We start from the raw sequence: 54270 nt of genomic DNA, 5'->3' as shown, positions 1-54270 counted from the left end.
CCATGCGCGTCAGGTAGGCCGGTGTCGCCACCACCACCAACTCGGCATTCTCCAGGCGCCGCGCCACCAGCCGCGAATCGGCGGGCTCACGGCCACGGATGGCGAGATCGAAGGGCTCCTCGGCGAAGTCGACGTTGCGATTGCTGACATGCACATCCACCTGCACCTGCGGATAACGCTGACGGAACGCCGGCAGCAACGGCAACAAGCGGTAATGCGCATAGGGAGTGGGTGCACTGATGCGCAGGCGACCGCTTGGCACGGCCTGGCCACCGGCGGCCTGGCGCTCCGCCTCGAGCAGTTGCCCGAGTGCCTGACGGCATTGCTGATAATAGGCTTGGCCGGCGTCGGACAAGCGCATCTGCCGCGTGGTCCGCACCAGCAGGCGCACGCCCAGGCGCTCCTCCAGCCGTGCCACGCTGCGGCTTACCGCTGCCGGGGTGACACCGGCCTCGGCGGCTGCAGCGGTGAAGCTGCCGGTCTCGGCTGCCAGGCAGAACAGCTCCAGGCTGCCCAGTTGCAGATCGTCGAAGTGGCGGGTCATGGCAGCTCGATTGATTACATGATGTATCGATTGAAATGCCATACAGCTCATTTTTCAAGTTGGCGTTGCGCCCTACATTGGCTTGCACACGAGCCACCGGCTCACTTCCGGAGAACGCAAACATGAGCACGCCAAGAACCGTCATCATCACCGGGGCCTCCAGCGGCCTGGGCTTCGCCCTCGCCGAGGCGTTCCTCGAACGCGGCGACAACGTAATCGGCAACGCCCGCAGCCAGGCACGCCTGGACCAGGCCTCGGCCCGCCTCGGTCACCCGCAGCGCTTCGTCGGCGTGGCTGGCGACATCGCCGCAGCCGAGACTGCCCAGCGCCTGTTTGCCACGGCCCAGGCGACCTTCGGCGGCGTCGACATCCTAATCAACAACGCCGGAATCTTCATTCCCAAGCCTTTCACCGAGTACAGCGAGGCAGACCTCGACGCGCTGGTCGGCACCAACCTCAAGGGCTTTTTCTACCCGTCGCAGGCAGCGGCAAGGGTCATGGCTGCGCAAGGCCATGGGCAGATCATCGCCATCACCGCCTCCATCGCAATGCAGCCGGATACCCGCGTACCGGCGCTGTTGCCAGTGCTGGTCAAGGGCGGGCTGAACCAGGCGGTCAAAGGCCTGGCCCTGGAGCTGGCAGCCAGCGGCGTGCAGGTCAATGCGGTAGCCCCCGGGATCATCGATACACCGCTGCACGGCGGCACGGTCGAGGCCCTTGGCGGGCTTTCACCCAGCGGCCGCACGGGCAAGCCGCAGGATGTGGTAGACGCCGTGCTGTACCTGACCGACGCACGCTTCGTCAGCGGCGTCATCCTGCCCGTGGACGGTGGCAGCACCGCCGGTACCTGGCACTGAACCGAGGAGCGAACAGCCATGCCGTACGTACATATCCGGGTGACCGATGAAGGGGTTACCCAGCAACACAAGCGCCAGCTCATCGAGGGCACCACGCGGTTGCTGGAACAGGTGCTGGGAAAGCCGCCGGCCAGTACCTTCGTGGTGATCGAGGAGGTGCCGACGGATAACTGGGGGGTGGGCGGCGAGACCGTGACGGCGGTACGCCTGCGCGAGCGGGGCTGACCCCGGGCCGCTTTGCAGCCCTTACTGCCGCAACCGTTCCAGCGCTTGCAGCACAAACCCCGTTGCCCGCTCCACTTGCCCTTCCCGGCAGGCAATCCCCAGCTGCCGCCACAACCCGGGCCGCAGCGGCCGGCGGGCAATCCGCCGGTCCAGTTCGGCGGCCTCGCCTTCCTGCGGCAACAAGGTCGCGCCATAGCCCGCCCCGACCAGGCTCTTGATCGCATCGTTGTAGTTCAGCTCGATTCGCGGCTCGGGATACAAGCCCGCCGCCGCGAACCACTCACCGGTCACCCGCGATAACTGGGTGCTGTGGTCATTGAGGATCAACGCACGCTGCGCCAGCCAGGCCGGGGTGACCTTGGCCGGCGGCTGCCAGTCGGCCGGCACATACGCCAGAATCGGGTCGCGCCGCCAGGGCGTGACCCTGACACCCTTGCCGGCCACCTGCGGCAGCGCGACCAGGCCGATATCCAGGCTGCCTTCTCGCAAGCGCGCCAGGGAAGCCTGGGAGGTCAGCACCTGAACCTGCACGTCGATACCGGGGTGTGCCTCATTCAAATGCTCCAGGGCCTTGGGCAACAAGTGGGCAATGGCACCCGTGGATGCCCCCAGGCGCACCCGCCCGGTCAGGCCCTCGACCTGGCGACGCACTTCGTCCAACGCCAGGTCGGCATCGGCCAGCAAACGCCGGGCCCTGCCCAGCAGCGTCTCGCCGATGGCCGTCGGGCGCACCTGGTTGCGGTTGCGCGTCAGCAGCGGCGCACCGACCCGCGCCTCCAGCTCGGCCACGTGCAGGCTGATGGTGGGCGGCGCGAGGTTGAGCTGACGGGCGGCCTCGGCAAACGAGCCCAGGTCGGTAACCACTACCAAGGTTCGCAGGCGGTCGAGGCTGATTTCGCGCATGGGCGGCGGTCCTTGATTCATGAAAGCTGAACGTCAGCGTCATCATATTCAAATTTTCTTTCCCAGTGCCACAGGCGAGCATAGGCCATCTCCTCCGCTGACCGGACTCCGACCATGCACACCCCTGTTGTCTTCATCGACGGTGACCAAGGCACCACCGGCCTGCAGATCCATGCCCGCCTGCAAGGCCGCACCGACCTGCGCCTGCTGACCCTGCCGCAAGCCGAGCGCAAGGACCCGCAGCGCCGCGCCGATTCCATCAACAGCGCCGACATCGCCTTGCTGTGCCTGCCCGACGATGCTGCACGCACGGCCGTGGCGGCCATCGAGAACCCGGCCGTACGGGTGATCGACGCCAGCTCCGCGCACCGCACCACGCCAGGCTGGGTCTACGGCCTGCCGGAGCTGGACGAGCAGCAGGCCGAGCGTATCGCCCGGGCCAAGCGGGTCAGCAACCCCGGCTGCTACCCGACCGGCGCCATCGCCCTGCTGCGCCCGCTGGTCAAGGCCGGCCTGCTGCCGGCCGACTACCCGCTGAGCATCCACGCCATCTCGGGTTATTCCGGCGGTGGTCGTGCCGCCGTCGAGCGGCACGAAACACCGGGCGCTGAACATCCCCCCATCCTGCAGGTGTATGGCCTGGAACTGGCGCACAAGCACGTGCCGGAAATCCAGCTGCACGCGGGCCTGTCGGCACGGCCCATGTTCCTGCCCGGTTACGCGGCCTATCGCCAGGGCATCGTCCTGAGCATTCCCCTGCAGTTGCGCCTGCTGCCGGGCCAGCCGCGCGCCGAGCAGTTGCAAGCCTGCCTGGAGCACCACTACCAGGGTGCCCGCCATGTGCAGGTGATGCCCCTGCACCAGCAAGGCCCGGCCACCCCGCTCGACCCGCAGGCGCTGAATGACAGCAACGACCTGCGCCTGGCGCTGTACGCCAACCCCGAGCACGGCCAGGTGCTGCTGACGGCGGTGTTCGACAACCTGGGCAAGGGTGCCTCGGGCGCGGCCGTGCAGAACCTCGACCTGATGCTCGCCGCGATGCGCGGCTAAAAAGGGTTTAGACTGTGCACCCCGCGCCAACTCGGCGCGGGATGAGCCAATCGCAGCCGGAGCCCGTTTACCGATGTTCATCCTGAGCCGCCTCGACAGCGTGCCGCCCGAATCTTTCCAGAACCAGATCCGCGAGCTGGTGATCCACAACGTCGGCGATCTGAGCAGTGTCGCCATTCGCGCCGAAAACCCGCTGTATCCGCTGTACCAGTACGGTGTCGGCATGGAGGTGCACCAGTACCTGCAAGCCATGGACGGCACCCGTGGCCTGGCTGTGGAACTGACCCTGGCCCTGGATGCCGATGCCCCGGACCAGTTGCTCGGTTTCGCCCTGAGCTTGCCGGCCCAGGACAACCCCCAGGCCTGCGCCCTGGCGTTTCTGGCCGTGGCACCCAGCCACCGCCGCCAAGGCATTGCCCGTGCCCTGCTGGGTGACGCGCAGGCACGCTGTGCCAGTGTCGAGCTGAATGCCTTTGCCAGCCAGGTGCCGTGGTTCGAGAGCATGGGCATGCAGGTGGTCGCCGCCAGCGGGCCGCAGGTGCTGATGAGCAGCACCGGCCAGGCCAGTGGCGCGCTGATCGGGCGGCTGGACATTGCGCCGATCTACCAGACTGCCGAAGTCCTGCAGATCCACACCTACCTGCTCAACCAGCAGGGTGAGGATGCGATGGTCGATGCCGAGCAGCAGCGGGATGCGTGGCTGGATGAATTGACCGCCCAGGCGAACGCCTGTGTGCGGGAACGCAGATCGGTGCATTAAGCCCAGGGCCTGTTCGCGGGTAAACCCGCTCCCACAGCGAACGCACACCTTTCCAGGCCTGCGCGAATACTGTGGGAGCGCGTTTACCCGCGAACAAGCACAACTGGCCGGTCAGGCATGCACCCAGCGCCGATGCAGCCCGCGGGCCAGCGCATCGAGCATGAACCCGAGCACGCCGATCAGCAGCACCATCGCCATCAGTTCCGAGTAAGCCAGGCGGTCGCGGGTATCGAGAATGAAATACCCAAGCCCGGCACTCACCCCGAGCATCTCGCACGGCACCAGCACGATCCACAGGATGCCAATCGCCAGGCGCACCCCGGTCAGCACATGGCCGATGACCCCCGGCACGATCACCTTGCACAAGGTTTCCCAGCGCGTGGCACTGAGGCTGCGGCTCAACTGCAGCCAGCGCGGGTCGAGCTGGCGCACGCCTGCGGCGGTGTTGAGCAGGATCGGCCAGAGTGCGGCAAAGGCCAGCAGGAAGTAGATCGGCTGGTCACCCACGCCCATCAGCATCACCACCACTGGCATCCACGACAAGGGCGAGATCATCCGCAGGAACTGGAACTCTGGCGTGGTCGCTGCTTCCAGGTGCCGGTAGCTCCCCACCAGCAGCCCCAGCGGCACGCCGATCAGCAGCGCCAGCAACAAGCCGACCAGAATGCGCTTGAGGCTGACCCAGACATGCCCGTAGACCTCGCCTTGGCCAAGCAACTCGACCAGGCTGGCCAGGGTCGCCTGGGGCGAGAAGCGTGCCGACAGGCCGTCAGCCTCGCCGAACAGCTGAACACCCGCCCACCACAGCAGCAGCAACCCCAGCAGGCCCGCCAGCCCCAGGCCGGCAGCTACGACGTGCTTGCCCATCAGACCGCGAACTCCTCGCTACGCTGGAAGTTCTCGGCGATGCCGAACACCGACGGGCCACCGACTGCGGCAATGGCGTTGCGCACGAAGCGGTCGTCGACCAGGTCGCGAGCCGTCTGCACCGGGTCCAACCCGGCGAGGAAGCCGCTTTCGCCCTCGATCAGGGTGTGCTTCAGGCGCTTGACCAGTTCTTCGGTGTAGCTGGGGTATGGGTAGGGCTGGAAGTCGATGCGCTTCTCGTCCCATTGCTGATGCCGGATCGCACCACTGGCCACGTAGCCAGCGCGGTCTTCGGCGGCCGGCGCCAGCACCTTGGTCAGCACCGCCGGTTCATGCGGCGTGTACTTGTTGGGGCCCGCCTTGGACAGCAAGGCCGCCGCTTCGGCGCGGTGGTCGCGGGTCCATTGCTGGGCCTTGACGATGGCGTTGACCACCTTCTGCGACCACTCCGGGCGGTTGTTCAGGTCGTGCTCATGCATGAACACCACGCAGCAGGCGTGGTTGCGCCACACATCGCCGGTAAAGCGCTGCACGCGGCCGACCTTGAGGTTCTCGGCCAGGGCATTGAAGGGTTCGGCGACGATGTAGCCGGCGATGCGCTTGCTGGCCAGGGCCGGCGGCATGTCCGAGGGCGGCAGCACCAGCAGGTTGACCTCATTGGCCGCCAGCGTGGCATTGGCAGGTTTCGACACCGGGGTCAGGCCGTTGTCATTGAGCATCTGCTGCAATACCACATTGTGGATCGAGTACCAGAACGGGATGGCCACTGTCTTGCCGCCCAGTTGCTTCATGTCGCTGATGTCCGGCGCCACGGTCAGGCCCGAGCCGCCGACATGGTTCCAGGCCACCACCTTGGCCGGTACCTTGCTGCCGTAACGTGCCCACACGGTCATCGGCGAAAGCAGGTGGATGACGTTGACCTGGCCGGAGATGAACGCCTCGATCACCTGCGCCCAGCTGCGCAGCAATACCGGGCGCTCGGCCTTGATGCCTTCGGCCTCGAACAGGCCGTTGTTGTGCGCCACCAGCAGCGGCGTGGCGTCGGTGATCGGCAGGTAGCCGATGCGCACCGGCGCATCGGGTTCGGCGGCGGCGCGGGCCTGCAAGCTGGAGAGCAGCGGTACGGCGCCGGCAGCGGTGAGCATGGCGCTGAGCTTGAGGAAATCACGACGCGAGGTGGAGGAACAGCAGTCATCCATGCACATGGGCAGGCTCCGGAGTCAACGAGGTAGGGGAAGGTTCAGCCGTGCGGCTCGCCCGCCGAAGGGTCTTGAGTATCTCGATTCGCAGCGCGCCCAGTTCCTCGACCCGCTGCGTACGCGGTTGCGGCAGGTCGATGTGCCATTGACCAAGGACGTGCGCCGGGTGGTTGCCCAGTAGCAGCACCCGGTCGGACAACAACAGGGCTTCGTCGATGTCATGGGTAATCAGCACCGCCGCCGTGTTGTGAGCGGCGATCAGTTGCAGCAGCAATTGCTGCATGTCGGCACGGGTCACTTCGTCGAGCGCGCCGAACGGCTCGTCGAGCAGCAGGACTTCGGGCTGGCGCGCCAGGCAACGGGCCAGCGCGGTGCGCTGGGCCATGCCGCCAGACAATTGCGCCGGATACTGGTTGCGCGCATGGGCCAGGCCCACCGCGCTAATGGCCTGGTCGATGCGCGCGCGGCGCTCGGCTGACGACAGCTTGGGCTGGCGGGCGAAATCCAGGCCGAAGGCGACGTTCTTTTCCAGGCTCAGCCAGGGCAGCAGGCTCGGGTCCTGAAAGGCCACCGCCAGGCGCGGGTGCGGCCCCTGCAGCGGCTCGCCGTGCAGGGTCACGCGGCCGCTGCGCGGTTGCTGCAAACCGGCCAGCACCCGCAGCAGGCTGGACTTGCCGACGCCACTGGGGCCGAGGATGGTCACCACCTCGCCTGGCGCCAGTTGCAGGTCAAAGCGCGCCAGCACCTCCTGCCAACCACCCTCGCGCGGGTAGCCCAGGCTGATCGCGCAGGCTTGGAGTAGCGGTTGGCTCATGCGCTGGCGGCCTGGCGATGCAGCTCGGCGCGCAGTTGCACCAGGCTTGGGGTAACGATCGGCACGAACGCCGACTCGCGCCAGCGGCGGGCGAAGCCGGCCCCGAACTCATCCAGGTACGCCTTGCCGCCGCTGGCCTGCAGCTCCAGCTGCACGGCGTCGGCAGCACTTTCGGCGAGGGTGATGCGCAGCTTGAACAGCGCCGCCGGCTGGCCCTGGTAACGCCCTTCGAGCAGGCCTTGCTTGAGCTCGGCCACGGTGTTTTCCAGGCGTTCCTTGAGCACCTGGCGGTGTTCTTCAAGGAACGACAGGCGCCCGTGCAGGTGTTCGTGGACTTCCTCCAGCGAGCGCCGCGCCAGGCCGATGGCCATGCCGCACTGCAGGGCGAGGAACGCCGGGCGCACCTTGGGCAGGAATTCGCGGGCGTTTTCGTGCAACAGCCAGTCGCGGCTCAACTGTACCTGATGAAACGCCAACGCGGCCGTGTTGCTCGATTGCAGGCCCATCAGTTCCAGGTCGTCAGAGCGCTCCAGGCCCTGGCTGTCGGAGGGAATGGCCATCACGAAGGGCGAGCCACCGGCGTCGTCCTCGATGGCCGCCGCCACGACGAAGCCGCTCTTGCGCAGGTTGGTCACCCAGTGCAGGCGGCCTTCCAGCGTCCAGCCCGCCGCCTCGCAGCGGCCACGCACCTGCAAGGCCTCGATGCCGGAAAGGAACTTCATGGCGTTCGACAAGCCGGTGGCCCCGGCCAGCTCGCCGGTCAGCAGGTTGGGCAACAAGCGCTCGCGCAAGCCCTGGTTGGGGCTTTGCAGCAGGTATTCGATAAACGCGCGCTGGCCCCAGCAAACGAAGGCTGCGGCCAGTGAGCGGCTGGCGATGGCGGCGATGGCTTCGACCGCATCGGTGACTGCGCCGCCGCTGCCGCCCAGTGCCGGGGCGACGCCAACGCGCAGCAGTTGCGATTCGGCTATATGCGCCAGCACGTGCTGCGGGTCACATTGGCCCTGGTCGATTGCCTCGGCATTGGCATCCAGCCATTGACGAAATGCAGCATCAAGCATGTCCCTACTCCTTTTGAAATCACAGGCGCCACCCGCGCCAGGCGTCGATTACGCAGTTGGCTGCCAGCGGTACTTGCTCAGTTCGTCGTTGAGCGGCGTCTGGGCGAACACATTAGCAAAGTTGCACAGGGTTGCGAGACTCACGCCCAGAATCACTTCCAGGGCGTTGCCCTCGGTGAAACCGGCTGCGCGGAAGGCCTGGTAGGTGGCGTCGCTGACGTTGCCGCGGGTGGCGATGACTTCACGGGCGAATTCGGCCAGGGTCTCGTAGCGGGCATCCGGCAGTTCACCACGGGCGCGCAGGGCGTCGACCACTTCGGCGGGCAGCTTGGCCTTGTTCAGGGCCACGGCAGTGTGGCCGGCGACGCAGAAGTCGCAGCCGTGTTGGGTGGCGGCAATCAGTTGCACCACTTCACGCTCGGCCAGGGACAACTCGGACTTGCCGTTCAGGGCCGAGACGGTGACATAGGTCTCCAGCGCTGCCGGGGCATTGGCCAGCACGCCGAGCAGGTTGGGAATGAAGCCGGAGTTCTTCTGGGCGTTCTCGAGGAACGGGCGGGCCGCTTCCGGAGCGCTCTGCAGAGTGTGTAGAGTAATGCGCGAGGTCATGGAGTGGTCTCCTGTCGATGTAGGTTGCTACAGTCTGTTGGTTATAAGAATTACCCTCCATATTCATCAGTCGCCTTTCCTTGCTCCTGAGTCTTTGCATTAGATGATTTCATCCAGCCATCTTGTCGATTGGTTATTAGAGGGCCTCGAACTCGATGCCAGCCTGTTTCATGTCGGCCGCTATTGCGGTGGCTGGCATGCCAGCACCCAAGGCATGGGCCGCGCCAGTTTTCACCTGGTGGTGCAGGGGCATTGCTGGTTGCACCTCGATGGCCAGAGCGAGGCTGTGCGCCTGGCCGCCGGCGATGCCGTGTTCCTGCTGCGCGACCTGGGCTATCGGCTATCCAGCGACCAGGACCCGATTACCGCCTGCGACCAGCCACGCCAGCCAATGCAGGCACTGGATGCGACGGCGAGCGACGGGGTGGGCCTGGTATGCGGGTTCTTCGACTTCCGCGCCGGGTTGTCGTCGCTGATCGTCGATGGGCTGGCCGACTGGATCGTGCTGCGTGCCGATGAACCGGCCGGGCATGCGGCGCGGGCATTGTTCGGGCTGATTCTGGAGGAGTGCCAGCGCTCGCCCTCGCAGACGATGCTGGAGCGCCTCACCCAGTTGCTGTTCCTGTATGTGCTGCGCCAGCAGGTGCATGGCGGGCAGTCGCTTGGCGGGCTGGTCGCCCTCGCCCGTCAGCCGGCGTTCGCCGGGTTGCTGGAGCAATTGATCGAACAGCCTGGCCAGGCCTGGACACTGGAGAGCATGGCCGCCTGCACCGGGTTGTCGCGCTCGGCGTTCTTCAAGCGGTTCAATGAGCTGGCCGGGCAGTCGCCGGGGCAGGTGCTGCTGGCGCTGCGCATGCGCCATGCCAGCCGGTTGTTGCAGGCGGGCAATACCGTGGAACAGGTGGGGGCGCAGGTCGGGTATCAGTCGGTGGCGGCGTTTACCCGGGCGTTTGCCAAGACCGTGGGTGTGCAACCGGGGGCGTATCGACGCCAGCACGAGCAGCGCTGACCTGCTGAAAGGGGGCGCACAGCGCCCCCTGGCTGTCAGCGAGAACGCTATTTCAGGTCGAAGCGATCGAGTTCCATCACTTTTACCCAGGCCGCCACGAAGTCCTTGACGAACTTGTCATTGCCATCGCTGCTGCCATACACCTCGCTCAGCGCCCGCAACTGCGCGTGCGAGCCGAACACCAGGTCGACCCGGCTGCCCGTCCACTTCACCTGCCCGGTCTTGCGATCACGGCCTTCGAAGCGCTCGTTGTCCGCCGAAGTCGGCTTCCATTCCACGCCCATGTCCAGCAGGTTGCGGAAGAAGTCGTTGCTCAGGGTGCCAGGCTTGTCGGTGAACACACCGTCCTTGCTGCCGCCATGGTTGGCACCCAGCACGCGCAGGCCACCGATCAGCACGGTCAGTTCAGGCGCGGTCAGGGTCAGCAACTGGGCCTTGTCCAGCAACAGCTTCTCGGCCTTGACGCTGTAGCGGGCCTTGCTGAAGTTGCGGAATCCATCGGCCAGCGGCTCAAGCACGGCAAACGACTCGACGTCGGTCTGCGCCTGCGAGGCATCGACACGGCCCGGGCGGAAGCCCACGCTGACGTTGTGCCCGGCATCCTTGGCCGCCTTTTCCACGGCGGCAGAACCGGCGAGGACGATCAGGTCGGCCAGGGAGATCTTCTTGCCGCCAGCGTTGAACTCGCCCTGGATCTTCTCCAGCGCCGCCAGCACCTTGCCAGTGCCCTGGTTCGCCGCCCAGTCCTTCTGCGGTGCCAGGCGCAGGCGGCCACCGTTGGCCCCCCCGCGTTTGTCCGAGCCACGGAAGGTCGAGGCAGCCGCCCAGGCGGTGGCCACCAGTTCGGCGACGCTCAGGCCCGACGCAAGAATCCTGGCCTTGAGCCCGGCGATGTCCTGTTCGTCCACCAGCGGGTGGTCGGCTTTGGGCAGCGGGTCTTGCCACAGCAGCTCTTCGTTGGGCATCTCCGGGCCCAGGTAGCGCGCCAGCGGGCCCATGTCACGGTGGATCAGCTTGTACCAGGCACGGGCGAAGGCATCGGCCAGCTGGTCGGGGTTATCCTTGAAGCGCTTGGCGATCGGCCCGTAGATCGGGTCGAAGCGCAGGGCCAGGTCAGAGGTGAGCATGGACGGTGCATGCTTCTTGCCCGGATCGTGGGCATCCGGCACGGTGCCTGCGCCTTTGCCATCCTTCGGTCGCCACTGGTGCGCACCGGCCGGGCTCTTGGTCAGTTCCCACTCGAAGTTGAACAGGTTGTTGAGGTACTCGTTGCTCCAACGAGTCGGCGTCGACGTCCAGGTCACCTCCAGGCCGCTGGTAATGGTATCCCCGCCTTTGCCAGTGCCAAAACGGTTGGCCCAGCCGAGGCCCTGCAGTTCGAGGCTCGCCGCTTCCGGTTCAGGGCCTACGTTGTCGGCCGGGCCGGCACCGTGGGTCTTGCCGAAGGCATGGCCGCCCGCGATCAGCGCCACGGTTTCTTCGTCGTTCATCGCCATCCGGCCGAACGTTTCGCGAATATCCCGGCCTGATGCGACGGGGTCCGGGTTGCCTTCCGGGCCTTCCGGGTTGACGTAGATCAAGCCCATCTGCACCGCCGCCAGCGGGTTTTCCAGGTTGCGTTCGCCGCTGAGGTCACGGCTCTGTTCCTCGGGATGTTTCTGCGGCTCGGCGACCAGGTCACCCTGGCCTGGCGGCTGGGCCTTGACCTGCTCCTTGCCATAACGGGTGTCACCACCGAGCCAGACCTTTTCAGAGCCCCAGTACACGTCTTCGTCCGGCTCCCACACATCGGCGCGGCCGCCAGAGAAACCAAAGGTCTTGAAGCCCATGGATTCCAGGGCGACGTTACCCGTGAGCACGATCAGGTCGGCCCAGGAGATCTTGTTGCCATACTTCTGCTTGATCGGCCACAGCAGGCGCCGGGCCTTGTCCAGGCTGACGTTGTCCGGCCAGCTGTTGAGCGGCGCGAAACGCTGCTGGCCGGAGCCGGCACCGCCACGGCCATCGCCGATGCGGTAGGTACCGGCGCTGTGCCAGGCCATGCGAATGAACAGCGGGCCGTAATGGCCGAAGTCGGCTGGCCACCAGTCCTGTGAGTCGGTCATCAAGGCGGTCAGGTCTTTTTTCAGGGCCTGGAAATCGAGGCTCTTGAACGCCTTGGCATAGTCGAAATCCGGGTCAGGGTTGGATTTCGACGAGTGTTGATGGAGGATCCTGAGGTTGAGCTGGTCAGGCCACCAGTCACGGTTGGTGGTGCCGCCACCTGCGGTTTGATGGAACGGGCATTTCGATTCGTTCGACATCTGCTGTTACCTTTGGGTCGGTTATCCAGATTTCCGGTCTCTGCCAGGTGTTCTTTCAGCCGAGCACGTGGGCTCGTGCCTACCCCTCGTCAGGTCTGGTCGGTGAGGTGCCGACACGGGGCTGGCGAAGCTCCCACGTCACGTGCGGCGCGGTCTTGCACGCACGTGCTGCCACGCCGCGCGCAGGTGGATTTCGCAGGGCCAGGGGAAAGACTAGCCGAGCTTGGGCAGACTTCTAATAGAGTGGCTCTTCAAGGCTGATAGCCCCGGCACATCCATACAAGGCGCAACGCCCAGTGTCGTGCTTCAATATGCCGCCAACCCCTCCAACCCGGTGAGCCAAGCCCCATGAACCGCAACGACCTGCGCCGCGTCGACATGAACCTGCTGGTGCTTTTCGAGGCCCTGATGATCGAACGCAACCTGACCCGGGTCGGCGAAAAGCTGTTCATCACCCAGTCCACCGTCAGCGCCGCCCTCGCCCGCCTGCGCGAGCTGTTCGACGACCCGCTGCTGATCCGCAGCGGCCGGGCCATGGAGCCCACTCCGCGGGCCATGCAGATCTTCGCCGAACTGGGCCCGGCCATGGACGTGATTTCGTCCGCGATCAGCCGCGCCCGTGACTTCGACCCGGCCAGCAGTTGCAACCAGTTCCGCCTGGGCCTGTCGGACGATGCCGAGTTCGGCCTGTTCCCGGCCTTGCTGCAAGCCCTGCGCGAGGAAGCGCCTGACATCAGCGTGGTGGTGCGCCGGGCCAATTTCCTGCTGATGCCAGGCCTGCTGGCCAGCGGCGAAATCTCTGTGGGGGTAAGCTACACCACCGACCTGCCCGCCACCGCCAAACGCCGCAAGCTGCGCGATATCGGCGTGCGTGTGCTGCGCGCCGACGACCGCCCCGGCCCGCTGACCCTCGACGAGTACTGTGCCCGGCCCCATGTGATGGTGTCGTTCTCAGGTGACATGAGCGGCAACATCGATCTCGACCTCGCACGCATCGGCCGCTGCCGCAAAGTGGTGCTGGCCGTGCCGCAGTTCGGCAGCCTGCGTGCACTGCTGCGCAATACCGAAATGATCGCCACCGTACCGGACTATGCCGCCTGCGCCCTGGCAGACGATGGCAGCCTGCGCGCCGATCCCGCGCCGTTCGAGATCACCGAGGCCGAGCTGTCGATGGTCTGGAGCGGCGCCCACGATAACGACCCCGCCGAGCGCTGGCTGCGCGAGCGCATTCTGCAGTACATGGCCCGCCCGAGCTGATTCATCGACCCCATCGATAGCCACCATGAATGCCATCAAGTTCCGCCGCAGCCGCGACGGGCGGAAGATGGTGGCATTCACTGATCGATGAGGCGCTACCCATGAAAACCGGCATGCTCGCTGCCCTGCTCGCCCTGTTCGCTGCCCTTGGCGGTTGTGCCGCGCCGGCTGGCCAGCAGGCTGCCCAGCCCTACGGGCACTTCTACTCGGCCACGGCCATTTCCAGCGTCGCGCTGGCCCCGGGGCAGCATGTGGCCGTACTGCTCGGGCGTAATGCCGACAGCACCCTCAGCTACCTGCAGCAGCACCGTGACGAGGCAGTGGCCAAAGCGCAGCCGCGCAGCATTCCGGTGGCCACCCTCAGCGCTGGCAGCCAGGCCTACGACTGGCTGGCGCATTCGCTGGCCCAGCAGTTCGCCGAAGTGACCTTCTACGAAGACCTGGACAGCCTGCTTGCCGACCACCCGGACGTGATCGTGCTGCTGGACAGCGAAAGCCGCCTGGCCACGGCAGACGTCGAGAGCCGGGTGGTGGCGCGGTTCTTCGACAGCCAGCTGACCTACATTGGCCGCGCCGAAGGGCGTGCGCACAAGGATGTCAGCAATGTAGCGCGGATGCTGGAAGACGAGCAGGCCGCCAAGGCCGATGCCCTGCGCGACTTCGATGCTTCGCTGCAGCGCTTGCTGGGCAGCAAGGTGTGAGCCACGACGACGCTCCGGCAGAACCCAGGGAACTCCTGCCACTCGCCCGCCCTCTTAAACAGTGAGTGGTTTATTTCCTTGTGCTTCACGTTACTGGAGAACACAACATGCGCCACCTACTCCTCGCCCCTGCGCTGCTGCTCCTGTTGCCTGCCGGTGCGGCCCTGGCTGACGTCGACGCAGGCGACGTCGCCACCTCGGCCGGTGTTTCCGCCTCGCTGTATTCGACCTTCAAGGACGACAAACGCATCATCCCCGCACAGGACGAGCTGTCGGCCTTCGTCGCCAGTGGCGGGACCATTCGTGGCGCCTATGTGGAGTCGGCGCTGGAACAGGCTCGCAAGGATAATCCTGGCTTGCAGGCCAGTGACGAAGAGCTGGCCAAGGCAATCCTCTCGCAGGATGGTCCGGTCGCCCATCATTGAACTTTTGCCGCACAGACTCCACCGGCTCGAACAGCGGTGGAGTTGATGTGCCCACTGGTTTACCCGAGCGACATCGAGCTTAGTGGCTAGGCTCAAGGACTCACTACAACAAGGAAGCCCCCATGCCGTTGCCCAGCCCTCCCCACGCCATCGCCTTGGCGCTGCTGATCGCCTGTACCCAGGCAACTGCCGCTGAACCCAACCCCAAGGACCTGCTCAAGCAGGCCGAAAGCGAACAGCCGGCGTACCTGCAAACCCTCAAGAGCCTGGTCTCGGTAGACACCGGCACCGGTACCGAAGCGGGCCTGACGCAAGTCAGTGCCGAGCTGGTGAAGCGCCTCAAGGCCCTGGGCGCCGAGGTGCAGACTCACCCAGCCACGCCGTCGGTCGGCGACAACATTGTCGGCACCTTCAAAGGCAGTGGCAGCAAGGACTTCCTGCTGATGGTGCACTACGACACCGTGTTCGTTCCCGGCACCGCTGCCAAACGCCCGTTCCGGGTCGATGGCCCGCGCGCATACGGCCCGGGAGTCGCCGATGCCAAGGGGGGTGTGGCGATGATCCTGCACGCGCTGAAGTTGCTGAACGATCAGCAGTTCAAGGGCTACCGCACGCTCACCGTGCTGTTCAACCCGGACGAAGAAATGGGCTCTGCCGGGTCGAAGCAGATCATTGCCGAACTGGCCCGCAAGCATGACTACGTGTTCTCTTACGAGCCGCCGGACAAGGATGCAGTGACTGTCGCCACCAACGGCATCAACCGCCTCAAGCTTGAAGTCAAAGGCCGCGCATCACATGCAGGCTCTGCGCCCGAAGAGGGCCGCAACGCACTCACCGAACTGGCCCACCAGTTACTCCAGCTCAAGGACCTCGGCGATGCGAGCAAAGGCACCACGGTGAACTGGACGTTGGCCAAGGCCGGCGAAAAGGCCAATATCATTCCGGCCCTGGCCACCGCCGAAGCGGACATGCGCTATTCCGACCTGGGCGAGACTGACCGTGTGCAGGCAGACGCCCAGCGCATCGTGAAAAAGCAGCTGGTGGTCGATACCCAGGCCAGTGTCGTGGTCGAGAAGGGGCGACCGCCGCTGGCGCGCAACCCGGCTTCGACACAATTGGCCGAGACGGCACAGCAGTTATATGGGGAAGCGGGCTACAAGATCGAACCGATCGCCATGCGCTTCGGCACCGACGCCGGGTATGCCTACGTGCCCGGCAGCGAAAAGCCGGCGGTGCTGGAGACGCTGGGGGTGGTCGGGGCCGGGTTGCACGGGGACGATGAATACATCGAACTGGGCAGCATCGCGCCGCGCCTTTACCTTACCGTGGCGATGATCAGGCATCTGTCAAAGTGATCGGCTAACCGTACCGGCCTGTTCGCGAGCACGCCCGCGGACAGGCCGGTACAGGCAAAACTCAGCCCCAACCATCCATGCGCATCGTCGCCCGGACCAGGCGCTGCTCCTCCTGCTCGATTTCACGCAAGCTGTCGCGAATCCCGTGGATATGTTCGCGCGCCGCCCGCTGCGCCTGCTCAGGCAATTGCTCCATCACCGCGTGATACAACCGCGCATGCTGGCGGTCGATCTGGCGCTTTTGCGCAGGCCGGCAATAGAGGTTGTTGACCGAGGCGAACACCGTGCTCAAGGTCAGGTCGCTCAATGACTGCAAGGTATGCACCAGCACCGGATTGTGTGACGCCTCGCTGATCGCCCGATGGAAGGCATGGTCACGCCGGGCATGTTCGCGTGGGTCGAGCGCTTCGGCAGCGGCATGGGCATCGAGCATGTCTTCATAGCGCCTGCGGATCAGCAGGCGGTCGACATCGGTGGCGCGCAACGCCGCCAGGCGTGCCGATTCCGCCTCCAGCAAGGCGCGCACTTCCAGCAGGTCGAACAGCGTGCGCGGCTGTGAGCTGAACAGGTGCATCAACGGTGTGCCCCCCGCCTGCCCGGCCAGGTCGGCAACGAACGAGCCGCGCCCCTGCTCGGTATCGATGATGCCGCGCCCACGCAAGACGCGCAGGCCCTCACGCAACGCCGACCGCGAGCAACCGAGCTTTTCCACCAGCCGCCGTTCCGATGGCAAGGCCTGGCCGACCTTGAGCACACCTTCGACGATCAGCCGCTCCACCCGCTCGGCCACCTGGTCTGCGACCTTGGCCTTGCCTTCAATCCCCATAAGCTCACTCCAACTGGTAGGACCACTGCCCTCCGCCGACTCCAATCTAGCCGGTCGAAGCCATGGATAACCAGTCCCCAACGGAAAAACTGGTAGGACCAGTGCCCTATGCCCTCGACCGCTCGCGGCCAAACGCGCAGGCTGCAAAGCGTCCGGTTTGCCCACAACAACAAAAATTGCCGCTGAGTGAGCCTCATGAACATCCTCTACGACGAACGTGTCGACGGCGCGCTGCCCGCCGTGGATCAGCCCGCGCTGCTACAGGCGTTACGCGATGCCCTTCCCGACCTGGAAATCCTGCACCGCGCGGAAGACCTCAAGCCGTATGAATGCGACGGCCTCTCGGCCTACCGCACCGTGCCGCTGCTGGTGGTGCTGCCCGAACGCCTGGAACAGGTGCAGACCTTGCTCAGGCTCTGCCACCTGCGTCGCGTGCCGGTGGTGGCACGCGGCGCCGGTACCGGCCTGTCGGGGGGTGCGCTGCCGCTGGCCAAGGGCATCCTGCTGGTGATGGCACGCTTCAACCGCATTCTCGAAGTCAACCCGCAAGGGCGCTTCGCCCGGGTACAGCCCGGTGTACGCAACCTGGCCATTTCCCAGGCGGCTGCGCCCCATGGCCTGTACTACGCCCCCGACCCCTCTTCGCAAATCGCCTGTTCGATCGGCGGCAACGTTGCCGAAAACGCCGGTGGCGTGCACTGCCTGAAATACGGCCTGACCGTGCACAACCTGCTCAAGGTCGAAATCCTCACCGTCGAGGGCGAACGCCTGACCTTGGGCAGCGACGCCCTCGACAGCCCGGGCTTCGACCTGCTGGCGCTGTTCACTGGCTCCGAGGGCATGCTCGGCATCGTCACCGAAGTGACCGTCAAACTGCTGCCCAAACCCCAGGTGGCGCGGGTTCTGCTGGCCAGCTTCGATAGCGTCGAGGACGCCGGCCGCGCCGTGGCCGAGATCATCGCCGCCGGCATCATCCCCGGTGGCCTGGAGATGATGGACAACCTGGCGATCCGCGCCGCCGAGGATTTCATCCACGCCGGCTACCCGGTGGACGCGGCTGCCATCCTCTTGTGCGAGCTGGATGGTGTCGAAGCCGACGTCCAGGATGACTGCGCGCGGGTGGCCGACGTGCTCAAGCAAGCCGGTGCCCGTGAAGTGCGCCTGGCCTGCGACGAAGCCGAGCGTGTGCGCTTCTGGGCCGGGCGCAAGAATGCCTTCCCGGCGGTGGGGCGGATTTCCCCGGACTACTACTGCATGGACGGCACCATCCCGCGCCGCGAGCTGCCACGGGTGCTCAAGGGCATCAGTGAGCTGAGCGAGGAATATGGCCTGCGCGTCGCCAACGTGTTCCATGCCGGCGATGGCAACATGCACCCGCTGATCCTGTTCGATGCCAACCTGCCTGGCGAGCTGGAACGCGCCGAGGCCATCGGTGGGCGGATCCTCGAGCTGTGCGTGGCGGTGGGCGGCAGCATCACCGGCGAGCACGGCGTGGGCCGCGAGAAGATCAACCAGATGTGCGCGCAGTTCAACAGCGACGAAATCACCCTGTTCCATGCCGTCAAGGCAGCATTCGACCCGCAAGGGCTGCTCAACCCGGGCAAGAACATCCCCACCCTGCACCGCTGCGCCGAGTTCGGCGCGCTGCACGTGCACCACGGGCAATTGCCCTTCCCCGAACTGGAGCGCTTCTGATGAGCATGGACCGCGACATGAGCCCGGACCTGCTCGAACAGGTCAACCAGGCCCTCAACCAGGGCACGCCGCTGCGCATCCAGGGTGGCAACAGCAAGGCCATGCTCGGCCGCCCGGTGGCCGGCGAAATCCTCGATACCCGCAACCACCGGGGCATCGTCAGCTACGACCCGACCGAGCTGGTGCTCACCGCCCGGGCTGGCACGCCGTTGCTGGAGATCGAGGCGGCGCTGCACGAGGCCGGGCAGATGCTGCCCTGCGAACCGCCGCACCTGGGCGCCGAGGCGACCCTGGGCGGCATGGTCGCGGCCGGGTTGTCCGGCCCGCGCCGGCCATGGGCCGGGTCGGTACGTGACTACGTACTCGGCACGCGGGTCATCACCGGGCACGGCAAGCTGCTGCGTTTTGGTGGCGAAGTGATGAAGAACGTTGCCGGCTATGACGTCTCGCGGCTGATGGCCGGCAGCTTTGGCTGCCTCGGGGTGTTGACCGAAGTGTCGCTGAAGGTACTGCCACGCCCACGCGAATGCCTCAGCCTGCGCCTGCCGATGGACCGTCACCAGGCTTTGGCCGAACTGGCCGAATGGGGCCAGCAGCCGCTGCCGATCAGCGCCGCCTGCCACGATGGCGAAGCACTGCACCTGCGCCTGGAAGGGGGTGAAGGCTCGGTCCAGTCGGCCCGTCAGCGCCTGGGCGGCGACGTGCTCGACAGCCGTTTCTGGTGCGACCTGCGCGAACAGCGCCTGGCCTTCTTCTGCGACCCGGCGCCGCTGTGGCGGCTGTCGGTCCCGACCGCCAGCGGCGAACTCGACTTGCCGGGGCAGCAGCTCATCGACTGGGGCGGCGCGCAACGCTGGCTGAAGTCAACGGCACCGGTACAGTTGATCCGCGAACAAGCGGCCAAGGCCGGCGGCCACGCCACCCTCTATGCCCCCGGCGACGACAGCAGCGCGCCGCTGTCAGCGGCGCTGATGCGCTACCACCACGCGCTCAAGCAGCAACTCGATCCCCAGGGCATCTTCAACCCTGGCCGCCTGTATCCGGACCTGTGAGGCTACGCCCATGCAAACCAACCTGAGCGAAAGCGCCAAGCGCCTGCCCCGCGGCGAGGAAGCCGAAAGCATTCTGCGCACCTGCGTGCACTGCGGTTTCTGCACGGCCACCTGCCCGACCTACCAGTTGCTCGGCGACGAACTGGACGGGCCACGGGGGCGCATATACCTGATCAAGCAGGTGCTCGAAGGCGCGCCGGTCACCGCCAGCACGCAACTGCACCTGGACCGTTGCCTGACCTGCCGCAACTGCGAAACCACCTGCCCGTCGGGGGTGAAGTACCACGACCTGCTGGACATCGGCCGCGCCGTGGTCGAGCAGCAGGTACCGCGCCCGCTCGGCCAGCGCCTGCTGCGCCAGGGCCTGCGCGCCGTGGTGCCACGCCCGGCGCTGTTCAAGGCCCTGACGCGTACTGGCCAAGCCTTGCGGCCGTTGCTCCCGGCCGAGCTGAAGAGCAAGCTGCCGGCCCAGGTGACGCCCCCCGGCGAACGGCCCGTGCCCCGCCATGCGCGGCGCATCCTGCTGCTCGAAGGTTGCGTGCAGGCCGCCTTGTCGCCCAACACCAACGCCGCCACCGCGCGCCTGCTGGACCGCCTGGGGATCAGCGTGGAGCCGGCGGCTGAAGCCGGCTGCTGCGGTGCGGTGGACTACCACCTCAATGCCCAGGAGCAAGGCCTGGAGCGCGCCCGGCGCAACATCGATGCCTGGTGGCCGGCCATCGAGGCCGGCGCCGAAGCCATCGTGCAGACCGCCAGTGGCTGCGGTGCCTTCGTGCGTGACTATGGTCACCTGCTGGCACACGACCCGCGTTACGCCACCAAGGCTGCACGGGTCAGTGCCCTGTCGCGGGACCTGGTCGAAGTGCTGCGCGACGAACCGGTCGAACAACTCGGCCTGTGCGCCGACCAGCGCCTGGCCTTCCATTGCCCTTGCACCCTGCAACATGCACTCAAGCTCGGCGGCCAGGTCGAAAGCCTGCTGACACGCCTGGGCTTCACCCTTACCGCAGTGCCGGACGGCCACCTGTGCTGCGGCTCGGCCGGCACCTATTCGCTGACCCAACCGGCGCTGTCGCGGCAATTGCGCGACAACCGCCTGAACGCGCTGGAAAGCGGCAAACCACAGGTCATCGCCACCGCCAACATCGGCTGCCAGACCCACCTAGATGGGGCTGGACGCACGCCGGTGCGGCACTGGATCGAAATCGTCGAAGCAGCCTTGAGCCAGGAGAACAGCCATGCATAGCAAGCCCGTGATCGGCCAGGCGGAGGTGAGCCGCCTGCTCGCGGCCGCCCGCCAGCAAGCCCAGGCGCAACAGTGGAAGGTGACCATCGCGGTGGTCGACGACGGCGGCCACCCGCTGGCCCTGGAGCGTATGGACGGCTGCGCCCCGTCCAGCGCCTACATCGCCATGGAAAAGGCCCGCAGTGCCGCCCTGGGGCGCAAGGAAACCCGCGACTTCGAGCAGATGGTCAATGGCGGGCGTACCGCCTTTGTCACCGCGCCACTGCTGACCAGCCTGGAAGGCGGCGTGCCTGTGCTGGTCGACGGCCAGGTGGTGGGCGCCGTCGGCGTGTCCGGGGTCAGGCCCGAGCAAGACGCCGAAGTAGCCAAGGCCGGCGTGGCAGCCCTGTGAAAACTGCCCAGTACCTGTAGGAGCGGCTTCAGCCGCGAGAGGCCGGCACAAGCGGCACATTTTCTGAAACCTGAACCCAAGCGAGAAGACAATGACCCATCCCCTCAAGGTCGCCCCGACCCTGCAGCGCTTCATCGAGGATGAAGTGCTGCCTGGCACCGGCATCGACGCCGCCAGCTTCTGGCAAGGCTTCAGCACCCTGGTCCACGACCTCGCCCCACGCAACCGCGAGCTGCTCGCCGAACGCGAGCGCCTGCAGCACGAACTGGACAGCTGGCACCGCCAGCACCCGGGCCCGATCCGTGACATGGCTGTCTACCAGGCGTTCCTGCGCCGCATCGGCTACCTGGTCGCCCCCTCGCAACCGGTGCGGATCAGCACCACCCAGGTTGACCGTGAAATCGCCGAGCAGGCCGGCCCGCAACTGGTAGTGCCGCTGAGCAATGCCCGCTACGCGCTGAACGCCGCCAACGCCCGCTGGGGCTCGCTGTATGACGCGCTGTACGGTACCGACGCCATCCCCGACAGTGACGGCGCCGGGCGCGGCCAGGGCTACAACCCGGTGCGCGGCGCCAAGGTCATTGCTTTCGGCCGGGAATTTCTCGACCGCTCGGCACCGCTCGCAGGTGCTTCCCACACAGACGCCCAGGCGTATGCGGTCGATCAGGGCAAGCTGTCGGTGACCTTGCGCGATGGCCGCCAGGTCGGTCTCGCGGAGCCTGCGCAATTGCGCGGCTATCAAGGCGAACCCGGCCAACCAACGGCCATCCTGCTGCAACACCATCGCCTGCATGTCGAAATCCAGGTCGACCCAACCAGCACCATCGGCAAAGCCGACCCCGCCGGGGTCAAGGACATCCTCATCGAAGCGGCGTTGACCACCATCATCGACTGCGAGGACTCGGTGGCGGCGGTGGATGCCGAGGACAAGGTGAATGTCTACCGCAACTGGCTGGGGCTGATGAAGGGCGACCTCAGCGAGCAGGTCAGCAAGGGTGGCAAGACCTTCACCCGCATGCTGGCCAAGGACCGCGACTACCAGGGTGCGGATGGCCAGCCACTGACCCTGCCCGGCCGCTCGCTGCTGTTCATCCGTAACGTCGGCCACCTGATGACCAACCCGGCGATCCACGACCGCGACGGCCGGGAGATCCCCGAGGGCATCCTTGACGCCGTGGTCACCAGCCTGATCGGCCTGCACGACCTCAAGCGGCGCGGCAACTCCCGCGAAGGCAGCCTGTACATCGTCAAGCCGAAGATGCATGGCCCGGCCGAAGTGGCCTTCGCCGAGCAACTGTTCGGCCGTGTCGAGGACCTGCTGGGCCTGCCCCGGCACACCTTGAAGATGGGCATCATGGACGAAGAGCGGCGCACCAGCGTCAACCTTGCGGCCTGCATCGCCAGCGCGGCAGCGCGGGTGGTGTTCATCAATACCGGGTTCCTCGACCGCACCGGCGACGAGATGCACAGCGCCATGGAAGCCGGCGCCATGCTGCGCAAGGGCGACATGAAAGGCAGCGCCTGGATCCAGGCCTACGAACGCAGCAACGTGCTGGTGGGCCTGGCCTGCGGCCTGCGCGGCAAGGCGCAGATCGGCAAGGGCATGTGGGCCATGCCTGACCTGATGGCGGCCATGCTCGAGCAGAAGATCGCCCAGCCCCGCGCCGGCGCCAACACCGCCTGGGTGCCCTCACCGACTGCCGCGACCTTGCATGCGCTGCATTATCACCAGGTGGACGTGCCGGCTGTACAGGCGCAACTGGAAAGCGTCGACCTGAGCGCCGAGCGCGAACAGCTGCTGCATGACCTGCTGAGCATCCCGGTCAGCCCGGACCGGCCCTGGAATGCCGAGCATATCCAGGCCGAGCTGGACAACAACTGCCAGGGCATCCTGGGTTATGTCGTGCGCTGGGTGGAGCAAGGCATCGGTTGCTCGAAGGTGCCGGACATCCACGACGTGGGGTTGATGGAAGACCGTGCCACCTTGCGCATCTCGGCCCAGCACATCGCCAACTGGCTGCATCATGGGGTGGTCGGCAGTGATCAGGTGGAGACGACCTTGCAGCGCATGGCCAAGGTGGTGGACCAGCAAAATGCCGGAGATCCGGCGTACCGGCCGATGGCCGGGAATTTCGCGGGCTCGCATGCGTACCGTGCCGCGCAGGAGCTGGTGTTCAAGGGGCGTGAGCAACCTGGAGGGTATACCGAGCCGTTGCTGCATGGGTGGCGCTTGAAGTTCAAGCAGGAGGTTGAGCAGTAACAACCTTCGTGGAAATGCCCACCTACTGCGTAGTGCAGGCTGCGCCGCTGCGGGTCGGCATTTTCACCTTCCGGGTATTCACAGAAAATTCCCACAGCGCATTCCGAAGTGCCTTACTTGCAGCCCTTGGGTCGGTCAAAAGATGATCGACGGCTTCGCCCCACAGGACCCTGCGCATGCACCCAGATCCCCGCACCCAGGCCGAACTGCGCAGTGCCCTGCGCGAGCTGCTGGCCCACGACATCAACAACCCGGACGACGACCCGCACCTGTCAGGCGTGCTGTTCTTTTGCGCAACCGACGAGTACACCCGGCAACTGGTCGAGCGCATCGAACTGCTGGCCAGCGAGATCTTCTTCGATCCCTGCGGGCGAGCCCTCCACCACCGGATGCGCGCCATCGGCGTCAAGGGCGTGCGCATCAAGCAGAAACGCAAGGCTTCGGCGGATGAAACGGTGATACGCATCGACCTCAACGACAAGGGCTACATCACGGTGAGCACCGCACGGTTCTGATCCGCTATCCTCAGCACTCTCGTGCTTGGGACAGCGATCATGGAACTGCATATCCGCCTGGACGGCCGCAAAGGCCTGGCCGACCAGCTCTACCAGCAACTGCGCGCCGGCATCGACAGCGGCCACCTGGCCGCCGGCACGCAACTGCCGCCGACCCGACTGCTGGCCGAGCAACTGGGCGTGTCACGCAAGACCGTGGCCGAGGCCTATTCGCGGTTGACCTACGACAACCTGCTCAGCGGCGTGGTCGGCCGCGGCACCTTCATTACCCCGCGCCAACCAATACGCCCCCATGAACCCTCCACCGTGCCCCTGGCCGCTGCCGCCGCCCTGGAGCGCTGGCAGCAACGCGCCACGGTACTTGCCAGGCGCACCCAGGAAGCCCCGTCGCGCTATGACTTCATCGGCGGTGCCTCGAACAAGGCGCAGTTCCCCTTCGACCAGTGGCGCAGCTGCCTGAACTACGCGCTGCGCCGCAGCCAGCGACACCCCGAACGGCAGTTTGCCGCCCAGGGCTTGCCCGAACTGCGCGAGGCCATTGCCCACCATATCGCCTACGCCCGTGGCGTGCATTGCAGTGGGGCAGATGTACTGGTGTGCAATGGCGCCCAACAGGCCCTGGACCTGATCGCCCGGGTACTGGTCGAACCCGGCTGCCAGGTGGCCATGGAAGACCCCGGCTACCCGCCCGCACGCCAGCTGTTCCTGGCCCTGGGGGCAAAGCTGCAATCCGTGCCGGTGGACGATGAGGGGCTGTGCGTTTCTCACATCGCCGAGGGCACTCGGCTGATCTACGTGACGCCTTCGCACCAGTTTCCGCTCGGCATGCCGATGAGCGAGGCCCGCCGTCATGCCTTGCTGGTGCGGGCCGCCGAGCTAGGCGCGTTGATCATCGAGGACGACTACGACTGCGAATTCCGCTACCAGGGCCAGGCCGCCGATGCGCTGCAGCGCCTCGACCGGCAAGGGCTGGTAGCGTATGTCGGGACCTTTTCCAAGACCTTGCTGCCGGAGCTGCGCCTGGGTTACGCGGTGCTGCCCCCGGCAGTGCTCAGCGCCGCCTGCGTGGCCAAGCACCTGAGCGACTGGCACAGCCCGACCTTGCTGCAGTGGGCCCTGGCCCGGTTCATTGGCGAGGGCCACCTGAACAAGCATATCCGCCGCTGCCATGACATCTACAGCGGCCGCCGCGAACGCATCCTGGCGCGGCTGGACGGCGACCTGGCGCCCTGGTTCAGCGCCGTGCCCGCCAATGCAGGGTTCCACCTGAGCGCGCTGGCGCGGCCTGGGGTGGATGTCGAGCTGCTGGCCAACCTCGCCCGCAAGGTGGAGGTGGGCCTGTACTCGCTGGCGCCGTTCTTCAGCGAAGCGCCCGTGCGCCAAGGGTTGCTGCTGGGCTTCGGCGCCATCGAGCTGCTGGACATCGACCCGGCACTGGACCGGGTCCGCGATACCCTGCAACGTCTCAGTTGAGCACCGCCTCGCCAGCCTGCCGCGGCCGGGCGATGGCCGTGGCATAGCCGCGCGGGGCGAAACAGGCGGTCACCAGCAGCATCGCCAGCACGGTGACGGTCAGCAGCGTCCACGATGCCTGGAAATCACCGCTGACATCCCGCAACCAACCGGTGATGTACGGGATGATGCCGGTGATGATGAAGCCGACGCCCTGCACGAAGGCCGCCAGGCTGCCGGCTTCAGCGGGCGTCTTGAGGTGCTCCAGGGTCAACGTCAGGCTCAGGCTGAAGCAAGCACCCAAGCCAAAGCCGATCAGCGCTACCCACAGGCCCATGGCCAGCGCCGGTGCCAGCAGCAAGCCAAGGAAGCCCGCCAGCTGGATCGACAGTGCCAGCCACAAGCCCGGGCGCCGGTCAGCAATGCCGCGCAGCAACAGCGGCAGGCCCAGGGCACCGCACACCTGGAAAATGGTCATCAGGCCGACCAGGCCGCCACCGCCCTGCGCCGTGCCACCGTGCTCCAGGTGGTAGGCCGGTAGCCAGGCGACCATGCTGGTATAGCCGCCATTGATGAGGCCGAAGTACAGCGCCAGCAGCCAGGCCCGCCGCGTGCCGAACCAGTGCCCGCCAGCGGCGCCGGCCAGCTTCGGTGCGTGTGCCCGGGGCCGCAGCACGGCCCAGGCCAGCACCGCCAGCAGCGCCGGGATCGCCCACAAGCCCAGCCCGGCCTGCCAGTGGCCGAAGTGCCCGCTGATAGTCGGGCCGAGCACCGCAGCCAGGCCGCCGCCACACATCAGCGCCGCCGAGTACAGGCCCATCGTCCCGGCCAGGCGGCCGGGGAACCAGCGATTGACCAAGCCCGGCATCATGCCCTGCACCAGCGCCACGCCCAACCCGGCCAGTACCGCGCTGGCGATCAGCGCCCAGGCGCTGTCCAGTTGCAGCCGCCACAGGCAGGCCAGGGCAATGGCGCCAAGGCCGGCGAGCATGCCGCCATGTTCGCTGACCCAGCGCCGCAGCCAAGGCTGCAACAACGGCACCAGGCCCATGCACAGTACCGGCAACGCCGTCAGCAATGCCGCCTGTTGGTAGCCCAGCCCGGTGCTGGCGCGCATCGGCTCGAGCAACGGGCCAATACTGGTCAGGATCGGTCTCAGGTTCAGTGCCAGCAGGATCACCAGCACCAGGTTCAACGCCCCTCTCATCACGTATCGAAACTCCCAAGCAAGACCCGGCCATTATCCTGTCGAGGCAGTCAGGGAAGAAATGAAGAGATTGGATGCAGGTCAGTGGCCACCTTAATGGCCCGATTGGCCTCCCGGCAAAGCGCGCGATTGGCTATCGGGCCAATCACCGCCCGGCGCTAAGGTAGCGCCATGTCCACAACGCATCCCTGGAGCACGCCATGCACAACCGTATCGAATGGGCCAAACACGCGCCGGAAGCCTACAAGGCCATGGTCGGCCTGGAACAGGCCCTGGCCAAGAGTGGCCTGGAAAACTCACTGCTGGAGCTGGTGCGCCTGCGGGCTTCGCAGATCAACGGCTGCGCCTACTGCGTGAACATGCATGCCAATGACGCGCGCAAGGCCGGCGAGACCGAGGCGCGCTTGCAGACCCTGTGCGCCTGGCAGGAAACGAACTATTTCACCCCGCGTGAACGTGCCGCGCTGGCCTGGGTGGAATGCCTGACCCGTCTGCCCGAGCGTGGCGCCCCGCAAGCGGAATACGAAGCGCTGCAGCAGCACTTCGAGCCGATCGAGCTGGCCAACCTGACCTTGGCCATCGCCACCATCAACGCCTGGAACCGCTTTGGCGTGGGCTTTGCCATGGTTCCGGCCTGAGTCATCTCGTACCGGCAAGGGTGCGCCGCCGGGCCAGGCAGGCGTACCCCATCCCGAGCACGCTGAGCATCAATGCCGCGAGCAACCCCACCAACTCGCGGCTGTAGCGTGCCACCAGCGCCGGGAACCCAGTGAATGCTCGGTAGACCCGCACATCGGCCTCGCCACCCGCAAAACTGACACCGATGCCACCCTGGCGAATCTGTGCGTAGTCGGCGTCGAAATACACCCAGACCCGGCACTCGCTGCCCTTCTTGATGGCCGGTATCTCTACCTGCGCCGTCGCCGCCTCGTACAGGGTGTCGTTACCCGCCCCATCGCGTACCTGCACCAGGCCCTTGGCCGGCAGCCGGATCTTCACCTCACGCACATCACTGTCGCCACGGGTGTGCAGGTCGATGAGCAAGCCAGTACGGTGGTCGACCAACCCGGCTTCGAAGGGTTTGGCGAACAACTGCGCATAAGGCGCCTGGGCCAGTTCGATCAGCTTGTCGACCTGATACGGGTTCAACGCGCCGTCGCTGATGGTGTTGATGCGCGGCTGCAACTCCTCGTACTTGAGCTGCGCGTTGGCCCTGCTGATGCGCTCGCTGAACTGGCTGGGATAGGTCAGGTAAGCGTAGGTCAAGGTCGCCTCGAGCCGTGACTGGGGCTTGAGCAGCATATAAGCCACCAGGATGACCATCAGGCCAAGCAGCATGGCGACCAGGCGTTTGCCGACTTTGTCCCAACTCAACGGTGCGGTTCCTTCTGTTACGGCACGGAAGATCGAAGCGGCGCAAAGGGTGCCAAGTTCAGTGCCAACAGGCAAGCACTCAACGGCTCAACAACTGCGGCAGCGATGCCATGAGCATGGCTACTCCCGAGGCGGTCAACAACCCCAGCACCACCCGGCGAAACGCCAGTTCGCTGATCCCCAGGTACACCCGCGTGCCCAGCAGCGCCGGCAGCGCCATGGCCAGCAGCACCACAGCGAACGCGGGCAGCATGTCGCGGGTCACCACGCCGGTGCCCAGGTAGGTGAGCATGGTCACCAGCAGCATCGACAGGTTGAAGTTCTGGATCACCGCACGCTGGGTATCACGCTCGAAGCCGCGCAAGGTACACCACAGTGTAGGCACTGTGCCGGTAAAGCCACCGATTCCGCCGAGCGCCCCGCCCACCAGGCCCACCGCACCATCGGCCAGGCGGTTGCCCGGCAGCCGTGGCAGGCGCGGCGCCAGCAGCATCAGCGGGCACCACAGCACCAGCAAGGTGCCGAACACCGCCTTGAACCAGAGCATGTCCAGGTACGGCAATACCCACACCCCCAGCGGGATGCCGGCCAGGCCGCCAAGCACGAACGGCCACAACAGCGCCCAGCTGAAGCCGCGTCGCACGCTGAACACGGCAATCAGCTGGCCGGTGAGGCTGCCGAACACGGTCAGCGACGCCGCCAGCCGTGGTTCCAGGCCCCAGGCCCAGAACGACATCGCGACCATGCCGAAGGCAAAGCCGGAAAGGCCCTGGACGAAACCGGCGACGATGGCACCGAGGGCGATGAGGTAGAAGGCATCCATGGGCGATTCAAGCCTGACGTGATCGGCGTTCCACCTTGCCAGAGCCGCAGGTGAATGTCTGCTTCAGATCCAGCTTGACCCAAACAATGCGGTCGTTGACGATCAGCACTCCCCCCATCAAGGACGAAGCTATGTTACGGATACTGGGCAGGGCCTCATCGATCAACGTGCGCAAGGTGCTGTGGGCCTGCGCCGAATTCAGCATCCCCTTCACCCGTGAAGACTGGGGCAACGGCTTCCGGCCCACCGATGCGCCCGAATTCCTCACGCTCAACCCCAACGCCATGGTCCCGGTGATCCAGGACGGCGGTTTCACGCTGTGGGAATCCAACAGCATCATCCGCTACCTGGCCAACCGCTATGGCGATGCGGCCTGCTACCCAAGCGAAGCACAGGCACGGGCGCGCATCGACCAGTGGATCGACTGGCAGGCCTCGGACCTGAACCGGGCGTGGAGCTACCCGTTCATGTCGCGGGTGCGCCACTCGCCTGCGCATCAGGATACCCAGGCGCTGGCGGCCGGTTGCGCAGAGTGGGCGCGCTACATGGGCATCCTCGATCGGCAACTGGCTGCGACCGGCGCGTTCGTCGCTGGCGAGCACTTCACCCTGGCCGACATCCCCATCGGCCTGTCGGTGCAGCGCTGGTTCGCCACACCGATCGATCATCCCCAGCTGCCCGCCGTGAGTGACTATTACGAACGCCTGAGCCAGCGGCCTGGCTACCTTGCCCATGGGCGCAACGGCCTGCCTTGAGCAGGTGACTGCTGCCCACGCGTTCAGAAACCGAGGGTGGCAGAGAGCAGGTAGGTGCGCGGCGTGGACAGCGTCAGCCCCGGCTCACTGTCATCCGACGCCCCCGCCGAAGCCCAGTAACGCTCATCCATCACGTTCTCGACACTGGCGCGCAAGGTGACCTCGGTGGCGTCGACCTTGAAGGCATAGCGCGCGCCCAGGTCGAAGCGCTCCCAGCCGTCGATCTGCTTGCTGTTGTTCTGGTCCAGGTACTGCGAGCTGGAATGAATGCCCCGCGCCGTCAGCGTCAACCCGTTCGCCCCAGGCACGTCCCATTCCGCGCCGAGGTTGACGTTGTACGCCGGCATGGCCGGGGCACGGTTGCCGTCGAACGCGCCGTTCACGGTACCGGTCAGTTCGCTGTCGATGTACATCACCCCGCCCAGTACCCGCACGCCGTCGAGCGGTTCACCGAACACGCTGAGCTCGATACCGCGGTTATCGCGTGTGCCGTTGCGGCCGAACACGCGTGATGTGGCGTTGGTCTCGTAGGCCGGCTGGCGAATGCGGAAGGCGCTGGCAGTGAAGGCGACTCGGCCCAGGTCGTACTTGGCGCCGACCTCGACCTGGCGGCTGATGAATGGCGGGAAGATCTGGTCTTCGTTGACCGAAGTCGACGGGGCGATCTTGCCCTGGCTCAGGCCTTCCATGTAGTTGGCGTAGAGCGACAGCTGGTCGGTGACCTTGAGCAGCACGCCGCCCGAAGGCGAGACTTTTTCTTCGTCGTAGGCCGTGTCGCCCTTCACGCCATCGCTCCAGTCGTCCACCTGCACCCGCTGCCAGCGGGCACCCAGGGTCAGTAACAGGCGTTCGTCGAAGAAGCCGAGGGTGTCGGCCAGGGCAACGCCAGAGAAACGGTTTTCGGTGTACGCCTCAGGGTCGATGCGCGTGGGTGTGCCCGGCGTGGGGGTGGCGACCGGGTTGTACAGGTTGCTCGGTGCCGAGGCATAGCGCGCGCCGCCGTTGGTGAAATCCATGTAGAAGTAGCTGGCAGCCAGGTTGAGTTCATGACTGACCGGGCCAGTGTGGAACCAGCTGCGCAACCCGGCCATGGCCGTGCGCACCGACTCGTCGCGGGTGAAATCGCGCGGTTGCACAGTGAAGTCACCGGCATCGTTGACGATCGACACGTTGTGGCGGAGAAAGTCATGGTTGCTCTTGCGTGCGCCGACCGCAGCATAGGCCATGAGAGAATCACTGAGATCGTACTCGGCATTCAGCGCGCCGAAGGTGTCGTGGGTGCGCGCCTTGCTCCAGGCCTGGGCATAGTTATGGTGCACGTCGCTGGCGTCCGGCACCTTGGCGTTGGCGCCGACCAGCACGCGTTCCTGCGGCGCGTCGGTGTCGCGCTCGGTGTGGCCCAGGTCGGCCGACAGGCGCAGGCGCTCGCCACGAAAGTCCAGGCCCAGCACGGCCATTTCGCGGTCGACGCTCTGGTGCTCCCACTCGGTATCGCCGGCCTGCTTCACGCCGTTGAAACGCACGCCGAACTGCTCGCCTTCACCGAAGCGGCGGCCGACGTCCACCGCGCCGCCGGCCTGGCTGCCGGAGGCGTAGCTGCCGGTGAGCTCGGTGAGCGGCTGGTCACCAGCGCGCTTGGGCACCACGTTGATGGCGCCACCCACGCTGCCCCGCGGTGAGATGCCATTGATCAGCTGGCTCGGGCCCTTGAGGATGTCGACGCGGTCGGCCATTTCCATGTCGATCGAATAAGTCGGCAGGATGCCATACAGGCCGTTGTAGGACACATCGCTGTTGAACAGGCTGAAGCCGCGAATGGTGAACTGCTCGAAACGCCCGCCTGCCGGGTTGGTGGCGCGCACCGACGGGTCGCTGGCCACCAGGTCGCCAAGGGTCCGGGCCTGCTGGTTTTTTACCAGCTCGTGGGTGTAGGTGGTCATGCTGAACGGCGTGTCCATGAAGTCACGCGCACCGAGCAGGCCCTGCGAGCCCTTGCGCGCCACTTGGCCGCCGGCATACGGCTGGGCATCGCCGGGCGAGGCCTGGCCGCCGACAATGGTGGTCGGGGCGATCTCCAGGGCATCAGCACCTTGCGGGGCCGGCACCAGGGTGAAGGCGCCCTCGCCTGCCGGCTGCAATTGCAGGCCGCTGCCGCGCAGCAGTTGCACAAAGCCTTCGTCGACACTGTAGCTGCCAGCCAGCCCGTCGCTCTGACGGCCACTGACCAGCGCCGGGTCCACCGACAGGCTGACACCGGCCTGGTCGGCGAAGCGGGTCAGCGCCGCGCCCAGGCTGCCGGCGGGCACCTGGTAGCTGCGGCGGGCTTGCTCGTCGGCCCAGGCAGGCACGTACAGCAACAGGCTCATGGCGAACCCCAGCGGGATGAGGCGGTATGGCGTAACAGCTGGCATTGAAACAGGCTCCCTTTGCGTTCTCTTATCGGTAATGACCGACGAGGGAAAAAAAGGGGACAGCCTCAGGCACGATTTTCTCGGGGGACCAGCGTCACCCAGTAACGGGTGCGCGCATGCACCTCCAGCGGCAGGCTAGCGGCGAGCAGCGCCAGCACTCGGTCGGTGTCGTCGAGGCGAAAGGTGCCGGTGACCCGCAGGCGTTCAAGCTCCGCTGCCCAACGCAGCAGGCCTGGACGGTACCTGCGCAGCTCGTGCAGCAGGTCGCCCAGCGGGCGGTCGTCCAGGCGCAGCACGCCGTCGCGCCAGCCCAACAGCAGATCATCCACGGCCATGACCGGGCCTGGCCCGCTGGCACGCAAGCTGGCCTGCTGGCCGGCCTGCAGCACCACGGAATTGCCGCGCAGCGGCTGCAGGGTCGCCAAGCCTTTTACCACCGACACCCGGCAAGCCTGATCGAAAAGCCGCACGCAGACCTCGCCTCCCCTGACCTGGACCTGGCCAACCGGCACCTGCACTACCCGGTCGACCGCATCGGCGACCGCGACCGCGACCTCGCCCCGCAGCAGTTTCACGCGCCGGGCCGCGAGATCGACATCGACGGCGCTGTCGGTGTTCAGCTGCAAGGTCGTTCCGTCGTTCAATACCCGCTGCCTGCGTTCGCCGACCGCGGTATGCAGGTCGGCGGTCCAGGCATCCAGCGGCAACTGCCGGCTCAGCAGCCAGGCCGTCGGTAGCAGCGCGGCAACGCCCAGGGCCTGCTTGAGCAAGGCACGGCGGCCAGCGTCCGGCCGATCGAGCGTTGCCATGGCCAACTCGCCGGGCAGTTGCGAGAAGCGCTGGCGCAGTCGCTGGGCCTGCTGCCAGGCGTTCTCGTGCAGGCTGTCGCTGGCCCGCCATTGCGCCAGGCGCTGGAGGTCGCGCTGGCTGGCCTGGCCGGACTCCAGCAGCGCCAGCCAGCGGGCGGCAGCACGCACCACTTCGCGGGCGTTGGTGGCAGGCGCGGCCATTACAGTTCTGCCAGCAGGCAATGCTCGTAGGCCTGCGCCATGTAGCGTTTTACCGTGCGTTCAGAGACACCGAGGCGTTCGGCGATTGCGCAGTAGCCCAGGCCTTCCACCTGGCTCCAGAGGAAGGCCTTGCGCACCGGGGCCTTGAGGCCGTCGAGCAGCTCATCCAGTGCATGCAGGGTTTCCAGCAGGATCCAGCGGTGCTCCGGCGACGGCAGGCTCTGCTCGGGCAGTTGCGCCAAGGCGTCGAGGTAGGCCTGTTCCAGGCTGCGGCGATGGTGGAAGTTGCTTAGCAGGCGCTTGCCCACCGTCAGCAGGTAAGCACGCGGCTGGCGAATGTCCGCCAGCGGCTGGGCGCTGGTGAGCACCCGCAGGAAGGTGTCCTGGCTGAGGTCGGCGGCATCCCAGGCGTTGCCCAGGCGCCGCCGCAGCCAGGCTTCCAGCCAGCCGCGGTGGTCGCGGTAGAGGGCAGGCAGGCTGGGCTCCGGAGGCGGAGCGAGATCGGTCATGGGGTCGGCTCTGGCAAGGCTTGAATGCGACCGATTCTAATTTGCACCAGCGTATCAAGCCAAGCTATTTATGTGCCTTCAGGCAAACGCGGCCAAACGCGAGAGGATGCGCTGCACGTGGCCCCGTTCGATCATGGCCGCCCAATGGCCGTCACAGAAACGTTCACCGCGCACGCAGTAGGTCAGCAGGCTCTGCAGTTGGGGCAAGGTGGCTTGGGCGATGGTGTCGGGGGCGCTGAGCAGGTGGTCGGCGGCGGGCCGGTAATTGACGTCGGTCCAGCAGTCCCTGCCGGCCTCCTTGTAAAAGGCACTGACCACTGCTTCATAGTCGGGCCAACGGCTGCCTTCCTTGAGGGTGTAGGTCTTGATCGCTGCGCCATTGGGGTAGAGCCGGGATTGGTAGGACAGCAAAGCTTCGACGTCGGCTTGGGTGGGATGCATGGTGATTTCCTTATCGGCACCCGGCAAGTCTACACAAACGGGGCTGCTTTGCAGCCCACTGTCCGTTACGCCGCCTGCTGCACCGGCACTACCGGCCGCGTCCGCCAGGCGATGGTCAGCAGCAGCCCCAGCAGCGCCATCCCTGCCCCGGCAAACGACACCGCCGAGTACCCCAAGCCGGCGTTGATCACCGCGCCACCCAGCGCCGCACCTATCGCGTTGCCCAGGTTGAACGCGCCAATGTTCACCGCCGAAGCCAGGTTGGGCGCGTCCTTGGCGGCATCCATCACGCGCATCTGCAGCGGCGGCACCAGGGCGAAACTGGCAATGCCCCAGACCAGGATCGCCAGCGCCGTCGGCAGCGACCAGCCAAGCATCGCCGGGAACACCAGCAGCACGGCAATCAACACCAGCAACGACACGATCAAGGTGCGCTCGACCGAGCGATCCGCGGCCTTGCCGCCCCACACGTTGCCCAGGGTCAGGCCAATGCCGAACAGCACCAGCATGGCGGTGATGAAGGTCGTGGAAGCCTGCGCCTGGCTGTGAAGGATCGGTGCAATGTAGGTGAACACGGTGAACATCGCACTGGAGCCGACCACGGTCAGGGTCAGCGCCGCCAGCACCGGCCCACGCCCCAGCACACGGATTTCGGCCATCACACCCGCGCTCTTGGGCAGCGGCACACTGGGCAGTGCGAACCACAGCGAAGCCATCGCCACCAGGCCCAGGCCGGCAATGCCCCAGAACGCCGTGCGCCAGCCGAGCAACTCACCGAACCAGGTGGCCAGCGGCACACCGCCGATGGTGGCAAGGGTGAGGCCCATGAACATGGCGGCCACCGCCCCTGCCCGCTTCTCGGGCGGCACCACGCTGGCCGCCACCACCGAGCCGACGCCAAAGAAGGCGCCGTGGTTGAGCGAGGTCACCACCCGTGCAATGAGCAGGCTCTGGTAATCGGTGGCCAGGGCCGACAGCAGGTTGCCCAGGGTAAAGATGGCCATCAGCCCGATCAGCAGGTAGCGCCGCGGCACTCTGCCGGTGGCCAGGGTCATCAACGGGGCACCGATCAGCACGCCTAACGCGTAGGCACTGACCAGCAGGCCTGCCGCCGGGATCGACACGCCGAGGTCGCTGGCAATGCCGGGCAGCATGCCCATGGGGGCGAACTCGGTGACACCGATGCCGAAGGCACCGATGGCGAGCGCCACGAGAGGGGGATTGATACGCATACAAGGCTCCTTATCTATGACGGGAATGCTACGATCAGACTTTTGAATGCACTAGACCGGTTTTCCGGTAACCACCTTTGCGCTGGAGGCACAGATGGACTTCAACGGGCGATCCGGGGAGATGGAGGTTTTTGCCAAGGTGGTGGATGCCGGCAGCCTGTCTGCCGCGGCCCGCGAGCTGGGCCTGACACCCTCGGCGGTGAGCCGCATCATCGCCCGCGCCGAGCAGCGCCTGGGTACCCGCCTGCTGCTGCGCACCACCCGGGCCATCACCCTCACCACCGAGGGCGAGGCTTACCTGCGCGGGGCGCGGCGCATCCTGGCCGACCTGCTGGAAGTCGAAGAGGCGATCACCGATCAGGGCGTGCCGCGCGGGCGCTTGCGGGTCAGCGCCGCGCTGGGGCACGGGCGGCAGACGGTGGTGCCGTTGCTGACGGCGTTCAGCGCGTTGTATCCGCAGGTGCTGGTGGACCTGACGCTGAGCGATGAAATCGCCGATATCCATGGCGGTCAGGCCGACGTGGCGCTGCGCTTCGGCCAACTGCCAGACAGCTCGCTCAGTGCACGCTGCATCGGTCATACCGGCCAGGTGGTGGTCGCTTCGCCCGACTACCTGTCACGCTGTGGCGCGCCGCAGGTGCCTGAGGACCTGGCGCAGCACAACTGCCTGCGCTTCAACTTCCGGCGTGCTGCACCGGATTGGCCGTTTCGCCGGGCGGGGGAGGATTTTTCACTGAAAGTGACGGGGAATATCGAGTGCAGCAGTGGCGAGGCGTTGGCGCAACTGGCCAGGCTGGGGGCGGGCATTGCCCGGATCGGGACCTTTACCGTAGCCGATGAACTGAAAAACGGTCAACTGGTGGCGCTACTGGAAGACTACAACCCAGGCGACCGCGAACCGCTGCATGCGGTGTTCGTCGGCGGGCCGGCAATGCCGGCACGGGTGCGGGTATTCGTGGATTTTCTGGTGGAGCATCACCAGGGCTGGCCGTTGCTGTCGGCCTGAACAGGCTGCGTGCCGGGCCTTGGCCATGCGCTATCGATTCATGCACCGCTCATAACGCTCATCCACCCGCCCGGCAAACCAGGCGGTCGTCAGCTTACGGGTTATCTTCGGGCTCTTCAGCTCGATCCCCGGCAGCACGGCCCGCGGCAGCGGCTTGCCGGCGGCCGCATCGGCCAGGGCAAACACCCCGCTGTACAGCTTGCTGTCCTCGAACGCCAGGCTGTCACCGAGCTCCAGCTGGTTGCGGATCTGCGTGTTGCGCAGCCCCAGCTTTACCCCGAGCTTGCGCGCCGCCTGCTCAGTGCTGCCGGGCATGATCGACCCGGGGGCGACCAGGTCGCCATCCAGCGCCAGGGCTGCCCCCGTGACCTTGCTCAAGGCAGCCTGGAACGCGGCATTGCGGCTGGCGTACCACCCTGCGTTGAAATCGGCGAAGCGGTACAGCTGGCGCTCGTAATGCACCGGATAGCCGAGCAGATGGGCAATACCGAAGTACATGCCGCCACGGCGGCTGAAGACTTCCTGGCGAATGGTGCCGTCATAGGTGTAGGGATAATCCTTGGCGTGCTTCTCGGCGAAATCGATGCTGACCTGCATCGGCCCGCCGGTGTGCACGGGGTTCAAGCCGTCCAGCAAAGTCTTGCCCAACGGCAAGCGAGCGATGAACTCGTCGTACAGCGCGCTCAGCTGCTTCTCGCTGCGCACTGCCAGCAGGCGCTGCTGATAGCTCTGGCCATTGCCTGAAGGCGTCTTCAGTGCAGCATCGACCAGCAGCTTTGGAATGTGCAGGCGCGCCGCACGGCGGTCGATTTCTTCTCGGGCGATGCGCCCGAGGCCGGGCACCTGCGGGTCAGCATTGAAGGTCGACTCCTGCTCGGTCACCGCCAGCACCGCGCACAGGTTGCGCTTGCTCGGCGCAATGCGCTGGGCCTCGAACGCCACCTGGATATCACTGGCCCAGCCTTCGCGGTCCTTGGCCTGGGCCGGCAGCAGGCGCATCAGCTGGGCACGCACCTTGGCCGGGTCGGCCTCCGGCTCTTCCTCGCGCCGCCCGGCGCACCCCTGCAACAGCGCCAGGGCCATCAGCCCGGCCGCCAACAGACGGCCGTTCAGGGCTGTTCACCGACCAGGTAGGTCTTGCTGATGTGGCGGAACTGCGGGTGGCTGGCGCTGCCCATGAGCTCGAACAGCACCATCTCCCCGGTCACCACCTGCGCCCCGGCCTGGCGCATGCGCGCAAGGCCTGCGGCCTTGTTGGCCGGGGTACGGCTGTCGCAGGCATCCTCGACCACCAGCACCTGCTTGCCCAGCGCCAGCAGGCCAAGCACGGTCTGCAGCACGCAGACGTGGGTTTCCATGCCGCAGACGATCACTTGCTCACGGGCCATCAGGCCGGCCGGCAAGCATTGGGCGGCCACGCAGGAGAAATGGGTCTTTTCCACCACCTCTGCCGCCGGGGCCACCGCGATCAGTTCCGACAAGGTATGACCCAGGCCTTTGGGGTACTGCTCGGACATCACGATCGGCAGTTCCAGGTCATGGCAGGCCGAGAGCAACCAGCGCGCTCGGGCGCGAGTGCCTCGAGGGTCGCTCATGGCGCCGATGAGCTTTTCCTGGATGTCGACCACCAGCAACGTGGCCTTGTGATGTTCGATCAGCATTGTCCGCCTCTTGCCTGGAAAAAGGCCTAGCCTCCCCCAGGCAGGCGGCGCCGTCAATCAGGCAGAAAGCCGATACGCCTCAAGGGCCTGTGTCAGCGCGGCGAGCACCCGGTCCTCGTGCTCGTGGATGAAGAAGTGGCCGCCGGGGAACATCTGCAGCGAAAAGGCACCGAGGGTTTCCCTGCGCCAGGCCTGCAGTTGCTCTGCGCTGGCCCGGTCCGCTTCGCCACCGAGCACGTGCAGCGGGCACTGCAAGGCAGGCCGCTGACGGTAGAGATATCGACCGCAGAGCAGGAAGTCGGCGCGCAGGGTGGGCAAGGTCAGGCTCATCAGCTCGGCATTGGCCAGCACCTCCTCCGGCGTGCCATTGAGTTCGCGCAGTTCGGACTTGAGCTGGTCATCGGTCTTGGGGTCGCGCCAGTTGTGCCCATCGTAATCCTCGCGCCGGGTGGGCGCCGCCGTGCCGCAAGCGAACAGCGCCAGCGGAGCTGGGCAGCCCAATGCGCGCAGTTCGTGGGCCAGTTCGAAGGCCAGCAGTGCGCCAAGGCTATGGCCGAGCAACGCATAAGGTGCGTTGACGGCCAGGCGTTGCTCACTGGCCAACTGCCGGGCCAGCGTCTGCATGTCGGTCTGCAGCGGCTCGCCCATGCGCGCACCCCGCCCAGGCAGTTCGACCGGGCGCACCTGCAGCCAGGCCGGCAGCTTGCGCCGCCAGCGGCTGTAGACCATGGCACTGGCCCCGGAATAGGGCAGGCACAGCAGGTTGAGCGGGGTCACTGGGCGGCAGCTGCGGCCATCTGCTGGCGCAGGCTCAAGGGCCGCATGTCGGTCCAGACTTCATCGATGTAGGCCAGGCAGTCCTTCTTCAGGCCGCTCTTGCCCACGGCGCGCCAGCCTTCGGGAATGACCTTGTAGTCCGGCCAGATGGAGTATTGCTCTTTGTGGTTGACCACTACCTGGAACTGGATATCGTCGCGGTCGAATACGGAAGTCATTGCCTGTCTCCTTGAGTGATGAATACCGCTGCACACCTGGCGCAGGGAGGTTCTCAGGTAGACGTAGGACACTTCGGAAAAATTAGCCTCAGGCGTCTCTGAGCAAGTCATGCGCATCGAGCAGGCGGAACGCCACCTGCGGGTTGCGCTCCAGGCCCCGGCGGATCGCGGCCGGGATCGACTGGCGGGTCTTGCGGCACAGGCCGGGCTGCTCGTCGAGTTCGATGACGATGCCGCGCATGGTGCGCACTTCGTTGAAACCGGGGCTGATGTGCACGCGGATGCCAAGGTTTTCGTACAGCCGCTGCTGCAGGCGCTGCAGGTCCTCCAGGTCCTTGAGGTTTTCCAGGCGTTCGAGCAGGCGCTTTTCTTCCTGGCGGGTGAGCAGGAGGATGCGCTGGGCCGCTGACGGATGCTCGGCCAAGTGTTCGCGGCCGCAGTCACAGGCGCCAGGGGGGCACGGTTGGCGAAGTGGAAGTGGGGTGCTCATGAAGCAAGCATAGCCTTACCGGGCAGCCGGAAGTAAACGCCAGGCACCAACTTTCCTGACAGGATAAAAAATTTCACAAACCGCTGGACCGCACCCCCTCGCTTCGCCTATAAATCGCCCAAGGGAAATTTATATTCCCATGAAGAAACATTCCTTCGCTCGCCGCGAAGCGCCTTTTGCCCTTGTGCCGACCTGCCCCACCCGATCACGAGGCCTACCCGACATGCCCCCCGCTCCCGATCACTTCATCCTGCGCGTCAGCTGCCCGGCCGTGTCCGGCATCGTCGCTGCGGTGACCACCTACCTGGCCGAGCATGGTTGCTACATCAGCGAGATGGCGCAGTTCGACGACGAGGACAATGGCCGCTTCTTCATGCGCGCCGTGTTCCGCTACAACACCGGTGTCAGCGGTGACACGCCACAACTGGAAGCAGGTTTCGCCGATGTCGCCCAGCGTTTCGACATGGACTGGAGCCTGCACAGCAGCGCCCGACCACTGCGCGTATTGCTGATGGTGAGCAGGTTCGACCACTGCCTGGCCGACCTGCTCTACCGCCACGCCAAGGGCGAACTGGACATGCACATCACCGCCGTGGTCTCCAACCACCTCGACTTGCGGCCAATGGCCGAGCGCCAGGGCATCCGCTTCGTCTACCTGCCGCTGAGCAAGGACACCAAGGCCGAGCAGGAAGCCGCATTGATGCGCATCGTCGAGGACACCGGCACCGAACTGGTGGTGCTGGCGCGCTACATGCAGATCCTCTCCGACGACCTGTGCCGCCAGCTGTCGGGCCGGGCGATCAATATCCACCACTCGTTCCTGCCCGGTTTCAAGGGCGCCAAGCCTTATCACCAGGCCTACCAGCGCGGCGTCAAGCTGATCGGCGCCACCGCCCACTACGTCACCAGCGACCTCGACGAGGGCCCGATCATCGAACAGGAAGTGCAGCGCGTGGACCACGCCTATAGCCCCGACGACCTGGTGGCGATCGGCCGCGACACCGAGACCATCGCCCTGTCCCGCGCAGTCAAATACCACCTTGAGCACCGGGTGTTCCTCAACCACGACCGCACGGTGATCTTCAAATGAGCGCCATCCCCAGCATCAAGCTGATCGACGGCAAGGCCACCGCAGCGCGGGTGCTGGCCGAGGTTCGCGAGCAGGTGCAGACCTTGCGCCAGGGCGGTGTGCAACCAGGCCTGGCAGTGGTCCTGGTCGGGGCCGACGCGGCCAGCCAGGTGTATGTACGCAACAAGGTGCTACGCGCCGAGGAAGTGGGCATTCGTTCGCAGGAACACCGGCTGCCGGCCGACACCACCCAGGCGCAACTGCTGACCCTGATCGACCGGCTCAACCGTGACAGCGGGGTGAACGGCATCCTCGTGCAGCTGCCGTTGCCAGGACACATCGACGAACAACGCATCCTCCAGGCGATCGACCCACTGAAGGACGTCGATGGTTTTCACAGTGAAAATGTCGGCGGCCTGGCCCAGGGGCGCGATGTGCTCACGCCCTGCACTCCCAGCGGCTGCATGCGCCTGCTGCGCGATGCCTGCGGCGAGCTGCGCGGCAAGCATGCCGTGGTGATCGGCCGCTCGAACATCGTCGGCAAACCGATGGCCGCGCTGCTGCTGCAGGCCGACTGCACGGTGACCGTGGTGCACTCACGCAGTCGCGGTCTGCCGGCACTGTGCCGCCAGGCCGACATCGTCGTCGCGGCGGTCGGCAAGCCACGCCTGGTCGGCGCCGAGTGGCTCAAGCCCGGTGCGGTGGTGATCGATGTCGGCATCAACCGCATCGAAGAAGGCGGCCATAGCCGCCTGGTCGGCGATGTCGACTTCGCGGCCGCCCTGCCCCAGGTTGCCGCCATCACCCCGGTGCCCGGCGGCGTCGGCCCGATGACCATCGCCTACCTGATGAAAAACACCCTGCTCGCCCTCGACCTGCAGCAACAGGCCGCCCTCCAGGAGCGCACCCCATGCCTTTCGCCCTGCTGAAATACGGCCTGAGCGCCGACTACCCGGTGGAGGTCGACCTGCCGCCACCGTGCGAACTCAAGCCGCGCTACGACGTGGTGATCATCGGCGGCGGCGGCCACGGCCTGGCCATCGCCTATCACCTGGCCAGGTACCACGGCGTGACCAACGTTGCCGTGCTGGAAAAGGCCTACCTGGGCGGCGGCAACACCGCACGCAACACCGCGGTGATCCGCTCCAACTACCTCACCAGCGAGGGCGTGCGCTTCTACGCCGAATCCGTGCGGATGTTCCAGAACCTGTCCAACGAGTTCGACTTCAACATCATGTACTCCGAGCGTGGCCAGCTGACCCTGGCGCACACCGACGCCACTGTGCGCGCGTTCCGCCAGCGCGCCGAGGTCAACAGGCACTTCGGCGGGCGCACCGAAATGATCGACCGCCAGCAGATCCGCGAGCTGGTGCCGAGCCTGAACCTCGACCCCGGTCACCTGCCGGTGCTCGCCGGCCTCTGGCACATCGACGGCGCCACCGCGCGGCACGACGCGGTGGCCTGGGGCTACGCCAGGCAGGCCGCCAAGCGCGGCGTGGAAATCCATCAGCTGACCGAAGTGCAGGACCTGCTGATCCGCAATGGCCGCATCGAAGCGGTCAAGACCAACCGCGGTACCGTGCAGTGCGGCTGCGTGGTGCAGGCGGTGGCCGGCGCCAGTTCGTTGCTGATGGCCAAGGCCGGCATCCGTGCGCCGATCCACACCTACCCGCTGCAGGCCATGGTCACCCAGCCATTCAAGCCATTCCTCGACCCGCTGGTGAGTTCGTCGGCATTGCATTGCTACGTGCAGCAGACCAGCCGAGGCGAGATCGTCTTCGGCGGCGGCTCCGACCCGTACCCGCTGTACAACACCCGCTCCACCCTCGACCTCAAGGAAAGCCTGCTGGCCCACGCCATCGAGATGTTCCCGTTCATGGCCAACGCCAAGCTGATGCGCCAGTGGGCCGGCATGACCGACATGACCCCGGACTACAGCCCGATCATGGGCCTGTCGCCAGTCGACAACTATTACCTCGACGCTGGCTGGGGCACCTGGGGCTTCAAGGCCACGCCGATCTGCGGCAAGACCATTGCCGAACTCGTGGCCAGCGGCGGCAAGGTACCTGAATTGATCGCCCCGTTCGCCCTGGAACGCTTCAGCCGCTTCCGGCAAGTCAACGAAATGGGCGCCACCGCGGCCAGCCACTAAGGAGCACACGACGATGAAGATCATGACCTGCCCCTTGAACGGCCCGCGCAACATCAGCGAGTTCACCTATGGCGGCGAATTCAGGCAGATGCCCGATCCGGCCACCTGCACTGACGGCGAGTGGGCCGACTACGTGTTCAACAGCGACAACCTGGCCGGCGTGGTCACCGAGTGGTGGCTGCACAACGCCTCGAGCTACTGGTTCCTGGCCGAGCGCCACACTGTCACCGACCAGGTGCTGCGCACCTTCGACCCCAAGGAAGTGTTCGACCGCCGCGTCGACTTCAGCCACACCGCCAGCCCGGAGATTGCCGGATGAACAGCCATACTCGCCTCCCTGCGCCGATGGGCCTGCTGATCGACCGCGAGCAGCCCTTGTGTTTCGAATTCGATGGCCAGGCGTGCCCGGGCTTTGCCGGCGACACCCTCGCCAGTGCACTGCTCGGCAACGGCCGCTGGCTGCTGTCGCGCTCGTTCAAATATCACCGCCCGCGTGGCCCGCTGAGTATGGCCGGGCAGGACGCCAACACCCTGGTGCAGCTCCCCGAAGAGCCCAATGCGCTGGCCGACATGGAGGCTGCCCGTGACGGCCTGGTGGTCACCGGGCAGAACTTCAACGGCAGCCTGGAACACGACCGCGACGCCTACCTGGGCAAGTTCTCGCGCTTCATGCCGGTGGGTTTCTACTACCGCGCGTTCTACAAGCCCAAGGGCATGTGGCAGCGGTGGGAACCGCTGATTCGCAAGAAGGCCGGCCTCGGCGTACTCGACCTCGGTTTCAAGCCGCAGTACTACGACAAGGCCTACCTGTTCGTGGACCTGGCCGTGATCGGTGCCGGCCCGGCCGGTTTGCGCGCCGCGCTGGATGCCGCCAATGCCGGAGCCAAGGTGCTGCTGATCGAGCAACAGCCGGTACTCGGCGGCTCGCTGACCTACGCCCGCTTCGACATCGCCGGCACCCGCGCCGCCAGCCTGCGCCAGGAACTGCTGGCTGCCGTCGCAGGCCAGCCGAACATCCAGGTGCTGTGCGAGGCCACCTGCAACGGTTGGTTCACCGACAACTACCTGCCGGTGATCCAGCACAAGCGGCTGTACAAGGTGCGCGCCAGCCGCTGCCTGGTGGCGGCCGGGTCGTTCGATCAGCCGGTGGTGTTCCGCAACAACGACCTGCCTGGGGTGATGCTGACCAGCGCCGCGCAGCGGCTGATGAAGCTGTATGCCGTCAAGCCGGGGCAACGTGCAGTGGTGCTCACCGGCCACGATGACGGCTACCTGGCCGCGCTGGACCTGCACGAGCAAGGCGTGGCCGTCGCCGCCCTGGTCGACATGCGCGCCGCGCCTGCCGATGTCGCGCTGGCCAGCGAGCTGGAGCGTCGCGACATTCCCCTGCACCTCGGCAGCACCGTCTACGAGGCCTTGCACGAAGCGGGCATGCGCCATGTCACGGGCGCAGAAATCCGCCCGATCACCGGCCAGGGCAAGGTTGGCGATCACGGCCTGCGCGTGGCCTGCGACCTGCTGTGCATGTCTGCCGGCTACATGCCGGTGTATCAGTTGCTGTGCCAGGCCGGTGGCAAGCTGGCCTATGACGTGAACCGCGACGAGTTCGCCATCAGCAGCCTTCCCGCTGGCCTGGACATCGCAGGTTCGGTGAACGGCCGCCACCGCCTGGACAACGTGCTCACCGACGCCAGCCGCGGCGCCGCCGACGCCCTCGCGGCACTCGGGCTGCCAGCCCTCACGCCACCGCCGTACGTGGCCGAGGCCAAGGTCAACTTCCCCTGGCCGATCTTCCCGCACCCCAAGGGCAAGGACTTCGTCGACTTCGACGAGGACCTGCAGGTGCGCGATATCGTCAATGCCACCCGCAGCGGTTACCGCGACGTACAGCTGGTCAAGCGCTTCTCCACGGTCGGCATGGGCCCGTCCCAGGGCCGTCACTCGGCATTGCCCACCGCCCGCCTGGTGGCCCAGGCCACCGGCCGCAGCATCAGCGAAACCGGCGTGACCACTGCCCGCCCACCCTTCCAGGCCGAGAAACTTGCGCATGTGGCCGGCCGTGCGTTCGACCCGTACCGGCAGACGCCGATGCACCGCCGACACCTGCAAGCGGGCGCGCAGATGATGCCCGCTGGCAGCTGGCAGCGCCCGGCCTTCTACGGCAAGCCGGAACACCGCGAGCGCTGCGTGCAGGAAGAAGCCCGCCATGTGCGCGAGAAGGTCGGCCTGATCGACGTTTCCACCCTCGGCGGCCTGGATGTGCGCGGCCCCGATGCCGCCGAACTGCTGGAGCGCCTGTACACCTTCGGCTTTGCCAAGCTGGCCATCGGCCGCACCCGCTATGCGCTGATGACCAACGAGCACGGCGTGGTGATCGATGACGGCGTTTGCGCGCGCCTGGCCGAGCAACACTTCTACGTCACCGCCACCACCAGCGGCGTCGACCGCATCTACCAGCAGATGCTCAAGTGGAACGCGCAGTGGCGGCTGGACGTGGACATCGCCAACGTCACCGCCGCCCTGGCCGCGGTCAACCTGGCCGGGCCGCTGTCGCGCCAGGTGCTGGCCAAGGTCTGCAACGATGTCGAGCTGTCCGCCGAAGCCTTCCCTTATCTGGGGGTGCGCCTGGGCACGGTGGCCGGCATCCCGGCGCGCATCCTGCGAGTCGGCTTCGTCGGCGAGCTGGGTTATGAAGTGCATGTGCCGGCGCGCCATGCCGAGCGCCTGTGGGACTCGCTGATGCAGGCCGGGGCCGGGCTGGGTATCCGCCCGTTCGGGGTCGAGACCCAGCGCCTGCTGCGCCTGGAGAAAGGCCACGTGATCATCGGCCAGGACAGCGACGGCATGACCCATCCGGCTGAGCTCGACATGCAGTGGGCGATTGGCCGCAAGAAGCCGTTTTTCGTCGGCAAACGCTCGATCGAGATCCTCGAAGCACAGCCGCTCAAGCGCAAGCTGGTCGGTTTTACCCTGCCCAAGGGCAGCCCGCAGCCGCTGGAGGGCCACCTGGTGCTGGACGGCCCGGACATCAGCGGCAACGTCACCTCCTGCGAGTACTCGCAGACCCTCGGGCAGATCATCGGCCTGGCCTACGCCGGTGCCCATCAGGCGACGCCTGGCATGCACATCCCGATCCGCGTGGAAGGCGGCGTGATGGTCAGTGCCCAGGTGGTGCCACTGCCCTTCCATGATCCCGACAACCTGCGCCAGGAGCTCTGAACCATGACCAGCCTGAAAGCCGAAGCCTACCTCCCACGCAGCCTTCTGCACGCCTGTGCGTTGACCGACCTTACCGGACTGGCGCGGGTCGGGTTTCGCGGGGGTGACGCAGCTGACTACCTGCAAGCGCGTGGCTACCAGCTACCCTCGCTGCCCAACCAGGCCTTGCGCCAAAATGACGGCGGCTGGGTGGCGCGCCTGTCGGCCAGTGAGTACCTGCTACTGGGCAGCCTGGCCGACCAGGGCGCACGGGTTGCCAGCGAAGAACAGCGCTGGGTACAGGATGCCCGGCGCAACTACCTGCTGCCGCGTCAGGACAGCCATGCCTGGCTGCAGTTGTCGGGGGAGTATTGCAGTGCGGTGATGGCCAAGTTGTGCGGGGTCGATTTGCGGTTGCAGGCGTTTCCGGTCGGTGCCGTGGCGCAGACATCGGCGGCGCGGATCAATGTGATCGTGGTGAATGTCGGCAGTGATGGGTTGCCGGCCTTGCAACTGCTGTTCGATCGGGCATCGCTGGCGTACTTCCAGGAGGCAGTGCTGGATGCCATGGATGAGTTCCATGGCGGGTGGATCGGAGTGGATCAGCTGATGCGTTGACCTGTGGGAGCGGGTTTACCCGCGAAGAAGCCAGCGCGGTTCAGAGTTGAGTCAACCGCTCGCGCAGGAAGCTCACAAACCCCTGCACCGGTCGCGCTACCTGCCGGTGCTGGGGATACACTGCCGACAACTGCAACGCCGGCGGTACCCATTCATCCAGCACCGTCACCAGCCGCCCGTCCGCCAGCGCCTGCCCGACAATGAAGGTCGGCAGGTAGGTCACCCCCATCCCGGCAACCGCCGCTTCCCGCAGCAACTCGCCGTTGTTCGCCCGCATTCGCCCGGTGACCTGGATCGCCTGGGCCTTGCCACCCTGGCGGAACTGCCATTGCACCTGACGTGAATGGCCATAGGGCAGGCAGTCATGCGCGGCCAGCTGCTCAGGCCTGGTCGGCACACCCCGTGCGTCGAGGTAGGCCGGGCTCGCGCAATACACCCGTTCGACATCGGCAATACGCCGGGCAATCAGGCTGGAGTCCTCCAGCGCGCCGATACGCAGCGCCAGGTCATAACCCTCGCCGATCAGGTCCACCGCGCGATCACTGAGGTCCACCTCCACATCCACCTGCGGGTGCAACTGCAGAAACTCGGTCAGCAGGCAGCCCAGGTGGGCCATGGCGAACGACAGCGGCGCACTCAGGCGCAACGTGCCGCGCAGGGCCTGGGCCTGGCCGCTGATGTCGTGTTCCACCTGCTGCACCTCGCCCAGCAGGCGCAGTGCCGACTGGTAGTAGTGCTGGCCCAGCGGCGTAGCGTCCAGGCGGCGGGTGGAGCGGTTCAACAAGCGCACGCCGAGGCGCTCTTCGAGCTGCATCAGGCGGCGGCTGACCGATTGCTTGGACATGCCCAGGCGGTCGGCAGCGGCGGTGAAACTGCCGGCCTCCATGACCTGGGCAAAGATGCGCATGTCTTCGTAGGGGTTCATTGTCTCGCTCTTGGTGACAGTCAAACGCTTTATAGCGGCTTTTTCCCGCCAATGCACCTGCTTAATCTACACACAGGTCGCAGCGATGGCCCTGAAGGCCAGGCAAGACGCCCACTTCCAACACTTGAACAGAAAAGGATTCGCTCATGAACATTGTCCACAAAACCCTCACCGCCTCCCTCCTCGCCCTGTCCGTGTCCAGCGCTTTCGCTGCAGGCAGCCCAGGCGTCGAGCAGCACACCCAGGCCTTCCTCGAAGCGCTGGAGCAAGGCGGCGGCAAGCCGCTCGAACAGCTCAGCCCAAAAGACGCCCGCGCCATGCTGACCGGAGCCCAGGCGTCGGTGAAGGTCGACCTGTCCGGTATCGAGGTCAAGGAACGCACCATCCAGGCCAACGGCCAGTCGATCAAGCTGCAGGTGGTGCGCCCGGCCAATGTCAAAGGTGAGCTGCCGGTGTTCATGTTCTTCCACGGCGGCGGCTGGGTGCTCGGCGACTTCCCGACCCACCAGCGGCTGATCCGCGACCTGGTGGTGGGTTCCGGCGCAGTGGCCGTCTATGTGGACTACACCCCATCGCCAGAATCGCACTACCCGACGGCGATCAACCAGGCCTACGCCGCGACCCGGTGGGTGGCTGAACACGGCCAGGAAATCGGTGTCGACGGCAAACGCCTGGCCGTGGCCGGCAACAGCGTCGGCGGCAACATGGCCGCGGTGGTCGCCCTCAAGGCCAAGCAGGCCGGCACCCCGGCCCTGCGCTTCCAGCTGCTGCTGTGGCCGGTGACCGATGCCAGCTTCGAGACTGCTTCGTACCAGCAGTTTGCCGAAGGGCACTTCCTCACCACCGGGATGATGAAGTGGTTCTGGGACAACTACACCACCGATGCCAAGGCACGGGCAGAGATCTACGCCTCACCGCTGCGCGCCAGCAGCGAGCAACTCAAGGGCCTGCCGCCAGCGCTGGTGCAGACGGCCGAGTTCGATGTGCTGCGCGATGAGGGCGAGGCGTATGCACGCAAGCTGAATGCGGCAGGCGTGACGGTGACCTCGGTGCGCTACAACGGGATGATCCATGACTATGGGCTGCTCAACCCGTTGAGCCAGGTGCCGGCGGTGAAGGCCGCGATGCGTCAGGCCGCAAACGAACTGAACGTGCATTTGCAGTAACGCCAGCCAACCCTGTGGCAGGGCTCGCGTGCCCTGCCCTTACTGGAGATTCGTCATGCTTACCGTCCGTAACGCAGAAGACCGCGGCCTGGCCTTCCATGGCTGGCTGAAATCCTTCCACACCTTCTCCTTCGGCCATTACCGCAACCCCGAAGAGCAAGGTTTCTCTGACCTGCTGGTGATCAACGACGACCGTGTCATACCGGGCAAGGGCTTTGGCGAGCACCCGCACCGTGACATGGAAATCTTCTCCTACGTGCTCGAAGGTGCGCTGGAGCACAAGGACACTTTGGGCACCGGCTCGGTGATCCGCCCGGGTGATGTGCAGCTGATGAGCGCCGGTCATGGTGTGGCGCACAGCGAGTTCAACCACAGCCAGGCGCAGCCGGTGCACTTCCTGCAGATCTGGATCGTGCCCAATGTGAAAGGGGCGACGCCGCGCTATCAGCAACAGCACTTCGGTGCCGAGGAGAAACGCGGCAAGTTGCGCCTGATCATCTCGCCGGATGGTGCCGAGGGGTCGCTGCAGGTGCGGCAGAACGCGCGGGTGTATGCCGGGCTCTTCGATGGCGCAGAACGCGCGACGCTGAGCTTGCCGGAGAACCGCCATGCTTATGTGCATGTGGCTCGCGGCAGCATCGAGCTCAATGGCCAGGTGCTCAATGAAGGGGACGGCGTGCGGGTGCGCCAGGAACAGCTGCTGGAACTGGGTAATGGGGTGGATGCCGAGGTACTGGTGTTCGACCTGCGGCCGCATGAATTGCCTGGCTTGCCTTAAAGCAGGTCCGGCCTCTTCGCGGGTTCACCCGCGAAGAGGCCATCAGCAACTCCTCAAGGCTCGAACCCTTCGACAATGATCACCTCAGCCTTCGCCACACCCTGGCGATGGCTGCACGCCTCCTGGTATAGCGCCGACCGGTAGCACGCCAGCGCCTGCTCGTACGAATCGAACTCGATCACCACGCTACGCTGAGGAGTGGGCCGCCCCTCCATCGCCTCGCTGCGCCCGCCACGGGCCAGGAAGCGGCCGCCGTATGCCTTGAAGGCTGCGGGCGCGCGCTGGGTGTATTGCTGATACTGCTCGGGGTCGGTGACGTCGACGTGGGCGATCCAATAGGCCTTCATTCGCGGGTGCTCCTGTAGTCACGATATGTGTGTATGATGGTATACCATAAAATCACCCCATCCCAGTGAGCGTGCAACATGGCTTTCAACACCATCGAGGAACTTCTCGAAGATTACCGGCAAGGCAAGATGGTCCTGCTGGTGGACGACGAGGACCGGGAAAACGAAGGCGACCTGTTGATCGCCGCCGAGCGCTGTGACGCCCAGGCCATCAACTTCATGGCCCGCCAGGCGCGTGGCCTGATCTGCCTGACCTTGACCGACGATCACTGCCAGCGCCTGGGCCTGGAGCAGATGGTACCGGCCAATGGCAGCGTGTTCAGCACTGCCTTCACCGTGTCGATCGAAGCCGCCACCGGCGTCACCACCGGCATTTCCGCCGCCGACCGGGCGCGCACCGTGGCCGCTGCCATGGCACCCGATGCCCGCCCCGAAGACCTGGTGCAGCCAGGCCACATCTTCCCTCTGCGCGCCCGCGAAGGCGGCGTGCTGACCCGTGCCGGGCACACCGAAGCCGGTTGCGACCTGGCCCGCCTGGCCGGTTTCTCCCCGGCCTCGGTGATCGTCGAGGTGCTCAACGATGACGGCACCATGGCCCGCCGCCCGGACCTGGAAGTGTTCGCCGCGCAGCACGGCATCAAGATCGGCACCATTGCCGACCTGATCCACTACCGCCTGAGCACCGAACAGACCATCAAACGCATCGGCGAACGCGAACTGCCGACCGTGCACGGCACGTTCCGCCTGGTGACCTACGAAGACCGCATCGAAGGCGGCGTGCACATGGCCATGGTCATGGGCGATATCCGCCGTGAGCAACCGACCCTAGTCCGGGTGCACGTGATCGACCCGCTGCGCGACCTGGTCGGCGCCGAGTACGCCGGCCCCGCCAACTGGACCCTATGGGCGGCCTTGCAGAAGGTCGCCGAGGAAGGCGCCGGCGTGGTGGTGATCCTCGCCAACCACGAATCCTCTCAGGCCTTGCTCGAACGGGTGCCGCAGCTCACTCAGCCGGTGCGGCCGTATCAGCGGGGGCACTCCAAGGTGTACTCGGAAGTCGGTACGGGGGCGCAGATTCTGCAGGACCTGGGCGTGGGCAAGCTGCGCCACCTCGGCCCGCCGCTGAAATATGCCGGGTTGGCCGGGTATGAGCTGGAAGTGGTGCAGAGCATTCCGTTCGAGCCTGGGCTGCTGGGCTGAAACACTTGAACAAGTGATCTGGCAGGGCCCTGTTGGAGCGGGTTTACCCGCGAATGCGATGCTGAAGCAACTGAGGCATTCGCGAGTGAACCTGCTCCCACAGGCCCAGCGCTGCTTGCAAAGGACGGAGTGATGGCCGGTCGCCTCATACCTCTTGCCAAAAGTTTGGAATACCATAATATGATATCCCGTAGACCTTAAATCTGCAGGCCGGCACCTACAATCACAAACGGCCACAAGACACTTTGTTTTAGCTGCTCCCCGAATACTGTTGGCGGGCGCACCAGAAGCCCGCCTCGAATAACAAAAGCAACGAGGGCGTAACCATGCTGTTGAGCAAACGTGTAACCGCAGTGCTGTCCGCCAGCCTGCTGACCCTGGCATGTCAGGCCGCCCAGGCCGCTGACAGCCTGAACTTCGTCAGTTGGGGCGGTACCACCCAGGACGCCCAGAAAGAAGCATGGGCCATCCCCTTCAGCAAAAGCACCGACATCAAAGTCGTCCAGGACGGCCCGACCGACTACGGCAAGCTCAAGGCCATGGTCGAAAGCGGCAACGTGCAATGGGACGTGGTCGATGTCGAAGCCGACTTCGCCCTGCGGGCCGCCAGCGAAGGCCTGCTCGAACCGCTCGATTTCAATCAGATCAAACGCGACAAGATCGACCCGCGCTTCGTGTCCGACCATGGCGTCGGCTCGTTCTTCTTCTCCTTCGTGCTCGGCTACAACGAAGGCAAGCTCGGTGCCAACAAGCCGGTCGACTGGACCGCGCTGTTCGACACCAAGACCTACCCAGGCAAACGCGCACTGTACAAATGGCCGAGCCCCGGCGTACTGGAGCTGGCCCTGCTGGCCGACGGCGTAGCACCCAAGGACCTCTACCCGCTGGACCTGGACCGCGCCTTCAAGAAGCTCGACACCATCAAGAAGGACATCGTCTGGTGGGGCGGTGGTGCCCAGTCGCAACAGTTGCTGGCTTCCGGTGAAGCATCGCTTGGCCAGTTCTGGAACGGCCGCGTCTATGCCCTGCAGCAGGACGGTGCGCCGGTGGGCGTGAGCTGGAAGCAGAACCTGGTCATGGCCGACTTCCTGGTCATCCCGAAAGGCTCGAAGAACAAGGAGGCGGCGATGAAGTTCCTGGCCAATGCCAGCAGCGCCGAAGGCCAGGCTGCGTTCGCCAACAAGACCGCCTACGCGCCGGTGAACGTCGACAGCGTGGCCCAGCTCGACAAAGACCTCGCGCCTAACCTGCCCACCGCCTATGCCCAGGACCAGGTCACCCTGGACTTCGCCTACTGGGCGAAAAACGGCCAGGCCATCGCTGCCCGCTGGAATGAGTGGTTGGTCAAATGAAAGTCGCCATCAACGCCCTGCATGACGCCCACGGTGCCCCCACGGGCACCGGTGCCCCGGGAACGACGCCTCGCCGCGTGAGCCTGGGCCAGCGCTGGAAAGGCAGCCGCAACCTGCTGCCAGCCTTGCTGTTCCTTGGCCTGTTCTTCTTCGCCCCGCTGGTCGGCCTGTTGCTGCGCGGGGTGCTGGAGCCAACGCCGGGGCTGGGCAACTACGAGCAGCTGTTCGCCAACTCGGCCTATGCACGGGTGCTGTTCAACACGTTCTCGGTGGCCGGCGTGGTCACCCTGATCAGCGTGCTGCTGGGCTTCCCGCTGGCCTGGGCGATCACCCTGGTGCCCAAGGGCTGGGGCCGCTGGCTGCTGAACATCGTGCTGCTGTCGATGTGGACCAGCCTGCTGGCACGCACCTACTCGTGGCTGGTGCTGCTGCAGAGCTCGGGGGTGATCAACAAGGCGTTGATGGCCATGGGCATCATCGATACCCCGCTGGAGATGGTGCACAACCTCACGGGCGTGGTGATCGGCATGAGTTACATCATGATCCCGTTCATCGTGCTGCCGCTGCAGGCGACCATGCACGCCATCGACCCGATGGTGCTGCAGGCAGGCTCGATCTGCGGCGCAAGCCCCTGGACCAACTTCTGGAAGGTGTTCCTGCCGCTGTGCCGCTCGGGGTTGTTCTCCGGGGCGTTGATGGTGTTCGTGATGTCGCTCGGTTACTACGTCACCCCAGCCCTGCTCGGTGGCGCGCAGAACATGATGCTGCCGGAGTTCATCATCCAGCAGGTGCAGTCGTTCCTCAACTGGGGCCTGGCCAGCGCCGCCGCCGCATTGCTGGTGGTGATCACCCTGGTGCTCTTCTACCTGTACCTGAAGCTGCAGCCGGAGTCCCCGGTTGGCAACGCGAGGTAAACCGCCATGCTCCTGTCTCCCAATGCCATGGGCCGCCCGCTGCGTACGGGCCTGTACCTGACCACCGGGGTCATCGCGGCCTTCCTGCTGCTGCCGGTGGTGTTCATCGTGTTGCTGTCGTTCGGCTCGTCCCAGTGGCTGGTGTTCCCGCCACCGGGCTGGACGTTCAAGTGGTACGGCCAGTTCTTCTCCAACCCGGAGTGGATGGACGCCGCCCTGGCCAGCCTCAAGGTCGCCGTGCTGACCACCATCGCCGCGGTGTTGCTGGGCCTCCCCACCGCCTTCGCCCTGGTGCGTGGCCGCTTCCCGGGCCGTGAAATGCTCTACGGGCTGTTCACCATGCCGATGATCGTGCCGCTGGTGATCATCGCCGTGGCGGTGTACGCACTGTTCCTCAAGCTCGGCTACACCGGCACGCTGTTCGCCTTCGTGGTCAGCCATGTGATCGTCGCCCTGCCCTTCACCATCATTTCGATCATCAACTCGCTGAAGCTGTTCGACCAGTCGATCGAGGATGCCGCCGTGATCTGCGGCGCCTCGCGCCTGCAGGCGATCTTCAAGGTGACCTTCCCGGCGATTCGCCCGGGCATGATCGCCGGTGGCCTGTTCGCCTTCCTGGTGTCGTGGGACGAGGTGGTGCTGAGCGTGATGATGGCCAGCCCCGACCTGCAGACCCTGCCGGTGAAGATGTGGACCACCCTGCGCCAGGACCTGAGCCCGGTGATCGCCGTGGCCTCGACCCTGCTGATCGGCCTGTCGCTGCTTGTCATGTTCATTGCCGCCGCCTTGCGCCGGCGCACCGAAGTCAACGCCTGAGCGTGCGGAGAAAACAACAATGAGTGCAGTCATCAAAGACAACGCCCACGGCAAGACCCTGGTCAGCCTGCGAGGCCTGAACAAGCACTACGGCGACTTCACCGCCGTGGACAACCTCGACCTGGAGATCCAGGACGGCGAGTTCCTGACCTTCCTCGGCTCCAGTGGCTCCGGCAAGTCCACCACGCTGTCGATGCTGGCCGGCTTCGAAACGCCGAGCAGCGGCGAAATCCTGGTCGATGGCCAGTCGCTGGTCAATGTGCCGCCGCACAAGCGCGACATCGGCATGGTGTTCCAGCGCTACTCGCTGTTCCCGCACCTGAACGTGCGCGACAACATCGGCTTCCCGCTGGCCATCCGCAAGCTCGGCGCCAGCGAGACCAGCAAGCGTGTCGACGCCATGCTCAAGCTGGTGCAGCTGGAGCAGTTCGCCCATCGCAAGCCG

Annotated in this window: 56 protein-coding genes (2 of these 56 running past the window's edge); 32 read left to right on the top strand and 24 right to left on the bottom strand. The window is 65.9% G+C overall.

Features of this window, described 5'->3' with window-relative positions; genetic code table 11:
* A protein-coding gene (locus L6D64_RS05450) for a LysR family transcriptional regulator (protein ID WP_176508880.1) crosses the window boundary here: on the bottom strand, positions 1-544 show its 5' portion. Its footprint begins 377 nt before the window's first position; 544 of the gene's 921 nt are visible here — the first part of the coding sequence; its start codon is at positions 542-544; its stop codon lies beyond the left edge, outside the window.
* A gap of 122 nt (positions 545-666) precedes the next feature.
* On the opposite strand from L6D64_RS05450, the gene L6D64_RS05445 reads away from it, so the two are divergent.
* Positions 667-1401, top strand: a complete 735-nt coding sequence (locus L6D64_RS05445; RefSeq protein WP_176508881.1) for an SDR family NAD(P)-dependent oxidoreductase — start codon at positions 667-669, stop codon at positions 1399-1401.
* Between the two features lie 18 nt (positions 1402-1419).
* Positions 1420-1626, top strand: coding sequence for a tautomerase family protein (locus L6D64_RS05440; protein WP_176508882.1), 207 nt, complete (start codon positions 1420-1422; stop codon positions 1624-1626).
* 21 nt (positions 1627-1647) lie between these two features.
* Here L6D64_RS05440 and L6D64_RS05435 read toward each other — a convergent pair whose 3' ends face one another.
* On the bottom strand, positions 1648-2529 hold the full coding sequence (locus tag L6D64_RS05435) for a LysR family transcriptional regulator (RefSeq protein WP_176508883.1): 882 nt from the start codon (positions 2527-2529) through the stop codon (positions 1648-1650).
* A gap of 114 nt (positions 2530-2643) precedes the next feature.
* Between L6D64_RS05435 and argC the strand changes: the two genes are divergently transcribed.
* Positions 2644-3579 (top strand): N-acetyl-gamma-glutamyl-phosphate reductase, encoded by a 936-nt coding sequence (gene argC, locus L6D64_RS05430; protein ID WP_176508884.1) that lies wholly within the window; start codon positions 2644-2646, stop codon positions 3577-3579.
* Between the two features lie 73 nt (positions 3580-3652).
* A complete protein-coding gene (locus tag L6D64_RS05425) occupies positions 3653-4339 on the top strand; it encodes a GNAT family N-acetyltransferase (RefSeq protein WP_176508885.1) in 687 nt (228 codons plus the stop codon).
* 111 nt (positions 4340-4450) lie between these two features.
* Here the strand turns inward: L6D64_RS05425 and L6D64_RS05420 are convergent, their stop codons facing one another.
* From L6D64_RS05420 to L6D64_RS05400, 5 genes are read right to left on the bottom strand one after another with little or no spacing between them, the layout of a single operon-like run.
* The gene (locus L6D64_RS05420; protein ID WP_176508886.1) at positions 4451-5206 is read right to left on the bottom strand and encodes an ABC transporter permease; all 756 of its coding nucleotides are present in this window, start codon (positions 5204-5206) and stop codon (positions 4451-4453) included.
* Complete coding sequence (locus L6D64_RS05415) at positions 5206-6411, bottom strand: ABC transporter substrate-binding protein (protein WP_176508887.1); 1206 nt, start codon at positions 6409-6411, stop codon at positions 5206-5208. Before L6D64_RS05415 ends, L6D64_RS05420 begins: the two co-directional genes overlap by 1 nt.
* On the bottom strand, positions 6398-7219 hold the full coding sequence (locus L6D64_RS05410) for an ABC transporter ATP-binding protein (RefSeq protein ID WP_176508888.1): 822 nt from the start codon (positions 7217-7219) through the stop codon (positions 6398-6400). The genes L6D64_RS05415 and L6D64_RS05410 overlap by 14 nt, the downstream gene beginning before the upstream one ends.
* Positions 7216-8280 (bottom strand): acyl-CoA dehydrogenase family protein, encoded by a 1065-nt coding sequence (locus L6D64_RS05405; RefSeq protein ID WP_176508889.1) that lies wholly within the window; start codon positions 8278-8280, stop codon positions 7216-7218. Before L6D64_RS05405 ends, L6D64_RS05410 begins: the two co-directional genes overlap by 4 nt.
* A 48-nt stretch (positions 8281-8328) precedes the next feature.
* The gene (locus L6D64_RS05400; RefSeq protein ID WP_054887183.1) at positions 8329-8889 is read right to left on the bottom strand and encodes a carboxymuconolactone decarboxylase family protein; all 561 of its coding nucleotides are present in this window, start codon (positions 8887-8889) and stop codon (positions 8329-8331) included.
* Between the two features lie 103 nt (positions 8890-8992).
* Between L6D64_RS05400 and L6D64_RS05395 the strand changes: the two genes are divergently transcribed.
* Positions 8993-9898 carry an AraC family transcriptional regulator gene (locus tag L6D64_RS05395; protein ID WP_176508890.1) on the top strand — a complete coding sequence of 302 codons (906 nt, stop codon included), beginning with the start codon at positions 8993-8995 and terminating at the stop codon, positions 9896-9898.
* Between the two features lie 47 nt (positions 9899-9945).
* Here the strand turns inward: L6D64_RS05395 and katG are convergent, their stop codons facing one another.
* Entirely contained in the window at positions 9946-12201 is a 2256-nt protein-coding gene (katG, locus tag L6D64_RS05390; protein WP_176508891.1) for a catalase/peroxidase HPI, read from the bottom strand.
* A 348-nt stretch (positions 12202-12549) separates the two neighbouring features.
* Between katG and L6D64_RS05385 the strand changes: the two genes are divergently transcribed.
* From L6D64_RS05385 to L6D64_RS05370, 4 genes are all read left to right on the top strand, one after another.
* Positions 12550-13458, top strand: coding sequence for a LysR family transcriptional regulator (locus L6D64_RS05385; RefSeq protein ID WP_054887186.1), 909 nt, complete (start codon positions 12550-12552; stop codon positions 13456-13458).
* A gap of 101 nt (positions 13459-13559) precedes the next feature.
* Positions 13560-14159 carry a Rossmann-fold NAD(P)-binding domain-containing protein gene (locus L6D64_RS05380; protein ID WP_176508892.1) on the top strand — a complete coding sequence of 200 codons (600 nt, stop codon included), beginning with the start codon at positions 13560-13562 and terminating at the stop codon, positions 14157-14159.
* A 107-nt stretch (positions 14160-14266) separates the two neighbouring features.
* Positions 14267-14584 carry a DUF2388 domain-containing protein gene (locus L6D64_RS05375; protein ID WP_176508893.1) on the top strand — a complete coding sequence of 106 codons (318 nt, stop codon included), beginning with the start codon at positions 14267-14269 and terminating at the stop codon, positions 14582-14584.
* A 122-nt stretch (positions 14585-14706) separates the two neighbouring features.
* Positions 14707-15939 (top strand): M20/M25/M40 family metallo-hydrolase, encoded by a 1233-nt coding sequence (locus L6D64_RS05370; protein ID WP_176508894.1) that lies wholly within the window; start codon positions 14707-14709, stop codon positions 15937-15939.
* A 61-nt stretch (positions 15940-16000) separates the two neighbouring features.
* Here L6D64_RS05370 and glcC read toward each other — a convergent pair whose 3' ends face one another.
* Positions 16001-16765: a transcriptional regulator GlcC gene (gene glcC / locus L6D64_RS05365; protein WP_176508895.1), complete on the bottom strand. Its 765-nt coding sequence runs from the start codon at positions 16763-16765 to the stop codon at positions 16001-16003.
* 195 nt (positions 16766-16960) lie between these two features.
* On the opposite strand from glcC, the gene glcD reads away from it, so the two are divergent.
* From glcD to pdxR, 7 genes are all read left to right on the top strand, one after another.
* Positions 16961-18460, top strand: a complete 1500-nt coding sequence (glcD, locus tag L6D64_RS05360) for a glycolate oxidase subunit GlcD (protein ID WP_176508896.1) — start codon at positions 16961-16963, stop codon at positions 18458-18460.
* The gene (gene glcE / locus L6D64_RS05355; RefSeq protein ID WP_176508897.1) at positions 18460-19512 is read left to right on the top strand and encodes a glycolate oxidase subunit GlcE; all 1053 of its coding nucleotides are present in this window, start codon (positions 18460-18462) and stop codon (positions 19510-19512) included. The genes glcD and glcE overlap by 1 nt, the downstream gene beginning before the upstream one ends.
* Before the next feature lie 10 nt (positions 19513-19522).
* Positions 19523-20758 (top strand): glycolate oxidase subunit GlcF, encoded by a 1236-nt coding sequence (glcF, locus tag L6D64_RS05350; RefSeq protein ID WP_176508898.1) that lies wholly within the window; start codon positions 19523-19525, stop codon positions 20756-20758.
* On the top strand, positions 20751-21149 hold the full coding sequence (locus tag L6D64_RS05345) for a heme-binding protein (protein WP_176508899.1): 399 nt from the start codon (positions 20751-20753) through the stop codon (positions 21147-21149). The genes glcF and L6D64_RS05345 overlap by 8 nt, the downstream gene beginning before the upstream one ends.
* 91 nt (positions 21150-21240) lie before the next feature.
* Positions 21241-23409 (top strand): malate synthase G, encoded by a 2169-nt coding sequence (locus L6D64_RS05340; RefSeq protein ID WP_176508900.1) that lies wholly within the window; start codon positions 21241-21243, stop codon positions 23407-23409.
* A gap of 176 nt (positions 23410-23585) precedes the next feature.
* Positions 23586-23924, top strand: a complete 339-nt coding sequence (locus L6D64_RS05335) for a hypothetical protein (RefSeq protein WP_176508901.1) — start codon at positions 23586-23588, stop codon at positions 23922-23924.
* 39 nt (positions 23925-23963) lie between these two features.
* Positions 23964-25397, top strand: coding sequence for a MocR-like pyridoxine biosynthesis transcription factor PdxR (gene pdxR, locus L6D64_RS05330; RefSeq protein WP_176508902.1), 1434 nt, complete (start codon positions 23964-23966; stop codon positions 25395-25397).
* Here the strand turns inward: pdxR and L6D64_RS05325 are convergent.
* Positions 25390-26583, bottom strand: a complete 1194-nt coding sequence (locus L6D64_RS05325) for a CynX/NimT family MFS transporter (protein WP_176508903.1) — start codon at positions 26581-26583, stop codon at positions 25390-25392. The two genes, pdxR and L6D64_RS05325, sit on opposite strands and share 8 nt — an antisense overlap.
* Before the next feature lie 200 nt (positions 26584-26783).
* Here L6D64_RS05325 and L6D64_RS05320 point away from each other — a divergent pair, with 200 nt between their 5' ends.
* Positions 26784-27221, top strand: a complete 438-nt coding sequence (locus L6D64_RS05320; RefSeq protein ID WP_176508904.1) for a carboxymuconolactone decarboxylase family protein — start codon at positions 26784-26786, stop codon at positions 27219-27221.
* Between the two features lies 1 nt (position 27222).
* On the opposite strand, the gene L6D64_RS05315 is transcribed toward L6D64_RS05320, so the two are convergent.
* Positions 27223-27957, bottom strand: a complete 735-nt coding sequence (locus L6D64_RS05315; RefSeq protein ID WP_176508905.1) for a hypothetical protein — start codon at positions 27955-27957, stop codon at positions 27223-27225.
* A 79-nt stretch (positions 27958-28036) separates the two neighbouring features.
* Entirely contained in the window at positions 28037-28780 is a 744-nt protein-coding gene (locus tag L6D64_RS05310; protein WP_176508906.1) for a sulfite exporter TauE/SafE family protein, read from the bottom strand.
* 131 nt (positions 28781-28911) lie between these two features.
* Here L6D64_RS05310 and L6D64_RS05305 point away from each other — a divergent pair, with 131 nt between their 5' ends.
* On the top strand, positions 28912-29535 hold the full coding sequence (locus L6D64_RS05305) for a glutathione S-transferase family protein (RefSeq protein WP_176508907.1): 624 nt from the start codon (positions 28912-28914) through the stop codon (positions 29533-29535).
* Between the two features lie 23 nt (positions 29536-29558).
* Here the strand turns inward: L6D64_RS05305 and L6D64_RS05300 are convergent, their stop codons facing one another.
* From L6D64_RS05300 to L6D64_RS05280, 5 genes are all read right to left on the bottom strand, one after another.
* On the bottom strand, positions 29559-31946 hold the full coding sequence (locus tag L6D64_RS05300) for a TonB-dependent receptor (protein ID WP_176508908.1): 2388 nt from the start codon (positions 31944-31946) through the stop codon (positions 29559-29561).
* A gap of 65 nt (positions 31947-32011) precedes the next feature.
* Positions 32012-32956: a FecR domain-containing protein gene (locus L6D64_RS05295; RefSeq protein ID WP_176508909.1), complete on the bottom strand. Its 945-nt coding sequence runs from the start codon at positions 32954-32956 to the stop codon at positions 32012-32014.
* Positions 32956-33465: a sigma-70 family RNA polymerase sigma factor gene (locus L6D64_RS05290; RefSeq protein ID WP_176508910.1), complete on the bottom strand. Its 510-nt coding sequence runs from the start codon at positions 33463-33465 to the stop codon at positions 32956-32958. The genes L6D64_RS05295 and L6D64_RS05290 overlap by 1 nt, the downstream gene beginning before the upstream one ends.
* 78 nt (positions 33466-33543) lie before the next feature.
* Positions 33544-33906 carry a DUF6508 domain-containing protein gene (locus L6D64_RS05285; protein ID WP_176508911.1) on the bottom strand — a complete coding sequence of 121 codons (363 nt, stop codon included), beginning with the start codon at positions 33904-33906 and terminating at the stop codon, positions 33544-33546.
* A 65-nt stretch (positions 33907-33971) separates the two neighbouring features.
* Complete coding sequence (locus L6D64_RS05280) at positions 33972-35138, bottom strand: MFS transporter (protein ID WP_176508912.1); 1167 nt, start codon at positions 35136-35138, stop codon at positions 33972-33974.
* Between the two features lie 94 nt (positions 35139-35232).
* Here L6D64_RS05280 and L6D64_RS05275 point away from each other — a divergent pair, with 94 nt between their 5' ends.
* The gene (locus tag L6D64_RS05275; RefSeq protein ID WP_054887096.1) at positions 35233-36144 is read left to right on the top strand and encodes a LysR family transcriptional regulator; all 912 of its coding nucleotides are present in this window, start codon (positions 35233-35235) and stop codon (positions 36142-36144) included.
* 30 nt (positions 36145-36174) lie between these two features.
* On the opposite strand, the gene L6D64_RS05270 is transcribed toward L6D64_RS05275, so the two are convergent.
* The 5 genes from L6D64_RS05270 to L6D64_RS05250 form a co-directional block, all read right to left on the bottom strand.
* Positions 36175-37227 carry a DUF1615 domain-containing protein gene (locus L6D64_RS05270; RefSeq protein WP_176508913.1) on the bottom strand — a complete coding sequence of 351 codons (1053 nt, stop codon included), beginning with the start codon at positions 37225-37227 and terminating at the stop codon, positions 36175-36177.
* 26 nt (positions 37228-37253) lie between these two features.
* Entirely contained in the window at positions 37254-37805 is a 552-nt protein-coding gene (locus L6D64_RS05265) for a hydrolase (RefSeq protein WP_176508914.1), read from the bottom strand.
* 57 nt (positions 37806-37862) lie between these two features.
* Positions 37863-38582: a thioesterase II family protein gene (locus L6D64_RS05260; RefSeq protein ID WP_176508915.1), complete on the bottom strand. Its 720-nt coding sequence runs from the start codon at positions 38580-38582 to the stop codon at positions 37863-37865.
* Complete coding sequence (locus tag L6D64_RS05255) at positions 38579-38800, bottom strand: MbtH family protein (protein WP_176508916.1); 222 nt, start codon at positions 38798-38800, stop codon at positions 38579-38581. Before L6D64_RS05255 ends, L6D64_RS05260 begins: the two co-directional genes overlap by 4 nt.
* An 88-nt stretch (positions 38801-38888) precedes the next feature.
* Entirely contained in the window at positions 38889-39290 is a 402-nt protein-coding gene (locus tag L6D64_RS05250; protein ID WP_176508917.1) for a hypothetical protein, read from the bottom strand.
* 223 nt (positions 39291-39513) lie between these two features.
* Between L6D64_RS05250 and purU the strand changes: the two genes are divergently transcribed.
* From purU to L6D64_RS05220, 6 genes are read left to right on the top strand one after another with little or no spacing between them, the layout of a single operon-like run.
* A complete protein-coding gene (gene purU, locus L6D64_RS05245; RefSeq protein ID WP_176508918.1) occupies positions 39514-40380 on the top strand; it encodes a formyltetrahydrofolate deformylase in 867 nt (288 codons plus the stop codon).
* The gene (gene folD / locus L6D64_RS05240; protein ID WP_176508919.1) at positions 40377-41288 is read left to right on the top strand and encodes a bifunctional methylenetetrahydrofolate dehydrogenase/methenyltetrahydrofolate cyclohydrolase FolD; all 912 of its coding nucleotides are present in this window, start codon (positions 40377-40379) and stop codon (positions 41286-41288) included. Before purU ends, folD begins: the two co-directional genes overlap by 4 nt.
* Positions 41270-42511 carry an FAD-dependent oxidoreductase gene (locus tag L6D64_RS05235; RefSeq protein ID WP_176508920.1) on the top strand — a complete coding sequence of 414 codons (1242 nt, stop codon included), beginning with the start codon at positions 41270-41272 and terminating at the stop codon, positions 42509-42511. The genes folD and L6D64_RS05235 overlap by 19 nt, the downstream gene beginning before the upstream one ends.
* Before the next feature lie 13 nt (positions 42512-42524).
* On the top strand, positions 42525-42830 hold the full coding sequence (locus L6D64_RS05230; protein ID WP_176508921.1) for a sarcosine oxidase subunit delta: 306 nt from the start codon (positions 42525-42527) through the stop codon (positions 42828-42830).
* On the top strand, positions 42827-45730 hold the full coding sequence (locus tag L6D64_RS05225; RefSeq protein WP_176508922.1) for a 2Fe-2S iron-sulfur cluster-binding protein: 2904 nt from the start codon (positions 42827-42829) through the stop codon (positions 45728-45730). The genes L6D64_RS05230 and L6D64_RS05225 overlap by 4 nt, the downstream gene beginning before the upstream one ends.
* A 3-nt stretch (positions 45731-45733) precedes the next feature.
* Positions 45734-46327: an aminomethyltransferase family protein gene (locus tag L6D64_RS05220; protein ID WP_176508923.1), complete on the top strand. Its 594-nt coding sequence runs from the start codon at positions 45734-45736 to the stop codon at positions 46325-46327.
* A 40-nt stretch (positions 46328-46367) separates the two neighbouring features.
* Here L6D64_RS05220 and L6D64_RS05215 read toward each other — a convergent pair whose 3' ends face one another.
* Positions 46368-47252 (bottom strand): LysR family transcriptional regulator, encoded by an 885-nt coding sequence (locus tag L6D64_RS05215; RefSeq protein WP_176508924.1) that lies wholly within the window; start codon positions 47250-47252, stop codon positions 46368-46370.
* A gap of 146 nt (positions 47253-47398) precedes the next feature.
* On the opposite strand from L6D64_RS05215, the gene L6D64_RS05210 reads away from it, so the two are divergent.
* The gene (locus L6D64_RS05210; RefSeq protein ID WP_176508925.1) at positions 47399-48418 is read left to right on the top strand and encodes an alpha/beta hydrolase; all 1020 of its coding nucleotides are present in this window, start codon (positions 47399-47401) and stop codon (positions 48416-48418) included.
* A gap of 55 nt (positions 48419-48473) precedes the next feature.
* The gene (locus L6D64_RS05205) at positions 48474-49196 is read left to right on the top strand and encodes a pirin family protein (RefSeq protein WP_176508926.1); all 723 of its coding nucleotides are present in this window, start codon (positions 48474-48476) and stop codon (positions 49194-49196) included.
* Between the two features lie 53 nt (positions 49197-49249).
* Here L6D64_RS05205 and L6D64_RS05200 read toward each other — a convergent pair whose 3' ends face one another.
* A complete protein-coding gene (locus L6D64_RS05200) occupies positions 49250-49543 on the bottom strand; it encodes a DUF1330 domain-containing protein (RefSeq protein WP_176508927.1) in 294 nt (97 codons plus the stop codon).
* Between the two features lie 78 nt (positions 49544-49621).
* Between L6D64_RS05200 and ribBA the strand changes: the two genes are divergently transcribed.
* The 5 genes from ribBA to L6D64_RS05175 all read left to right on the top strand — a co-directional run.
* Positions 49622-50743: a bifunctional 3,4-dihydroxy-2-butanone-4-phosphate synthase/GTP cyclohydrolase II gene (gene ribBA, locus L6D64_RS05195; RefSeq protein WP_176508928.1), complete on the top strand. Its 1122-nt coding sequence runs from the start codon at positions 49622-49624 to the stop codon at positions 50741-50743.
* Positions 50744-51069: 326 nt separating this feature from the next.
* Positions 51070-52095 (top strand): polyamine ABC transporter substrate-binding protein, encoded by a 1026-nt coding sequence (locus tag L6D64_RS05190; RefSeq protein ID WP_176508929.1) that lies wholly within the window; start codon positions 51070-51072, stop codon positions 52093-52095.
* Positions 52092-53009 carry an ABC transporter permease gene (locus tag L6D64_RS05185; RefSeq protein ID WP_176508930.1) on the top strand — a complete coding sequence of 306 codons (918 nt, stop codon included), beginning with the start codon at positions 52092-52094 and terminating at the stop codon, positions 53007-53009. Before L6D64_RS05190 ends, L6D64_RS05185 begins: the two co-directional genes overlap by 4 nt.
* A gap of 6 nt (positions 53010-53015) precedes the next feature.
* A complete protein-coding gene (locus L6D64_RS05180; protein WP_027919924.1) occupies positions 53016-53825 on the top strand; it encodes an ABC transporter permease in 810 nt (269 codons plus the stop codon).
* A 19-nt stretch (positions 53826-53844) separates the two neighbouring features.
* Positions 53845-54270: the 5' end (the start) of an ABC transporter ATP-binding protein gene (locus L6D64_RS05175; protein WP_176508931.1), read on the top strand. It continues 723 nt past the right edge of the window; only the first 426 of its 1149 coding nucleotides appear in the window; its start codon is at positions 53845-53847; its stop codon lies beyond the right edge, outside the window.

The sequence above is a fragment of the Pseudomonas urethralis genome, from assembly GCF_021602465.1.
Classification (GTDB): domain Bacteria; phylum Pseudomonadota; class Gammaproteobacteria; order Pseudomonadales; family Pseudomonadaceae; genus Aquipseudomonas; species Aquipseudomonas vlassakiae.
The sequence above is the reverse complement of the archived record's forward strand: the minus strand, read 5'-3'. Positions and strand labels throughout refer to the sequence as shown.

Excerpts from the sequence above, each read along its gene's own strand:
- L6D64_RS05445 (WP_176508881.1), top strand. The coding sequence starts at position 667 with ATGAGCACGCCAAGAACCGTCATCATCACCGGGGCCTCCAGCGGCCTG.
- L6D64_RS05440 (WP_176508882.1), top strand. The coding sequence starts at position 1,420 with ATGCCGTACGTACATATCCGGGTGACCGATGAAGGGGTTACCCAGCAA.
- L6D64_RS05435 (WP_176508883.1), bottom strand. The coding sequence starts at position 2,529 with ATGCGCGAAATCAGCCTCGACCGCCTGCGAACCTTGGTAGTGGTTACC.
- argC (WP_176508884.1), top strand. The coding sequence starts at position 2,644 with ATGCACACCCCTGTTGTCTTCATCGACGGTGACCAAGGCACCACCGGC.
- L6D64_RS05425 (WP_176508885.1), top strand. The coding sequence starts at position 3,653 with ATGTTCATCCTGAGCCGCCTCGACAGCGTGCCGCCCGAATCTTTCCAG.
- L6D64_RS05420 (WP_176508886.1), bottom strand. The coding sequence starts at position 5,206 with ATGGGCAAGCACGTCGTAGCTGCCGGCCTGGGGCTGGCGGGCCTGCTG.
- L6D64_RS05415 (WP_176508887.1), bottom strand. The coding sequence starts at position 6,411 with ATGTGCATGGATGACTGCTGTTCCTCCACCTCGCGTCGTGATTTCCTC.
- L6D64_RS05410 (WP_176508888.1), bottom strand. The coding sequence starts at position 7,219 with ATGAGCCAACCGCTACTCCAAGCCTGCGCGATCAGCCTGGGCTACCCG.
- L6D64_RS05405 (WP_176508889.1), bottom strand. The coding sequence starts at position 8,280 with ATGCTTGATGCTGCATTTCGTCAATGGCTGGATGCCAATGCCGAGGCA.
- L6D64_RS05400 (WP_054887183.1), bottom strand. The coding sequence starts at position 8,889 with ATGACCTCGCGCATTACTCTACACACTCTGCAGAGCGCTCCGGAAGCG.
- L6D64_RS05395 (WP_176508890.1), top strand. The coding sequence starts at position 8,993 with ATGATTTCATCCAGCCATCTTGTCGATTGGTTATTAGAGGGCCTCGAA.
- katG (WP_176508891.1), bottom strand. The coding sequence starts at position 12,201 with ATGTCGAACGAATCGAAATGCCCGTTCCATCAAACCGCAGGTGGCGGC.
- L6D64_RS05385 (WP_054887186.1), top strand. The coding sequence starts at position 12,550 with ATGAACCGCAACGACCTGCGCCGCGTCGACATGAACCTGCTGGTGCTT.
- L6D64_RS05380 (WP_176508892.1), top strand. The coding sequence starts at position 13,560 with ATGAAAACCGGCATGCTCGCTGCCCTGCTCGCCCTGTTCGCTGCCCTT.
- L6D64_RS05375 (WP_176508893.1), top strand. The coding sequence starts at position 14,267 with ATGCGCCACCTACTCCTCGCCCCTGCGCTGCTGCTCCTGTTGCCTGCC.
- L6D64_RS05370 (WP_176508894.1), top strand. The coding sequence starts at position 14,707 with ATGCCGTTGCCCAGCCCTCCCCACGCCATCGCCTTGGCGCTGCTGATC.
- glcC (WP_176508895.1), bottom strand. The coding sequence starts at position 16,765 with ATGGGGATTGAAGGCAAGGCCAAGGTCGCAGACCAGGTGGCCGAGCGG.
- glcD (WP_176508896.1), top strand. The coding sequence starts at position 16,961 with ATGAACATCCTCTACGACGAACGTGTCGACGGCGCGCTGCCCGCCGTG.
- glcE (WP_176508897.1), top strand. The coding sequence starts at position 18,460 with ATGAGCATGGACCGCGACATGAGCCCGGACCTGCTCGAACAGGTCAAC.
- glcF (WP_176508898.1), top strand. The coding sequence starts at position 19,523 with ATGCAAACCAACCTGAGCGAAAGCGCCAAGCGCCTGCCCCGCGGCGAG.
- L6D64_RS05345 (WP_176508899.1), top strand. The coding sequence starts at position 20,751 with ATGCATAGCAAGCCCGTGATCGGCCAGGCGGAGGTGAGCCGCCTGCTC.
- L6D64_RS05340 (WP_176508900.1), top strand. The coding sequence starts at position 21,241 with ATGACCCATCCCCTCAAGGTCGCCCCGACCCTGCAGCGCTTCATCGAG.
- L6D64_RS05335 (WP_176508901.1), top strand. The coding sequence starts at position 23,586 with ATGCACCCAGATCCCCGCACCCAGGCCGAACTGCGCAGTGCCCTGCGC.
- pdxR (WP_176508902.1), top strand. The coding sequence starts at position 23,964 with ATGGAACTGCATATCCGCCTGGACGGCCGCAAAGGCCTGGCCGACCAG.
- L6D64_RS05325 (WP_176508903.1), bottom strand. The coding sequence starts at position 26,583 with ATGAGAGGGGCGTTGAACCTGGTGCTGGTGATCCTGCTGGCACTGAAC.
- L6D64_RS05320 (WP_176508904.1), top strand. The coding sequence starts at position 26,784 with ATGCACAACCGTATCGAATGGGCCAAACACGCGCCGGAAGCCTACAAG.
- L6D64_RS05310 (WP_176508906.1), bottom strand. The coding sequence starts at position 28,780 with ATGGATGCCTTCTACCTCATCGCCCTCGGTGCCATCGTCGCCGGTTTC.
- L6D64_RS05305 (WP_176508907.1), top strand. The coding sequence starts at position 28,912 with ATGTTACGGATACTGGGCAGGGCCTCATCGATCAACGTGCGCAAGGTG.
- L6D64_RS05300 (WP_176508908.1), bottom strand. The coding sequence starts at position 31,946 with ATGCCAGCTGTTACGCCATACCGCCTCATCCCGCTGGGGTTCGCCATG.
- L6D64_RS05295 (WP_176508909.1), bottom strand. The coding sequence starts at position 32,956 with ATGGCCGCGCCTGCCACCAACGCCCGCGAAGTGGTGCGTGCTGCCGCC.
- L6D64_RS05290 (WP_176508910.1), bottom strand. The coding sequence starts at position 33,465 with ATGACCGATCTCGCTCCGCCTCCGGAGCCCAGCCTGCCTGCCCTCTAC.
- L6D64_RS05285 (WP_176508911.1), bottom strand. The coding sequence starts at position 33,906 with ATGCATCCCACCCAAGCCGACGTCGAAGCTTTGCTGTCCTACCAATCC.
- L6D64_RS05280 (WP_176508912.1), bottom strand. The coding sequence starts at position 35,138 with ATGCGTATCAATCCCCCTCTCGTGGCGCTCGCCATCGGTGCCTTCGGC.
- L6D64_RS05275 (WP_054887096.1), top strand. The coding sequence starts at position 35,233 with ATGGACTTCAACGGGCGATCCGGGGAGATGGAGGTTTTTGCCAAGGTG.
- L6D64_RS05270 (WP_176508913.1), bottom strand. The coding sequence starts at position 37,227 with ATGGCCCTGGCGCTGTTGCAGGGGTGCGCCGGGCGGCGCGAGGAAGAG.
- L6D64_RS05265 (WP_176508914.1), bottom strand. The coding sequence starts at position 37,805 with ATGCTGATCGAACATCACAAGGCCACGTTGCTGGTGGTCGACATCCAG.
- L6D64_RS05255 (WP_176508916.1), bottom strand. The coding sequence starts at position 38,800 with ATGACTTCCGTATTCGACCGCGACGATATCCAGTTCCAGGTAGTGGTC.
- L6D64_RS05250 (WP_176508917.1), bottom strand. The coding sequence starts at position 39,290 with ATGAGCACCCCACTTCCACTTCGCCAACCGTGCCCCCCTGGCGCCTGT.
- purU (WP_176508918.1), top strand. The coding sequence starts at position 39,514 with ATGCCCCCCGCTCCCGATCACTTCATCCTGCGCGTCAGCTGCCCGGCC.
- folD (WP_176508919.1), top strand. The coding sequence starts at position 40,377 with ATGAGCGCCATCCCCAGCATCAAGCTGATCGACGGCAAGGCCACCGCA.
- L6D64_RS05235 (WP_176508920.1), top strand. The coding sequence starts at position 41,270 with ATGCCTTTCGCCCTGCTGAAATACGGCCTGAGCGCCGACTACCCGGTG.
- L6D64_RS05230 (WP_176508921.1), top strand. The coding sequence starts at position 42,525 with ATGAAGATCATGACCTGCCCCTTGAACGGCCCGCGCAACATCAGCGAG.
- L6D64_RS05225 (WP_176508922.1), top strand. The coding sequence starts at position 42,827 with ATGAACAGCCATACTCGCCTCCCTGCGCCGATGGGCCTGCTGATCGAC.
- L6D64_RS05220 (WP_176508923.1), top strand. The coding sequence starts at position 45,734 with ATGACCAGCCTGAAAGCCGAAGCCTACCTCCCACGCAGCCTTCTGCAC.
- L6D64_RS05215 (WP_176508924.1), bottom strand. The coding sequence starts at position 47,252 with ATGAACCCCTACGAAGACATGCGCATCTTTGCCCAGGTCATGGAGGCC.
- L6D64_RS05210 (WP_176508925.1), top strand. The coding sequence starts at position 47,399 with ATGAACATTGTCCACAAAACCCTCACCGCCTCCCTCCTCGCCCTGTCC.
- L6D64_RS05205 (WP_176508926.1), top strand. The coding sequence starts at position 48,474 with ATGCTTACCGTCCGTAACGCAGAAGACCGCGGCCTGGCCTTCCATGGC.
- L6D64_RS05200 (WP_176508927.1), bottom strand. The coding sequence starts at position 49,543 with ATGAAGGCCTATTGGATCGCCCACGTCGACGTCACCGACCCCGAGCAG.
- ribBA (WP_176508928.1), top strand. The coding sequence starts at position 49,622 with ATGGCTTTCAACACCATCGAGGAACTTCTCGAAGATTACCGGCAAGGC.
- L6D64_RS05190 (WP_176508929.1), top strand. The coding sequence starts at position 51,070 with ATGCTGTTGAGCAAACGTGTAACCGCAGTGCTGTCCGCCAGCCTGCTG.
- L6D64_RS05185 (WP_176508930.1), top strand. The coding sequence starts at position 52,092 with ATGAAAGTCGCCATCAACGCCCTGCATGACGCCCACGGTGCCCCCACG.
- L6D64_RS05180 (WP_027919924.1), top strand. The coding sequence starts at position 53,016 with ATGCTCCTGTCTCCCAATGCCATGGGCCGCCCGCTGCGTACGGGCCTG.